This window comes from Neisseria sp. 27098_8_112, from assembly GCF_041433235.1.
Classification (GTDB): domain Bacteria; phylum Pseudomonadota; class Gammaproteobacteria; order Burkholderiales; family Neisseriaceae; genus Neisseria.
Map to the genome: position 1 here is coordinate 1 of NZ_JAPWBB010000009.1, position 57,671 is coordinate 57,671.

The 57,671-nt window shown below is 48.4% G+C and carries 47 protein-coding genes and 1 tRNA gene (1 of these 48 running past the window's edge); 30 read left to right on the forward strand and 18 right to left on the reverse strand.

The window, feature by feature from the left end; all coding sequences use genetic code 11:
• The first annotated feature begins 142 nt into the window (after window positions 1–142).
• From hpnD to apaG, 6 genes are all read left to right on the forward strand, one after another.
• Complete coding sequence (gene hpnD / locus O3682_RS06990) at window positions 143–991, forward strand: presqualene diphosphate synthase HpnD (RefSeq protein ID WP_371509263.1); 849 nt, start codon at window positions 143–145, stop codon at window positions 989–991.
• Window positions 988–2,295, forward strand: a complete 1,308-nt coding sequence (hpnE, locus tag O3682_RS06995) for a hydroxysqualene dehydroxylase HpnE (protein ID WP_371509265.1) — start codon at window positions 988–990, stop codon at window positions 2,293–2,295. Before hpnD ends, hpnE begins: the two co-directional genes overlap by 4 nt.
• Before the next feature lie 95 nt (window positions 2,296–2,390).
• A complete protein-coding gene (locus tag O3682_RS07000; RefSeq protein WP_003682583.1) occupies window positions 2,391–3,110 on the forward strand; it encodes an SDR family oxidoreductase in 720 nt (239 codons plus the stop codon).
• Between the two features lie 187 nt (window positions 3,111–3,297).
• Window positions 3,298–4,254, forward strand: a complete 957-nt coding sequence (gene thiL, locus O3682_RS07005) for a thiamine-phosphate kinase (protein WP_371509266.1) — start codon at window positions 3,298–3,300, stop codon at window positions 4,252–4,254.
• A complete protein-coding gene (locus O3682_RS07010; protein WP_063068949.1) occupies window positions 4,247–4,735 on the forward strand; it encodes a phosphatidylglycerophosphatase A family protein in 489 nt (162 codons plus the stop codon). Before thiL ends, O3682_RS07010 begins: the two co-directional genes overlap by 8 nt.
• Window positions 4,736–4,831: 96 nt before the next feature.
• A complete protein-coding gene (gene apaG / locus O3682_RS07015) occupies window positions 4,832–5,200 on the forward strand; it encodes a Co2+/Mg2+ efflux facilitator ApaG/CorD (RefSeq protein WP_003682575.1) in 369 nt (122 codons plus the stop codon).
• A 66-nt stretch (window positions 5,201–5,266) separates the two neighbouring features.
• Here apaG and O3682_RS07020 read toward each other — a convergent pair whose 3' ends face one another.
• Entirely contained in the window at window positions 5,267–5,563 is a 297-nt protein-coding gene (locus O3682_RS07020; RefSeq protein ID WP_049323125.1) for a DUF2288 domain-containing protein, read from the reverse strand.
• A 270-nt stretch (window positions 5,564–5,833) separates the two neighbouring features.
• Here O3682_RS07020 and O3682_RS07025 point away from each other — a divergent pair, with 270 nt between their 5' ends.
• The 4 genes from O3682_RS07025 to O3682_RS07040 all read left to right on the forward strand — a co-directional run bounded on the left by O3682_RS07025 (window position 5,834) and on the right by O3682_RS07040 (window position 10,101).
• Entirely contained in the window at window positions 5,834–6,559 is a 726-nt protein-coding gene (locus O3682_RS07025; RefSeq protein ID WP_371509370.1) for a metal ABC transporter ATP-binding protein, read from the forward strand.
• Window positions 6,560–6,635: 76 nt separating this feature from the next.
• Window positions 6,636–7,511, forward strand: coding sequence for a metal ABC transporter permease (locus tag O3682_RS07030; RefSeq protein WP_003685375.1), 876 nt, complete (start codon window positions 6,636–6,638; stop codon window positions 7,509–7,511).
• Between the two features lie 79 nt (window positions 7,512–7,590).
• Entirely contained in the window at window positions 7,591–8,496 is a 906-nt protein-coding gene (locus O3682_RS07035; protein WP_371509269.1) for a metal ABC transporter solute-binding protein, Zn/Mn family, read from the forward strand.
• A 267-nt stretch (window positions 8,497–8,763) separates the two neighbouring features.
• A complete protein-coding gene (locus tag O3682_RS07040) occupies window positions 8,764–10,101 on the forward strand; it encodes a sodium-dependent transporter (protein ID WP_371509271.1) in 1,338 nt (445 codons plus the stop codon).
• A gap of 127 nt (window positions 10,102–10,228) precedes the next feature.
• Here the strand turns inward: O3682_RS07040 and O3682_RS07045 are convergent, their stop codons facing one another.
• A complete protein-coding gene (locus O3682_RS07045; protein WP_371509273.1) occupies window positions 10,229–12,205 on the reverse strand; it encodes a TonB-dependent copper receptor in 1,977 nt (658 codons plus the stop codon).
• Window positions 12,206–12,544: 339 nt separating this feature from the next.
• Here O3682_RS07045 and O3682_RS07050 point away from each other — a divergent pair, with 339 nt between their 5' ends.
• Complete coding sequence (locus O3682_RS07050) at window positions 12,545–13,318, forward strand: FadR/GntR family transcriptional regulator (protein WP_049331101.1); 774 nt, start codon at window positions 12,545–12,547, stop codon at window positions 13,316–13,318.
• Between the two features lie 109 nt (window positions 13,319–13,427).
• Window positions 13,428–14,621, forward strand: coding sequence for an amino acid aminotransferase (locus tag O3682_RS07055; protein ID WP_371509274.1), 1,194 nt, complete (start codon window positions 13,428–13,430; stop codon window positions 14,619–14,621).
• A gap of 91 nt (window positions 14,622–14,712) precedes the next feature.
• Here O3682_RS07055 and O3682_RS07060 read toward each other — a convergent pair.
• Window positions 14,713–14,788: transfer RNA gene (locus O3682_RS07060), tRNA-Arg, on the reverse strand.
• A 285-nt stretch (window positions 14,789–15,073) separates the two neighbouring features.
• Here O3682_RS07060 and O3682_RS07065 point away from each other — a divergent pair.
• Both O3682_RS07065 and glmM read left to right on the forward strand, forming a co-directional pair.
• A complete protein-coding gene (locus O3682_RS07065; protein ID WP_371509276.1) occupies window positions 15,074–15,931 on the forward strand; it encodes a c-type cytochrome in 858 nt (285 codons plus the stop codon).
• 216 nt (window positions 15,932–16,147) lie between these two features.
• Window positions 16,148–17,485, forward strand: a complete 1,338-nt coding sequence (gene glmM / locus O3682_RS07070; protein WP_070589678.1) for a phosphoglucosamine mutase — start codon at window positions 16,148–16,150, stop codon at window positions 17,483–17,485.
• A 76-nt stretch (window positions 17,486–17,561) separates the two neighbouring features.
• On the opposite strand, the gene lolA is transcribed toward glmM, so the two are convergent.
• Complete coding sequence (gene lolA, locus O3682_RS07075; protein WP_293195830.1) at window positions 17,562–18,182, reverse strand: outer membrane lipoprotein periplasmic chaperone LolA; 621 nt, start codon at window positions 18,180–18,182, stop codon at window positions 17,562–17,564.
• 289 nt (window positions 18,183–18,471) lie between these two features.
• Between lolA and O3682_RS07080 the strand changes: the two genes are divergently transcribed.
• From O3682_RS07080 to O3682_RS07095, 4 genes are all read left to right on the forward strand, one after another.
• Complete coding sequence (locus O3682_RS07080; RefSeq protein WP_300480814.1) at window positions 18,472–19,302, forward strand: ferritin-like domain-containing protein; 831 nt, start codon at window positions 18,472–18,474, stop codon at window positions 19,300–19,302.
• A gap of 15 nt (window positions 19,303–19,317) precedes the next feature.
• Window positions 19,318–20,262 carry a cation diffusion facilitator family transporter gene (locus O3682_RS07085; RefSeq protein WP_371509278.1) on the forward strand — a complete coding sequence of 315 codons (945 nt, stop codon included), beginning with the start codon at window positions 19,318–19,320 and terminating at the stop codon, window positions 20,260–20,262.
• Between the two features lie 69 nt (window positions 20,263–20,331).
• Window positions 20,332–20,982 (forward strand): HAD family hydrolase, encoded by a 651-nt coding sequence (locus O3682_RS07090; RefSeq protein WP_049352777.1) that lies wholly within the window; start codon window positions 20,332–20,334, stop codon window positions 20,980–20,982.
• 98 nt (window positions 20,983–21,080) lie between these two features.
• On the forward strand, window positions 21,081–22,274 hold the full coding sequence (locus tag O3682_RS07095; RefSeq protein WP_036493785.1) for an amino acid aminotransferase: 1,194 nt from the start codon (window positions 21,081–21,083) through the stop codon (window positions 22,272–22,274).
• A gap of 65 nt (window positions 22,275–22,339) precedes the next feature.
• On the opposite strand, the gene O3682_RS07100 is transcribed toward O3682_RS07095, so the two are convergent.
• Window positions 22,340–22,753: a YqaA family protein gene (locus O3682_RS07100; RefSeq protein WP_049331084.1), complete on the reverse strand. Its 414-nt coding sequence runs from the start codon at window positions 22,751–22,753 to the stop codon at window positions 22,340–22,342.
• Between the two features lie 275 nt (window positions 22,754–23,028).
• Between O3682_RS07100 and O3682_RS07105 the strand changes: the two genes are divergently transcribed.
• The 4 genes from O3682_RS07105 to nth all read left to right on the forward strand — a co-directional run bounded on the left by O3682_RS07105 (window position 23,029) and on the right by nth (window position 27,282).
• Window positions 23,029–24,252: a sugar MFS transporter gene (locus O3682_RS07105; protein WP_070583818.1), complete on the forward strand. Its 1,224-nt coding sequence runs from the start codon at window positions 23,029–23,031 to the stop codon at window positions 24,250–24,252.
• A 92-nt stretch (window positions 24,253–24,344) separates the two neighbouring features.
• The gene (locus O3682_RS07110) at window positions 24,345–24,968 is read left to right on the forward strand and encodes an alpha/beta fold hydrolase (RefSeq protein ID WP_315038925.1); all 624 of its coding nucleotides are present in this window, start codon (window positions 24,345–24,347) and stop codon (window positions 24,966–24,968) included.
• Window positions 24,969–25,148: 180 nt separating this feature from the next.
• Window positions 25,149–26,528, forward strand: coding sequence for a Na+/H+ antiporter NhaC (gene nhaC, locus O3682_RS07115; protein WP_049344642.1), 1,380 nt, complete (start codon window positions 25,149–25,151; stop codon window positions 26,526–26,528).
• 124 nt (window positions 26,529–26,652) lie between these two features.
• Window positions 26,653–27,282, forward strand: a complete 630-nt coding sequence (gene nth / locus O3682_RS07120; RefSeq protein ID WP_049323145.1) for an endonuclease III — start codon at window positions 26,653–26,655, stop codon at window positions 27,280–27,282.
• A gap of 58 nt (window positions 27,283–27,340) precedes the next feature.
• Here the strand turns inward: nth and putA are convergent, their stop codons facing one another.
• The 4 genes from putA to O3682_RS07140 form a co-directional block, all read right to left on the reverse strand.
• Complete coding sequence (gene putA / locus O3682_RS07125) at window positions 27,341–30,946, reverse strand: bifunctional proline dehydrogenase/L-glutamate gamma-semialdehyde dehydrogenase PutA (protein WP_371509281.1); 3,606 nt, start codon at window positions 30,944–30,946, stop codon at window positions 27,341–27,343.
• A 222-nt stretch (window positions 30,947–31,168) separates the two neighbouring features.
• Window positions 31,169–32,695, reverse strand: a complete 1,527-nt coding sequence (gene putP, locus O3682_RS07130) for a sodium/proline symporter PutP (RefSeq protein ID WP_371509282.1) — start codon at window positions 32,693–32,695, stop codon at window positions 31,169–31,171.
• Between the two features lie 455 nt (window positions 32,696–33,150).
• Window positions 33,151–33,945, reverse strand: a complete 795-nt coding sequence (locus O3682_RS07135; protein WP_371509284.1) for a formate/nitrite transporter family protein — start codon at window positions 33,943–33,945, stop codon at window positions 33,151–33,153.
• A gap of 254 nt (window positions 33,946–34,199) precedes the next feature.
• On the reverse strand, window positions 34,200–36,413 hold the full coding sequence (locus tag O3682_RS07140; RefSeq protein ID WP_371509286.1) for a RelA/SpoT family protein: 2,214 nt from the start codon (window positions 36,411–36,413) through the stop codon (window positions 34,200–34,202).
• 88 nt (window positions 36,414–36,501) lie between these two features.
• Between O3682_RS07140 and grxB the strand changes: the two genes are divergently transcribed.
• Window positions 36,502–37,212 carry a glutaredoxin 2 gene (gene grxB / locus O3682_RS07145; RefSeq protein WP_371509288.1) on the forward strand — a complete coding sequence of 237 codons (711 nt, stop codon included), beginning with the start codon at window positions 36,502–36,504 and terminating at the stop codon, window positions 37,210–37,212.
• A gap of 56 nt (window positions 37,213–37,268) precedes the next feature.
• On the opposite strand, the gene O3682_RS07150 is transcribed toward grxB, so the two are convergent.
• Genes O3682_RS07150 through O3682_RS07160 form a run of 3 tightly spaced genes read right to left on the reverse strand, consistent with a single transcriptional unit; the run spans window position 37,269 to window position 40,755 of the window.
• On the reverse strand, window positions 37,269–37,787 hold the full coding sequence (locus O3682_RS07150) for a PqiC family protein (RefSeq protein ID WP_070646708.1): 519 nt from the start codon (window positions 37,785–37,787) through the stop codon (window positions 37,269–37,271).
• On the reverse strand, window positions 37,787–39,448 hold the full coding sequence (pqiB, locus tag O3682_RS07155; RefSeq protein ID WP_371509290.1) for an intermembrane transport protein PqiB: 1,662 nt from the start codon (window positions 39,446–39,448) through the stop codon (window positions 37,787–37,789). The genes O3682_RS07150 and pqiB overlap by 1 nt, the downstream gene beginning before the upstream one ends.
• Window positions 39,445–40,755, reverse strand: a complete 1,311-nt coding sequence (locus O3682_RS07160; protein ID WP_371509292.1) for a PqiA/YebS family transporter subunit — start codon at window positions 40,753–40,755, stop codon at window positions 39,445–39,447. Before O3682_RS07160 ends, pqiB begins: the two co-directional genes overlap by 4 nt.
• A 403-nt stretch (window positions 40,756–41,158) precedes the next feature.
• Here O3682_RS07160 and O3682_RS07165 point away from each other — a divergent pair, with 403 nt between their 5' ends.
• Window positions 41,159–41,782 carry a biliverdin-producing heme oxygenase gene (locus tag O3682_RS07165; RefSeq protein ID WP_049329094.1) on the forward strand — a complete coding sequence of 208 codons (624 nt, stop codon included), beginning with the start codon at window positions 41,159–41,161 and terminating at the stop codon, window positions 41,780–41,782.
• Window positions 41,783–41,902: 120 nt separating this feature from the next.
• On the opposite strand, the gene O3682_RS07170 is transcribed toward O3682_RS07165, so the two are convergent.
• Entirely contained in the window at window positions 41,903–43,216 is a 1,314-nt protein-coding gene (locus O3682_RS07170; protein WP_371509294.1) for a surface lipoprotein assembly modifier, read from the reverse strand.
• Between the two features lie 596 nt (window positions 43,217–43,812).
• Between O3682_RS07170 and O3682_RS07175 the strand changes: the two genes are divergently transcribed.
• Window positions 43,813–44,808 (forward strand): Slam-dependent surface lipoprotein, encoded by a 996-nt coding sequence (locus O3682_RS07175; RefSeq protein ID WP_371509296.1) that lies wholly within the window; start codon window positions 43,813–43,815, stop codon window positions 44,806–44,808.
• Between the two features lie 234 nt (window positions 44,809–45,042).
• Complete coding sequence (locus tag O3682_RS07180; RefSeq protein ID WP_371509372.1) at window positions 45,043–47,280, forward strand: TonB-dependent hemoglobin/transferrin/lactoferrin family receptor; 2,238 nt, start codon at window positions 45,043–45,045, stop codon at window positions 47,278–47,280.
• A gap of 209 nt (window positions 47,281–47,489) precedes the next feature.
• Here the strand turns inward: O3682_RS07180 and mnmC1 are convergent, their stop codons facing one another.
• Window positions 47,490–49,100, reverse strand: coding sequence for an FAD-dependent 5-carboxymethylaminomethyl-2-thiouridine(34) oxidoreductase MnmC1 (gene mnmC1, locus O3682_RS07185; protein ID WP_371509298.1), 1,611 nt, complete (start codon window positions 49,098–49,100; stop codon window positions 47,490–47,492).
• 125 nt (window positions 49,101–49,225) lie between these two features.
• Between mnmC1 and O3682_RS07190 the strand changes: the two genes are divergently transcribed.
• Window positions 49,226–49,816, forward strand: a complete 591-nt coding sequence (locus O3682_RS07190; protein WP_188208615.1) for a tyrosine-protein phosphatase — start codon at window positions 49,226–49,228, stop codon at window positions 49,814–49,816.
• 273 nt (window positions 49,817–50,089) lie between these two features.
• Here the strand turns inward: O3682_RS07190 and O3682_RS07195 are convergent, their stop codons facing one another.
• Window positions 50,090–50,503 (reverse strand): hypothetical protein, encoded by a 414-nt coding sequence (locus O3682_RS07195; RefSeq protein ID WP_049331062.1) that lies wholly within the window; start codon window positions 50,501–50,503, stop codon window positions 50,090–50,092.
• Window positions 50,504–50,770: 267 nt separating this feature from the next.
• Window positions 50,771–51,589, reverse strand: a complete 819-nt coding sequence (gene cysE / locus O3682_RS07200; protein WP_049331061.1) for a serine O-acetyltransferase — start codon at window positions 51,587–51,589, stop codon at window positions 50,771–50,773.
• A 159-nt stretch (window positions 51,590–51,748) separates the two neighbouring features.
• On the opposite strand from cysE, the gene grpE reads away from it, so the two are divergent.
• From grpE to O3682_RS07215, 3 genes are all read left to right on the forward strand, one after another.
• The gene (gene grpE / locus O3682_RS07205) at window positions 51,749–52,300 is read left to right on the forward strand and encodes a nucleotide exchange factor GrpE (RefSeq protein ID WP_371509301.1); all 552 of its coding nucleotides are present in this window, start codon (window positions 51,749–51,751) and stop codon (window positions 52,298–52,300) included.
• Between the two features lie 305 nt (window positions 52,301–52,605).
• The gene (gene dnaK / locus O3682_RS07210) at window positions 52,606–54,534 is read left to right on the forward strand and encodes a molecular chaperone DnaK (protein WP_254324618.1); all 1,929 of its coding nucleotides are present in this window, start codon (window positions 52,606–52,608) and stop codon (window positions 54,532–54,534) included.
• 269 nt (window positions 54,535–54,803) lie between these two features.
• Window positions 54,804–55,022, forward strand: coding sequence for a hypothetical protein (locus O3682_RS07215; protein ID WP_371509303.1), 219 nt, complete (start codon window positions 54,804–54,806; stop codon window positions 55,020–55,022).
• A 73-nt stretch (window positions 55,023–55,095) separates the two neighbouring features.
• Here the strand turns inward: O3682_RS07215 and O3682_RS07220 are convergent, their stop codons facing one another.
• Together O3682_RS07220 and O3682_RS07225 are read right to left on the reverse strand one after the other, a co-directional pair.
• Window positions 55,096–56,436, reverse strand: a complete 1,341-nt coding sequence (locus O3682_RS07220; protein ID WP_371509304.1) for a DUF2868 domain-containing protein — start codon at window positions 56,434–56,436, stop codon at window positions 55,096–55,098.
• A gap of 819 nt (window positions 56,437–57,255) precedes the next feature.
• On the reverse strand, window positions 57,256–57,671 hold the 3' portion of the coding sequence (locus tag O3682_RS07225) for a DUF927 domain-containing protein (RefSeq protein ID WP_371509305.1). Its footprint extends 1,330 nt past the window's final position; 416 of the gene's 1,746 nt are visible here — the last part of the coding sequence; its start codon lies beyond the right edge, outside the window; the stop codon is at window positions 57,256–57,258.

Consider the following 57,671-nt stretch of genomic DNA (forward strand, 5'->3'; position numbering starts at 1 on the left):
AGGATATAGGCCGTCTGAAAGATACTTAAGATCAGCTTTCAGACGGCCTTGTTGTAAGATGAATTTTTGATATTGGCGTACTTTTTTAAATACAGATAAAATCCCTGTTAATTATTTATAACGATATTTTTTAGGATACACAGTGCTTGCTTTGGATTATTGTCATCAAAAGGCTGCAGAAAGCCATTCCAGTTTTTTATCCGGCTTTCGTTTTTTATCGGTAGAAAAACGGAATGCGATCACTGTTTTATACGCTTTTTGTCGCGAACTAGATGATGTGGTTGATGGCTGTACCGATCCAAATGTAGCTCAGATAACGTTGAACTGGTGGCGTAGTGATTTGGAGAAAGTATTTAATAATGAGATGCCTGAGCATCCCGTTCATCAAGCTTTAAAAGATATTCGGGCAAATTTTGACTTGCCGAAGAATGAATTTGAAGCTTTGATTGATGGCATGCAGATGGATTTGGAGCAGGCTCGTTATGGTAGTTTTGATGAATTAAAGCTGTATTGCCACCGTGTTGCAGGGGTAGTGGGTTGTCTTATTGCGCGGATTTTAGGTTTTTCCAATCCGAAAACTTTGGAATATGCGGACAAAATGGGGTTGGCTTTGCAGTTGACGAACATTATTCGCGATGTGGGCGAAGATGAGCGGCAGGGAAGAATTTATCTGCCGATAGAGGAAATGCAGGAGTTTGACGTACCTGCCAATGTAATCATGCAGTGCAAACCGACAGATAATTTTGCAAAATTGATGCAATTTCAAGTGAATAGGGCGCGTGAAACTTATCGTGAAGCGATGTTGCTTTTGCCGGCTGAGGATAAGAAATCGCAAAAAGTCGGCCTGATTATGGCGGCTATTTATTATGCGTTGTTGAATGAAATCGACCGTGATGGTGCGCAAAATGTTTTGACTTATAAAATTGTGATTCCTTCTCCCCGTAAAAAACGTATTGCTTTGAAAACTTGGCTGTTTGGATTTAAACCATGAATACTAAGCGTCCAAAAATTGCTGTGATTGGTGCCGGTTGGGCAGGTTTGTCTGCGGCGGTTTCCCTGATTCATCGAGCTGATATTTCTTTGTTTGAGGCCGGGAGACAGGCTGGCGGTAGGGCGCGTGCCATAGCAGGGAAAGATGATGGATTCAGCTTTTTGGATAATGGGCAGCATATCTTGTTGGGTGCGTATCATGGTGTTCAAACTTTGATGCAACATATTGGCGTTCAACCTGAATCAGCCTTTTTACGCCAGCCTTTGAGATGGTACATCCATGAAGGATTACAGTTTCAGACGGCCTCTCTGCCTGCGCCTTGGCATTTGCTTGTCGGCATACTGCGTGCGAAAAATCTTTCTTTTTCACTGAAAATCAAATTGCTGTCGGATATGTCGGCATTGCAGCGGTGGGCAGCTCATCATAAAACCGATTTGACGGTTGCGAAGTGGTTGAGAACACGAAATGTTCCTCGCAGCTTACTTGGCCAATTTTGGCAACCTTTGGTTTGGGGTGCGTTAAATACGCCGTTAGAACAGGCATCGTTGCGCATTTTATGTAATGTATTGAATGATGGCGTGTGGTCTGAAAAGGCGAACAGCGATTATCTTTTGCCTAAGCAGGATTTAGGGCGGATCGTAGCCGAACCGGCTTTGGATTTTCTACACAAACATGGTGCAAAGATACATCTTGAAACTCGTATTTCACATTTAAACCATCATATTGATGGCCGAATTGAAATCAATGGTGAAGTATTTGATGCGGTGATTTTGGCTGTTGCGCCATATCATGTTGACACACTTCTGCCTGAAGATACACCTGACTATATTCAGACGGCCTATCAATCGTTGCACTATCATGCGATTACCACGGTTTATTTGCGTTATGCCCAAGCAGTCAAACTGCCTGCGCCTTTAACCGGATTTTATGATGGTACGGCGCAATGGGTGCTGCATCGGGGGGCGTTGGGTTTACCGGATAATGAAGTCGCGGTTGTCATCAGCGTTTCCGATTGCACCGAGGCTTGGAAGGATAAAGATTTAGCCGAGAAAATTCATGCGGACATTAAGCGGGTTTGTCCGGATTTGAATAAACCCGAAGCCGTACGCATTATTACGGAAAAACGCGCGACTACGGCGGCAACGGTTGATTTTGTACAACCTGATTTCTCATGGTTGCACCATCGCCGTATTTATCCGGCCGGCGACTATCTCCATCCGTGCTATCCGGCAACATTGGAGGCTGCGGTTCAGTCTGGCTTTGCAGCGGCTGAAAAGCTTATGCTGGATTTGCAGGTTGAATAAACTGAGGCCGTCTGAAAGTTCAGACGGCCTTTTTGACTTTACAAAACTTACCAAGCCGATACAATATCCGAAACCATAAAGTTCAAGGAAAAGTCATGACGACATTAGCGAACAAAACCATCTTGATTACCGGCGCATCCCAAGGCTTGGGCGAGCAGGTTGCCAAAGCCTATGCGGCTGCCGGAGCAACTGTCATTTTGGTGGCGCGTCATCAAAAGCGTTTGGAAAAAGTATATGATGCCATTGTGGCTGCCGGCAGCCCTGAGCCGTTTGCCATCTGCTTTGATTTGATGAGCGCGGAGGAGAAAGAGTTTAAGCAATTCGCGGAAACTATTGATGAAGCAACCGGCGGAAAATTGGATGGCGTGGTGCATTGTGCCAGTTATTTCTATGCCTTGTCGCCATTGGACTTCCAAACCGTATCGGAATGGGTCAACCAATACCGCATCAATACCGTTGCGCCTATGGGCTTGACCCGTGCGCTGTTTCCATTGTTGAAGCAATCCGAAGATGCTTCTGTGATTTTTGTCGGCGAAAGCCATGGCGAGAAACCGCAAGCCTATTGGGGCGGTTTCGGTGCTTCTAAAGCCGCGCTCAATTATTTGTGTAAAGTGGCCGCGGATGAGTGGGAACGTTTTGACAACCTGCGTGCCAATGTTTTGGTGCCGGGTGCCATCAATTCGCCGCAACGTATTAAATCTCATCCGGGCGAATCGAAAAGCGAACGTAAAAACTACGAAGATGTCCTGCCGCAATTTATTTGGTGGGCAAGTCAAGAGAGTAGGGGGCGGACAGGCGAAATCGTCTATCTGTAAATCTACCTACTCAGAGTGGTTTGAAAACATGAGGCCGTCTGAAATCTGTATTTTCAGACGGCCTTTAACTTATTGAGTTTTATATCTAAATAATATGGAAGTTTGATGTTTGACGTGTTAATAGGCACTCATCAGGCTGGCACAAAATTAGGTATAGTAATCTAAGTTATAGTTATATTGGATAAATATGACGGAATTTGACTTTATCAGACAATATTTGCAGCGACAAAAATCGGAAGGTCTGATTTTGGGCATAGGGGACGATGCCGCTATTATTCGCCCAAGTAACGGATTTGATTTATGTTTTAGCGCTGATATGTTGGTCAAAGGCAGACATTTTTTTGAAGATGTTTCGCCTGAAGATTTGGCATGGAAAATGCTTGCAGTAAATTTATCCGATATGGCCGCAATGGGTGCCAAGCCACGTTGGGTGTTGCTCAGTGCTGCCTTGCCTGAATTGAATCAAGACTGGCTCAAACGTTTTTGCGATAGCTTTTTTGCTTTGGCCGCGCGTTTTGATACGGTGTTGATTGGTGGCGATACCACTAAAGGCGATTTGGTCTTTAATGTAACGATAGTAGGTGAAGTTCCGACAGGGCGTGCCCTGCGGCGTGATGCGGCTGAAGTCGGCGACGATATTTGGGTATCGGGTCACTTAGGTTTGGCTGCCGCTGCTTTGAACAAACATCTGGGACATTATCCATTGCCGTCTGAAATCATGGTGGTTTGCGATGATAAATTGCTCCGTCCGGAGCCGCGCGTTTCATTGGGTCAGGCATTGCTGCCGTTTGCCCATGCCGCGCAAGATGTTTCAGACGGCCTGGCTCAAGATGTGGGGCATATTTTAAAAGCTTCTGCTGTCGGGGCGGAAATATTTGCCGATTGTGTGCCGTCGTTGCCTGAATTGAAAAACGTTTTGTCGCGTGAGCAATGGTTGTCGGCGGTATTGGCCGGTGGCGATGATTACGAACTGATTTTTACCGCTGCTCCAGAAGACAGGGAACGCGTTTGTCAGGCAGCGGAACAAAGTGGCGTACCGGTCGCCCGAATTGGTAAAATTACTGACTCAGGCCGTCTGAATATTTTGGATGCCGAAGACGGCGTATTGGAACTGACTTCTTTAGGATTTGATCATTTTGGCTGAACGTAAACCTACTTTTTCTTGGCTGTTGCACAAACCATTGTGTTTTTTAGGATTCGGTTTCGGCAGCGGCTTGTCGCCGGTTGCGCCGGGTACGGCCGGAACGCTGGCCGCGTTACCTTTGGCTTTTGTATTGTGCCTGTTGGGCATAGACGGCTGGATATTGCTTTTATTGTGTATCGCCTTGTTTTTCTGGGGTATCCGCATTTGCGGTTATACCGAGAGGGAACTGGGCATTCAGGATTACGGCGGTATCGTTTGGGATGAAATTGTCGCGATGCTGCTGGTGCTGTCGCTGATTCCGTTTAAATGGAGCTGGTGGCTGGCGGCTTTTGTTATTTTCCGCTTGTTTGATGCGTTGAAACCATGGCCGATCAAATGGTTTGACCGGCGGATTCATGGAGGTTTAGGCATTATGCTTGATGATTTGATTGCGGCTGCGATGACCTTGATGGTCTTGGGCCTGTTTTATTGGATCGCGTGATGCATTTTAAGTGTTTCGACCCTTTGCAAAAATAGGGCGGGCACGCCGGAATTATCCGGATTGAAATAAAATAAATACCATACGGGGTAAACAATTATGAATGAAATCGAGATTAACGTGGAGCCGCGTTATATGGCCGGTCAGAGCGACGTCTATCGCGATCGCTACGCCTTCAATTATCTGATTACCATCTGCAACCGCAGTGATGAAATCATTACTTTGCGTCAGCGTTTTTGGGAAATCACCGACGGACACGGTGAGACAGAGCAGGTCGGTCATGCCGGCCTGATTGAAGAGCAACCTGTTTTGTACCCGGGTGAAGCCTATGAGTACAACAGCGGTTCGCAAATCAGCACGCCTTGGGGCAGTATCGAAGGCGCGTATGAGTTTGAAGACAGCATCGGCAAACGTTTCGTTATCGGGGTGCCGAAGCTTGAATTCAAAGCTGGCTTTACTTTGCAATAGGCCGTCTGAAAAATGAAAAACCGGAACATGGGAAATGTTCCGGTTTTGTTTTTTCAGACGGCCTTATCAGTCTTTGCAGGGCTGTACCAATACCCACGGCGCCACGACAACCGCCCACATTTCTTGCTTATCCGCTAAAAATGTGCGCGCCATATCATCGCTGACGGCACCGAATTTGCCTTGTTCCATCCATTGTTTCAATGGTGCGGCTTCATCTTCGGCAACATGGCGGGCGACGGCAATCAAATCCAAATCAGGCGCAACATAGACGGCGGCACCGCGTGCAAAGTGGGGTTGCAGCTCTTCCCATGAGATGCGGGCGGTTTCGGTATTGAGTTTTTCGTTTAAGAGTGGAATAGACATAGGACAATCATCAAATAAAAAATGGATTGTAACCGATATTCGGCCTTTTGCTCGATGCCGTCTGAAAACGAAAGAAATTTACAGGGTTAACGTTATACAGTATCATTTTAATGTTTTAATTTTCTTTCAGACGGCCTGTTGTCCGTATTCGGACAAGGGCGGTTTTAGGCTTATGAATTCTGTATTGTTGACCGGATTGCTGCAAAGGCTGCTGATTGCGCTTGTCGCATTGGCGGCGTTGTGGGCTGTATATTTTTGGGCGGTATCGCCATGAGTATCGTGGTGGAGAATCTGACGGTCAGCTATCAGCGCAGGCCGGTGGTGCATCATGTCGATATGGTGTTTGAAGATGGCAAGATGTGGACGATTTTCGGGCCGAACGGCGCGGGTAAATCGACTTTGCTCAAAGCCATTATGGGCTTGCAGAAGACGGACACGGGCAGCGTGCGCTATGAAAATATGGCGCGCAAGGATATTGCCTATCTGCCGCAGCAGTCGGACATTGACCGCAGCCAGCCGATGACGGTGTTTGAACTGGCGGCGATGGGGCTGTGGTATGAAATCAGATTTTTCGGACGCGTGAACGCGGAGCAGAAAAAGCGCGTGATGGCGGCGTTGGAACGCGTGGAAATGCAGGATTTTGCCACGCGCCAAATTGCGCACTTGTCTAATGGCCAGTTCCAACGCGTATTATTCGCGCGGATGCTGGTGCAGGATGCCAAATTTTTGCTGCTGGATGAACCGTTTAACGCGGTGGACGCGCGGACGACTTATGCGCTGTTGGAAGTTTTGCGCCAATGCCATCAGGACGGTCAGGCGGTAATTGCCGTGTTGCATGATTACGAGCAGGTGAGGGCATATTTTGCCAACACACTGCTTTTGGCGCGTGAAAAAGTGACTGCCGGTGCGACGGAAAATGTGTTGACCGATGAATTTTTGGCACAGGCAAACCGAATGATGCAGAAACAGGAAGCGGCCGATTGGTGCGCGGTTTAATGGACAAGGCCGTCTGAAAGTAAGTATTTTTCAGACGGCCTCAGGCTTTCAGAGATTAATAAAAAAGCGATAAAACATGGATTTATATGATTTGGTCGTCGCGCCGTTTGCCGAATTTGACTTTATGCGCTATGCCCTAGCGTCGATTTTCTGCCTGGCATTGAGCGCGGCTCCTGTCGGTGTGTTTTTGGTAATGCGCCGTATGAGTTTGGTGGGCGACGCCTTGAGCCATGCGGTTTTGCCCGGTGCGGCCATTGGCTATATGTTTGCTGGTTTGAGTTTGCCTGCGATGAGTGTCGGCGGTTTTGCGGCCGGTTTGCTGATGGCTTTGTTGGCTGGTTTGGTCAGCCGGTTTACTTCATTGAAAGAAGATGCGAACTTTGCCGCATTTTATTTGAGCAGCCTCGCCATCGGCGTGGTTTTGGTCAGCAAAAACGGCAGCAGCGTCGATTTGCTGCATTTGCTGTTTGGCTCGGTGTTGGCGGTCGATATTCCGGCTTTGCAGCTGATTGCCGTTTCCGCGAGTGTCACTATTTTGCTGATGGCTGTGATGTTCCGCCCGCTGGTGTTGGAAAGCATAGACCCTTTATTCCTCAAGGCTGTCGGCGGTAAGGGCGGCTTTTGGCATGTGTTGTTTTTGGTGCTGGTCGTGATGAATTTGGTTGCCGGTTTTCAGGCATTGGGTACGCTGATGTCGGTCGGCTTAATGATGTTGCCGGCGATTACCGCCAGACTGTGGGCAAAAAGCATGGGTTGGCTGATGATTTTGTCTGTCGCATTGGCTTTGCTTTGCGGCTTGGCAGGACTGTTGTTTTCCTATCATATCGAAATCCCGTCCGGCCCGGCGATTATTTTATGCTGCGGCACGCTTTACCTGATTTCCGTCGTGTTCGGTTGGGAAGGCGGCATTTTGGCAAAATGGCTGCGCCGCAAGAAACACCGTACGGCATGATTTTTCAGACGGCCGCTTGAATAATCAGGCGGTCTGTTTTATGATGATGTTAATGTTACGTTATATCACTGGAGAGAATATGAAACATTGGAAACTCGGCATCGTTGCCGCATTATTGACCGGTGCCGCTTATGCCGCTCCGCTGCCTGTTGTCACCAGCTTCAGTATTTTGGGCGACGTGGCCAAACAGATTGGTGGTGACCGTGTGGCCGTTCAAAGCTTGGTGGGCCCCAACCAAGACAGCCATGCCTACCACATGACCAGTGGCGACATCAAAAAAATCCGCAGTGCCAAATTGGTATTGCTTAACGGTTTGGGCTTGGAAGCCGCCGATGTACAGCGTGCAGTCAAACAGAGTAAAGTTCCTTTCGCCGAAGCGACCAAAGGCATTCAGGCTTTGAAAGCAGAAGAGGGCGGCCATCATCATGACCACGATCATGAAGGCCATCATCACGATCACGGCGAGTTTGACCCGCACGTTTGGACCGATCCCGTCCTGATGGGCACTTATGCGCAAAACGTTGCCAATGCTTTGATTCAAGCCGACCCTGAAGGCAAAACCTACTATCAGCAACGTTTGGGCAACTATCAAATGCAGCTGAAAAAACTGCACAGTGATGCGCAGGTTGCCTTTAATGCCGTACCTGCCGCCAAGCGTAAAGTCTTGACCGGACACGATGCGTTCTCTTACATGGGCAAACGCTACAATATTGAATTCATCGCCCCTCAAGGCGTGAGCAGCGAAGCCGAGCCGTCTGCCAAACAAGTGGCTTCCATCATCCGCCAAATCAAACGCGAGGGCATTAAAGCCGTCTTTACTGAAAACATCAAAGACACGCGCATGATTGACCGTATTGCCAAAGAAACCGGCGTCAATGTCAGCGGACGTTTGTATTCCGATGCATTGGGTGGCGCACCGGCCAACAGCTATATCGGCATGTACCGCTACAATGTCAAAGTTATGACCGATGCCATGAAAAAATAAAGCGGCTTAAGGATAAAGGCCGTCTGAAACCTTAAAAACAAGGTTTCAGACGGCCTTTTATATGCTTATTTTTAAAATAAACCGTCAAATTTAGAATATAAAAATAAAATTTATGCTATTGAAAGTTTAATTATCAAAAATTCATGCCAATTTGCTTGGTAAGTACGCACCATCCGTGCGAATTACTTATCGACTGTCTGCCAGCCACTCACGACTTGACTTCACCCTGTTACAATTCGGCATCTTCACGTTTCTTAATATTACATCATGAGCAACCATTCATCTTGGTCATCTAAAATCGGCTTTGTGCTTGCGGCGGCAGGCTCGGCCATCGGTTTGGGTGCAATTTGGAAATTTCCTTATACAGCCGGTACCAACGGCGGCGCCGTATTCTTTCTTTTATTTTTGATTTTCACTATTTTGGTAGCCTTGCCGGTTCAATTGGCCGAGTTTTACATCGGCCGTACGGGCGGTAAAAACGCCATTGATTCCTTTAAAGTATTACGTCCGGGTTCGCAGTGGCCATGGGTTGGCCGCATGGGTGTGGCCGCGTGTTTTATTTTGCTGTCGTTTTACAGCGTGGTCGGCGGCTGGGTATTGAACTACGTCGTGCACAGCTTTACCGGCGAAATTCATACCGGTGCAGACTTTGAAGCTTTGTTCGGCAAAACGATTTCTTCGCCGTTTGGTTCGCTGTTTTACCAAGGCTTGTTCATGCTGATTACCATTTGGGTGGTCAAAGGCGGCGTTTCAGACGGCATTGAAAAGGCAAACCGCGTGTTGATGCCGGGTTTGTTTATCCTCTTTATCGCTCTGGCTATCCGTTCGCTGACCTTGCCCGGTGCAATGGAGGGCGTGGCATTCTTGTTGAAACCGGATTGGTCGTATTTGAAACCCGGCACGATGCTGACTGCTTTGGGGCAGGCGTTTTTTGCTTTGAGTATCGGCGTGTCCGCGATGATTACCTATGCCTCGTATTTGGGTAAGGATCAGGATATGTTCCGTTCCGGCCATATGATTATGTGGATGAACCTGTTTGTGTCGCTGCTGGCCGGTTTGGTGATTTTCCCTGCGGTATTTGCCTTCGGTTTTGAACCCGGTCAAGGCCCTGGTTTGATTTTTGTCGTGTTGCCTGCGGTCTTTATGAAGATGCCGATGGGTACATATTTGTTTGCCGTGTTTATGCTGTTGGTTGTCTTTGCGACGCTGACTTCCGCGTTTTCCATGCTGGAAACCGTTATCGCGGCAACCATCCGCCAAGACGAGAAAAAGCGCAGCAGCCACGCTTGGGTAACCGGCATTGCGATTTTCATAGTCGGTATTCCTTCGGCGCTGTCATTTGGCGTTTGGGGCGAATTTAAGATTTTCGGCAAAACCATTTTTGATTTGTGGGACTTCATCATTTCCGCCGTCATCATGCCGATTGGCGCATTGAGCGTTGCCGTGTTTACGTCATGGGTTCAGGACAAACAGTCTGTCCTGCGCGATGCGGGCATGGGCAGCACCATTCCGAAACAGCTGCTTTACCTGTGGCTGGGTGTGCTGCGCTATCTTGCGCCAATTGCGATTATTGTGGTGTTCATCAACTCTTTGGGTTTGATTTAATCCGATAGTGAGCAAACAGTCCGGCGTTGCACTGCTTCGCCGGACTGTTTGTTTAAAAACATCATTAAAAATATTAAGGCCGTCTGAAAAATTTTCAGACGGCCTTTTTATAGATGCGCGAGGTTGATTAGAACTTCGCTTGCAGTCTCAGCCATGCAGTACGGCCGGGTTCGTTCACGCGCATGGTTTGTGTACCGGCAGACGGGTCGCCGCCACGGCTGACGAATTCAGCATAGGTTTTGTTGAACACGTTGTCCACGCCGCCTTGCAATGTGGCGTATTTGCTGAATTTCCAACCGGCGTTAAGCGAGAGTACGCCAAAGCCTGAAGAAGCGCCGATGTCTTGGCCGACGATATTGCCTTGGCCTTTGCTGTAACGGTTTTGTTTGGCCACGACGCGCCATAATGCGCCCGCGCTGAATTTGCCGTTGTCAAAGGCGAGGGTGTTGTTCCACTCGAGCGGTGGCGTTTGTGCCAAAGGTTTGCCGTCGGTACGGTTTTTGCCGTGGGTGTAGGCGAGGCTGGTGCCGACTTCCCAGTTAGGCGCAAATGTCCATTTGACTTCGGCTTCGCCGCCAAAGCGTGAAGCGTTGATGTTGCGTACGTTGAAATCCATGCCTTGGCGCTCCATCATGATGAAGTCTTTGATGTTACTGCCGAATACGGATACAGATGCGTGGAGGTTAGGACGTTTCCAGATTACACCAGCATCGATTTGGCGGTTTTGCTCTGCGCGGATGGCTTTGTTTTCGGAGCGCAGGCGTTCCCAGTAGTCAGGCGCACGTTCGGCAATACCGAAGCCGGCATAGTATTTCAGGCCGTTGTCCGTATTTCTTTCCCAACGCAGGAAGCCTGAGTTCAAATTGAATTTTTGATGTTTCAAAACGGGGTCGGTCACGCGCGCGGTATCGTAATGCGCTTTGACTTGGTCATGGCGCAAACCTGCTACCCAGCGTTGATTGTTGGTTTGCTGCCAAGAGGCTTCGGTGAAAATACCCCATTGTTTGAAACTTTGGTTGGGCATATAAGGCTTGTGGCTGTAGCCGTCGCCGCCACGCTCATGACGCGCGACGTGGACGTCATCCAAATAATCCAAACCGATTTGCAGGTTGAGCTTGTCCCAGTCGAAAGTGGCTTTCAGACGGCCTGTATCGGTATTGCGTTTAGGGTTGTTGGCATTTTTAATCTGCTTGCCGGCAGGATTGTAGATGGTACGCAGGCTGTATGTGTCCATCACGTGGTCGATTTCGCTTTTACCGTAGCGCAGTTCCAATTCGCTGAACCATGGTGTGAGGTTGCGTTGGGTGAAACGGATATTCCACGCATCACGGTCGAATTTGCTGCCGTCCATCATGCGGTCGGCGTAGGCAACCTTGGCTCTGCTGCGCTCGTATGTGCCGGCAATGGTGGTGTTTTCTGTCGGAGTAACACCCAGTTGCAACATTTGGCTGTCGCGTTTGAAGTGGGAGTGAATGCGGTTGCCGTCGCCGTCTTTGTAATCGTCGGCTTCGTTATGGGAGATATTGGTACGGACATAGCCGTATTTGCCGCCGAACTCGGCTTCCAGCGAGCCGTCAAGGCGGTCGTTGCTGCCCGCCGTCAGGGTGGCGTTGATGTTGTAAGGTTTTTCAGTGAAATCAGGATCTTTACGGATAAATTGCACCGAGCCGCTGACCAAGCCCATACCTTGGGTAACGGTTTGCGGGCCTTTGGTAACCACGACTTTGTCAAATGAATTTGGGTGGATATAGGCGGTCGGCGGGTCCATGCGCATACCGCAACCGCCATAAATAAACTGGTCGTCGGCATTGACGGAGAGGCGCGAGCCACCCAAGCCACGGAACAGCGGATCGCCCGAGCTGCCGCCTTTGCGGATGATGCTCATGTTGGGCACGGATTGTAAAAGGTCTGCCCCGTCTCCGGCAGGGAGGGGTTGCAAAGCAGCTTTGGGGTTGAAAGTAACGCGATTGGCTTTTTCTTGTTGTGTGCCGGTGACGGTGACAGGGGAAAGGGTAACCGTTTCTTCAGGTGTAGGATCGGTATCTGCCCATGCTTGGGATACGGCTAAGGCAATGGGTAAGATAAGTAATGGTGGGTATTTCATATCGTTTCTCTCTATTATTAGGAATTATGTTAACTAATACCGAAGTATTATACATAAAGTCTAGTAAAATAGAAGCAGTGGGATTTTAATCTAAATCAATATTTTCAGATTTTGGGCGCATAGGTTGTTTATTAAGATTGGTCATACCAAAATATTGATTTGAAGGCATTGGTGAGGTTACTTGATAAAAATGAATGTGTTTGAATTAAACTGCTTGCGATGGGGAGAATGGCATTCCTTGACGAAAAAATAGGGGATTGATTAGAATGAGCGGCCAATTGGTCAATCCAATTTATGGCCGTTTGAATACAACTGTCCTTCAATCATCAGGAATACAACATGACGAAATTGGTTCGTCCGCAAAAAATCAGCGATCAGGTTTTAGCCGTTTTGGAAGAACGTATCGCGACCGGCATTTATGAAGAAGGCAGTAAATTGCCTCCCGAACGTACGCTTGCGGAAGAATTCGGCGTATCGCGTCCGTCAGTCAGGGTGGCATTGAATATCTTGATTGCCAAGCAGGTTTTGGAAGCGCGGCAGGGCGATGGCTATTATGTTTCTGTCAAGCCGCAGCAGGATTTTTTGCAAAGCTGGCAGGAGTTGCTCGGCAAACATACCAATTGGGAAACAGACGTATTCGATTTCAGTTGTCACGTTGAAGGCTGTATGGCGGCGCTGGCCGCCGAAAGACGGACTGACGCCGATTTGAAACGCATTGACTTCTGGCGGCAGAAGTTTGAAACGGCCTGTGAAAGCGGAAATTTGGAGCATCAAGCCGAGGCAGACGTCAGTTTCCATCAAACTATTGCTGATGCCGCACACAATATCCTATTCAGTCATCTTTCCAGTAGCCTGCTCAAAATGCTTTATCAGCAAACACGTAGCGGCATTATCTATATCCATCAAACCGAAGACCCGCGCCCGACGCTGATTGCCCAGCACCGCGCTATTTTTGAAGCCATTGCCCAGGCCAAACCGGCCGAGGCGGCGGAAGCGGCTAAACTGCATTTAAATTATGTCGCCCGCCGCATTTTGCAGGACAGGGAATATCAAAGCCGCAGCGAGCATGCGGATGTATTGGCACAAAATGATTTGAAACGGGTAGATTGGTAGCGTTTAAAAATAATCAGGCCGTCTGAATTTTTCAGACGGCCTGATTTTGCAAATAAGCCCTTTTAGTGCCACAATCTTCATCATTCTGTCTGAAAACAAAGGAAGCACCATGTACCGTCATGTCGAGTATTATCCGGGCGACCCGATTTTGAGTTTGGTTGAAACCTTCAAACGCGACGAGCGTCCTGAAAAAGTCAATTTGAGCATAGGCATTTATTTTGATGACGAAGGCAAAATGCCGGTTTTGGAATCTGTCCGCCGGGCAGAAGCAGAGCGTGCGGCTGTACCGCGACCCTCTCCTTATCTGCCAATGGAAGGTTTGGACACTTACCGAAGCGCGGTCCAGCGTTTGCTGTTTGGGCAGGATAATCAGGCGCTGGTAGAAGGGCGCGTTGCAACCATACAGACTTTGGGCGGTTCGGGGGCGTTGAAAGTCGGTGCCGACTTTTTGCACCGTTGGTTCCCTGAAGCGAAAGCCTATGTCAGCGACCCGACTTGGGACAACCATAAAGGTATTTTTGAAGGTGCCGGTTTTGAAGTGGGGACGTATCCTTATTACAACCCTGAAATCGTCGGCGTGAAATTTGAAGAAATGACTGCATTTTTCAAAACATTGCCGGAAAACAGCGTCTTGATTTTGCATCCATGCTGTCAAAACCCGACCGGCGTAGATATGTCACAAGCGCAATGGGATGAGGTGTTGGACATCATCAAAACGCACAAGCTGATTCCGTTTATGGATATTGCCTATCAAGGTTTCGGCGAGGATTTGGACAACGATGCCTATGCAATCCGTAAAGCCGTCGAAATGGGCCTGCCTTTGTTTGTCAGCAACTCTTTCTCGAAAAACCTGTCGCTGTACGGCGAGCGTGTCGGCGGTTTGAGCGTAGTGTGTCCCAATAAGGAAGAAGCAGAGCTGGTGTTCGGACAGTTGAAATTTACCGTCCGCCGTATTTATTCCAGTCCTGCCGCACATGGCGCATACATCGCTTCTGATGTGATGAACAGCGAGGAGCTGCGCGCTTTGTGGGAAAACGAGGTTTACGCCATGCGCGACCGCATCCGTGCCATGCGTCAGAAGCTTTATGATGTTTTAACGGCCAAAATCCCCAATCGCGATTTCAGCTATTTCATCAAACAGCGCGGCATGTTCAGCTATACAGGCCTGACCGTAGAGCAGGTACACCGCCTGCGTGACGAGTTTGCCGTTTATCTGCTTGATTCAGGCAGGATGTGTGTGGCCGGTTTGAATGCATCGAATATCGATTATGTGGCCGAGGCATTTGCCAAAGTGTTGCAATAGCCATGCAATCTGAAATTGAATGTAGTTTTATTTGAAGTAAATCAAAAGGCCGTCTGAAAAATTTTCATCTTTCAGACGGCCTCTTTATAATTGGCGCACCCAACAGGGATCGAACCTGTGACCTCCAGCTTCGGAAACTGACACTCTTCCAACTGAGCTATGGGTGCGGAAGCCGTAAGGTTAACGCATATTGGCTTCATTGGCAAAGTTTATCTTGAAAGTGTCTGAAAGTGGTATTGGCGGTCACTTTTTTGCATGGCTGGAATAATCAATTAACTACAAAGGCTTAGCAGAATTTAGATGGCCTTTTGAGGATTTTTGCGTATCTTTTTCTCAAGATGGATTGGAAAGCCTTTGCGAATTCAGTATAATCCAGCAAAATATTGTTAACTGCGTTTAACACATAAACTATAACTTACAGCACAACCTAACCTAACGGCGAGGCCTACCAAATGAAACAACTCCGCGACCACAAAGCCCAAGGCTCTGCATTGTTCACCCTTGTGAGCGGTATCGTTATTGTTATTGCAGTGATTTTCTTCCTGATCAAATTGGCGGGAAGCGGTTCATTCGGCGATGTTGCCGAAACAACCGAAGCTGCAACTCAAACCCGTATCCAGCCAGTCGGCCAACTGAAATTGGGCGATGGTATTCCAGTCGGCGAGCGTCAAGGCGACCAGATTTTCAATAAAATCTGTATCCAATGTCACGCGGCGGACAGCATCGTTCCTAACGCGCCTAAATTTGAAAACAAAGGCGATTGGGCTCCTCGTATCGCCCAAGGCTTTGATACCTTGTTCCAACACGCTTTGAACGGTTTCAACGCAATGCCTGCCAAAGGCGGTGCGGCTGATTTGACCGACCAAGAATTGAAACGCGTGATTACTTATATGGCCAATAAAGCCGGCGGTACTTTCCCCGATCCTGATGCTGCGGCTCCTGCTGATGCAGCCGCTTCCGGTGAAGCTGCTTCAGCTCCAGCGACTGAGGGTGCGGCTCCTGCAGATGCTCCTAAAGCAGATGCGGCCAAAGCTGAAGACAAAGGCGCAGCTGCCGGTGGTGCAGACGGTAAAAAAGTTTACGAAGCCAGCTGTCAAGCATGTCACGGCGGTGCGGTTCCCGGTGTTCCTCATGTAGGCAAAAAAGAAGACTGGGCTCCTCGTATCAAACAAGGTAAAGACACCCTGCACAAACATGCAATCGAAGGCTTTAACGCAATGCCTGCCAAAGGCGGTAACGGCAGCCTGAGCGACGATGAAGTGAAAGCTGCAGTTGATTACATGGCTAATCAGTCTGGTGCTAAATTCTAAGATTTGATTTTGAATCTCGAATAGAAGGCGCATTCTGCAAAAGGATGCGCTTTTTTCGTGCAGGAAATCCGGATCTTGCTATAATACTGAAGTAGTAAATTATTCTCATGATCAAGGGTCGTCTGAAAGATTCAGACGGCCTTCGAATACAATCAAGTTTCTTTTAAAGAAGTTCAACAATATTCACATACGACAAAACAATCACGGAGTTATCTCATGGCAAAAAAATATTTCGGTACTGACGGTGTGCGCGGCGAAGTCGGTCAGTTTCCTATCAATCCTGATTTTGTCCTGAAATTAGGCTATGCGGCAGGTCAGGTTTTGGTGCAGCACGAAGGCGAAATCAAACCAACCGTCTTGATCGGTAAAGATACGCGTATTTCAGGCTATATGCTGGAGGCTGCGCTGATTGCCGGTTTTACCGCCGCCGGTGTCAATGTTATTCAAACCGGCCCTCTGCCGACTCCGGGCGTGGCGTATTTGACCCGTGCTTTGCGTTTGTCTGCCGGTGTGATGATTTCTGCTTCCCACAATGTTTATTCCGATAACGGCATTAAATTCTTTGCTGAAGGCGGTGTGAAGCTGAGCGATGAAATCGAGTTGGAAATCGAAGCCAAAATCGATGAGGAAATGAAAACCCAGCCATCCAGCCGTTTGGGCCGTGCGCGCAGGATTAATGGTGCGGATGACCGCTATATCGAGTTCTGTAAATCCACTTTCCCAAGCCATTTGGACTTGCGCGGTCTGAAATTGGTGGTCGATACCGCGAATGGTGCGGGCTATGCAGTTGCGCCTAAAGTATTCCACGAATTGGGTGCGCAAGTGGTCAGTATCGGTGATGAGCCAAACGGCTACAACATCAATGAGAAATGCGGTGCGACCCATCCGAAAGCTTTGCAAGCTGCCGTACTGCAAAATGAAGCCGATTACGGCATTGCCTTGGACGGCGATGGCGACCGTTTGATGATGGTTGACCGCAATGGCAAAGTGTATGACGGCGACAGCCTGATTTATGTGATTGCCAAAGCACGCGCGCACGAAGGCGTGGAAATCGGCGGTGTGGTGGGTACAGTGATGACCAATATGGCGATGGAAATTGCTTTGAAAGAGCAGGGCGTTGATTTCTGCCGTGCCAAAGTGGGCGACCGCTATGTGTTGGAACAGCTCCACCAACGCGGTTGGCTAATTGGCGGCGAAGCCAGCGGCCATATTTTGTGTATGGACAAACACAATACTGGTGACGGCATTATTTCCGCGCTGCAAGTTTTGGCGGCATTGCAAACCTTGAATCAAGACCTTGCCACCGTTTGCGCCGATTGGCAACCGTATCCGCAAACCATGATTAACGTCCGCATCAAAAAAGGTCAAAATTGGCAGGATGCTTCCAAAGAGGCTTTGGCTGAAGTAGAAAAAGAACTCGAAGGCAAAGGCCGCGTGGTCTTGCGCGCGTCCGGTACCGAGCCTGTCGTGCGCGTGATGGTGGAAGCCAAACAGGCAGACTGGGCGAAAAAAGGCGCAGAAAAAATTGCCGCCGCCATTCAAGGTCAAAAGTAACAGCGTGTTTGATTTTGAATTGAACTAAATAAAAGGCCGTCTGTTGTTCAGACGGCCTTTGTGTTTCATTAGAAGCTTAATTGCTCAAGACATCAACGCCTTTAGGAGGAGTGAATTTGAACATACCGCTGGAAAGGTTAGGCTTGGTGTTCAAGCCGCTGAAGTTGATGCTGGTTTGGTTGCCGAAGCTGTCTTTCAACTGCATGGCGGCGAGGTTGTCGCCTTTGAAGCCGATGCGGATGTATTGGTAGCCAGCGTTGTTTTTCTTAGGCGTAGCCAAAACGTAGTCGATACCGTTGGCAGAACCGTCTTCTTTCAGCGTGTAGCTGCTGTCCAATGCTGTTTTATTGGAGAGGATGGCAGCAGGGCTGTCGCCGATGGTTTGGTCTTGTGAGGACTTGGTTACTTGAGCCAAATCTACGTCATAGAGCCAAATGGTTTTGCCGTCGCCAACGATGGTTTGTTTGTAGGGTTTGGTGTATTCCCATTTGAACAAGCCCGGGCGCAGGATTTTGAATGTACCGTGTGTGGTTTGGGTTTTCTTTTTGCTGTGAACGGTTTGGCTGAAGTTGCCGCTGATACCGTCGGCGTCATTATTGAATTTTTTCAGGGCGTCCACTGCGCCGGCTTGTGCAAAGCCGATGGCTGAAGAAAGCAGCGCGGCAGCGGTTAGGGTGAACAGTCGGGTAGTTTTCATGTTTTGGTTCCTTGTTCGGAGAGATGGGTTCAGTATAGACGTTATGGTGTAACAGGCAAGGGGCTGAATGGAGGGTTTAATTTGTGTAAATATGAAAAATCCAATCAAGTGACTGAAATAATTTCATTTTTTCAGACGGCCTGCATTTGGTTTTGACGTTTTTTTAATGAAGCACACAAGGGTTTGGTGTGGTATTTAATGTCATTTTACGGAAAGCGTGAAATTATAGTCTTTCTGTTTGCTTTTTAAAACGGTTATAATATTTATCTTTTTAAAACAATGGTTTTGTATGTATCTGAATCCTTATCCTTTATTGGAACAGGCTTTGCTGTCGGACAATCCGGATGAAAAGGGAAGATTGACGCAGGCCTTGTTTGCGCAGTTGGGCGAGGCGGAAGGTTTGACGGTTGAGGAGTCAAAACCTGTGGATTGCCGTTTTGCCGGACATCCGTTGCGTCCACGTTTGGTTGCGCCTTCGGAGGTTACGCCGCGCAAGATGAATACGGTCGAAGGTTATGCGGCCATGTTGCATGCGATTGCGCATATTGAATTTAACGCGATTAATCTGGCTTTGGATGCGGCGTATCGTTTTCGCAATATGCCGTTTCAGTTTGTACGCGATTGGGTAAGGGTGGCGAAAGAGGAAGTGTTTCACTTCGGCTTGATGCGGGGCCGTCTGAACAGCTTGGGCTACGATTACGGCGACTTTGAGGCGCATGGGCATTTGTGGGATATGGCGTATAAAACCGCTTACGATCCCTTGTTGCGCATGGCTTTGGTGCCGCGGGTATTGGAAGCGCGCGGTTTGGATGTTACGCCGGGTATTCGTGCAAAAGTGGCGCAGCGTGGCGATGTGGAAACCTGCGATGTGTTGGATATTATTTATCGCGATGAAGTGGGGCATGTCGCCATTGGCAATCATTGGTATCAGCATCTTTGCCGTGAGCGCGGTTTGGAACCGGTTGCCTTGTTCCGCAGCCTGATTGCGCGTTACGATATGTTTATCTTCCGCGGCTACGTCAATATCGAAGCACGGGAACGTGCAGGATTCAGCCGTTTCGAGCTGGATATGTTGGAAGATTTTGAGAAAAGTTTGAAACAGGATAAAAAGGCCGTCTGAAACGGTAAAATCATTATGGCACATCATCACGATCATTCGCACGCGCATACGCATACCGCCAATAAGCAGGTATTGCGCATTTCATTTTTCGTCATTGCCGGATTTATGCTGGTTGAAGCTGTCGGTGGCTGGCTGACCAACTCTTTGGCCCTGCTTTCCGATGCGGGGCATATGTTCAGCGATGCGTTTTCGCTGGGCGTAGCATTGTGGGCATTCAAACTTGGCGAGAAACAGACCACGCTGCAAAAGACATTCGGTTACAAGCGTTTTGAAATTTTGACGGCGATGTTTAACGGATTGTCGCTGGTGTTGATTGCGGCGATGATTTTTTATGAAGCAGTTAAACGATTGTTTTATCCGCCGGAAATTTTGACGGGCGGCATGTTGGTGGTCAGTATCATCGGATTGCTGGTCAACATCGGCGTTGCCGTTTATATGTTGAAAAATAGCGATACTGAAGAAAACGTCAATATGCGCGGCGCGTATCTGCATGTAATCAGCGATTTGTTCGGCTCGATAGGGGCGATTGTCGCAGCAGTGCTGATAATGGCGTATGGCTGGCAATGGGCGGATACGGTTGCCAGCGTATTGGTGGCGGCTTTGGTAGGGCGCAGCGGCTGGAAGCTGTTTAAACAGACTTTGCACATTTTGATGGAAGGCGCGCCGGAAAGCATCCATACCGATGAGTTGCTCAGCGTTATCCGCAATACGGAAGGCGTAAAATCCGTTCACGACTTGCATGTTTGGACGATTACTAGCAATATCCACGTTTTGTCCTGCCATATTGTTGTAGATGGCAGCATGACGGTTGCAGAGTCCGAACAAATTGCCTACCGCATCGAACATGAATTGGCGCATCATAACATCGGACATTGTACGATTCAGATTGAAAGCGAACAGCATCCGCATAAAGATGAAGTTTTGTGTTCGCAGGAAATGCACGAACATCATCACCATTAACCATATTCAGGCCGTCTGAAACTTATTGGATTGTTCAGACGGCCTTCTAAAATCATCAAAGGAACACTTATGACCCAAGCCGTATTATTTGATCTTGACGGCACGCTTGCCGATACCGCACTTGATTTGGGTGGCGCGCTCAACACGGTATTGCGCCGACACGGTTTGCCAGAAAAAAGCATGGATGAAATCCGTCCGCAGGCCAGCCACGGTGCGAGCGGTTTGCTCAAGCTTGGTGCAGGCATTACGCCCGATCATCCGGACTATATGCAATGGCGCAAAGAGTTTTTGGATGAATATAGCCGCTGTTATGCCGATCAAACCATCTTGTTCGACGGCGTAAATGAAATGCTGGAAGCCTTAGTTCAACGCGGTATCCAATGGGGTATTATCACCAACAAGCCCATGCGCTTTACTGATGTCCTCGTGCCTAAGCTCGGATTTACCGTGCCTCCTGCCGTGATTGTCAGCGGCGATACTTGCGATGAACCCAAGCCCAGCGTGAAGCCTATGTTTTATGCGTGCGAGCAGATTGGCGTTGAGGCGCAGCGATGTTTTTATGTTGGCGATGCAGAGCGCGATATGCAGGCAGGAAAAAATGCAGGCATGACGACCGTGCTTGCCGATTGGGGCTATATTTCTGCCGAAGACCAAACCGAAAACTGGCTTGCCGATTTCCGTATTGCCACGCCTTTGGATTTGTTGGCAATCTTGCGTTAAAACCCTGTAATAATCCGTTTTCAGACGGCCTGAAACGGCGTAAAATTACATAAATTTGTATTTTTTCAACCGTTTTACTACTTGTAAAGAGAAAAATCATGTTCTTCAAGCATATCGAAGCTGCTCCTGCTGATCCGATTTTAGGTTTGGGCGAGGCGTTTAAAGCCGAAACCCGTCCGGAGAAAGTCAATCTCGGCATCGGCGTGTACAAAGACGCATCCGGCGCGACGCCTATTGTCAAAGCCGTCAAAGAGGCTGAAAAACGCCTGTTGGAAAGTGAAACAACTAAAAACTACCTGACCATCGACGGCGTTGCCGACTACAACGAGCAAACCCAAATTCTGCTGTTTGGCAAAGACCACGAAATCATTGCCAGCCGTCGTGCCAAAACAGCGCAAAGCCTTGGCGGTACAGGCGCATTGCGTATTGCGGCCGAGTTTGCCAAACGTCAGTTGAATGCGCAAACCATCTGGATTTCCAATCCGACTTGGCCAAACCACAATGCCATCGCCAAAGCGGTCGGTATCCAAGACAAACCGTATCGCTACTATGATGCCGCCAAACACGGTTTGGATTGGGACGGTATGATTGAAGACTTGAGCCAAGCGCAAAAAGGCGATATCGTCCTGCTGCACGGCTGCTGCCACAACCCTACCGGCATCGACCCTACGCACGAACAATGGGAAACTTTGGCAAAACTTTCTGCCGAAAAAGGCTGGTTGCCATTGTTTGACTTTGCCTACCAAGGCTTCGGCAACGGTTTGGAAGAAGATGCCTATGGCTTGCGCGTGTTCTTGAAACACAATACAGAATTGCTGATTGCCAGCTCTTATTCCAAAAACTTCGGTATGTACAACGAGCGCGTCGGTGCGTTCACTTTGGTGGCCGAAGATGAAGAAACAGCAGCCCGCGCCCACAGCCAAGTCAAAACCATCATCCGTACCTTGTATTCCAACCCGGCTTCACACGGTGCGAACACCATTGCGCTGGTGTTGAAAAATGATGATTTAAAAGCGCAATGGATTGCCGAACTCGATGAAATGCGCGGCCGCATCAAAGCCATGCGCCAAAAATTTGTTGAGTTGCTCAAAGCCAAAGGTGCAACCCAAGACTTTGATTTCATTATCGAACAAAACGGTATGTTCTCTTTCAGTGGCTTGACTCCCGAACAAGTTGACCGTTTGAAAAACGAGTTTGCTATTTATGCCGTCCGCTCCGGTCGCATTAATGTTGCAGGCATTACCGATGATAACATCGACTACCTGTGCGAAAGCATTGTGAAAGTCTTGTAATTGTCGAATTAAAGGCAAAGGCCGTCTGAATTGTTCAGACGGCCTTTATTTTTGACTGTCGAAACTTATCCGGCAACTGCGTTCATCCCCCAATAAATCATGGCATAGCGCAGCAGTTTGCCTGCAATCAGAATGATGGCGCAATGCAAAGCATTAAGCCTGAGCCAGCCTGCGGCAAGGGGGAGGGCATCGCCGATAATCGGCAACCATGCAAATAATAGCGGCCAAATTCCCCATCTTTGTATACGCGCCAATACTTTTTCAGACGGCCTTTTCTTGGACGGAAACATTCTGCCCATGTAATACGAAACCATACTGCCCAAGCCATTCGCCAAACCGGCACATAAACATGCTCCGAGGGCATGTTGCGGATATTGGTACACAAATGCGGCGTATGCCGCCTCGGATGTACCCGGAAGTAGTGTGGCAGAAGTGAAGGCAGAAGCAATCAGGGCAAGGTAAGCGTAAAGAGGGGGCATATTTTGAGTTGTATCAATGAGTATTGTAAAAAAGAAATAACAAGCTTAATAAGAAGATTATGCCTTTATTTTTTTAATCTATTAAAAGATAAATCCAATATTATTAAATTTTTTACAATTAAACGGCTGAAGGATAATGTAGTCGGCTGTTAGAAAATAGTTTTCAAAGTGACGGATTATCAGTATGATACGGGCGGCTGTTAATGGGTGTTAAGTTTAATGAACTGATTTAAGCTCATTTTTCCAGCGAATCTTAACAAAACGAAAGGCAAATCATGTCTGCGCATTCACAACAAAATCATACTCCTGCGCTGGTCGTTCTGACCACACTCTTCTTCATGATGGGTTTCATTACCTGCATGAACGATATTTTGATTCCGCACCTGAAAGATATTTTCGAACTGACTTATGTTCAGGCGATGCTGATTCAATTCTGTTTCTTTACCGCTTACGCGATTATGTCGATCCCTATGGGTTATTTGGTCGGCAAAATCGGCTATAAAAACGGTGTAATCGGCGGTTTCGTATTGACTGCCATCGGCTGTCTGTTGTTCTATCCTGCCGCCGGCAGCCATTCTTATCCTACTTTCTTGGGTGCGCTGTTCATTTTGGCTTCAGGTGTAACGCTGTTGCAAGTGGCGGGTAACCCTTATGTGACCCTGCTGTCCAAACCAGGTAAAGAATCTGCAACACTGACTTTGGTTCAGGCATTTAACTCTTTGGGTACGACCATTGCTCCGCAAATCGGGGCATTCCTGATTTTGGCTGATGCGACACAAACTGTCAGCAAAGCCGAGCAAATTTCTTCTGTTCAAATTCCATATTTGGGTTTGGCAGGTTTGCTGATTATTTTGGCTGTGTTCGTCAAAATGATTCGTCTGCCTGATGCAAACAAAATTGCTGAAGAAGAGAGTGAACACAACCATGATGGTAAACACAGCGTATGGCAATACCGCCACTTGATTTTTGGTGCGGCCGGTATTTTCTGTTATGTTGGTGCAGAAGTATCTATCGGTTCTTTGTTGGTCAACGTGTTGGGTTACCTGAAAGGTTTGGACCACGCATCTGCTGCAAAATATCTGTCGTTCTACTGGGGCGGCGCGATGGTTGGTCGCTTCTTAGGCTCTGCCATCATGGCGAAAATTGCGCCTAACCGCTATTTGGCATTCAATGCTACCGCTGCTGTTGTCCTGTTGGGCGTAGCTATGTTGGCAGGTAAAGCCAGTGCAGATGTTGCGATGTGGGCATTGTTGGCCATCGGTTTCTTCAATTCCATCATGTTCCCAACGATTTTCTCTTTGGCAACCAAAGGTCTTGGCCGATTCACCAGCAGCGCTTCCGGCGTATTGTGTACTGCGATTGTCGGCGGTGCGATTGTGCCTGTGGTACAAGGTTGGGTAGCGGATACTCAAGGTCTGATGATTTCTTTCGTTGTATCAGCGATTTGTTACGTATACATCGTCTTCTTTGCTATAAAAGGCTACAAAGCTGACGAATAATTCATCATGATAAAAGGCCGTCTGAAACCTTATGGGATTTCAGACGGCCTTTTTACTTTGTGGCATAATGATTTAAATGACAGGAGGAAAAAATGGCCAAAATCATTTTGCTGCATGGCTTGCACATGCATTCGTGGGTCATGAGACCGCTGGCGTATTTGCTGGAACAAGAAGGTTTTGAAGTTGCTCTGTTCGATTATTACAGTGTTTTGCATTCGATGAACCGACATATTGAAGATTTGGCGCGATGGATTGATGAGAACTATGCTGATGAAACGCTGCACTTTGTCGGCCATAGTTTGGGCGGGTTGGTCTTACGCAATTTTGCGGCGGCATATCCGGATAAAGTCAGCGGCCGTATCGTTACCATGGGTACGCCACACCAAGGCAGCCGTGCCGCGCAGCGTGTGTTCAATATGGGTTTGCAAAAGCCGGTATTGGGCGGCTCGTATAAAGGCGTATTGGACGGCGGTATTCCTGAATTGCCAAAGGGTGTTGAGTTGGGCAGTATTGCCGGCAATAAACCGTATGGACTGGGCCGTGTTTTAGGTTTGCATGGCGAACATGATGGTACGGTTTTGGTCAGCGAAACGCATTGTCCGAATATGCGCGATCATGTCGTTTTGCCTATCAGCCATAGCGGTATGCTGTTTAACCGTAAAACGGTTGAGCAGGTGGTGGCATTTTTGCATGATGGACGTTTTAAAAAGCAATAAAATTTCATTTATTTTAATTTAAAAGTATTTAATGTTAATAATTTAATATATTTTAAAGAAAGTGTCGCAGTTTTACTGAAGCTGTTTTTATAAAATAACAGGCAGGCCGTCTGAAAATCGGGTTTCAGACGGCCTGTTATGCTAAAATCTGTTAAATACTTATTAAAAAGGCAAAGAACAATGTTTGCTTTCAAATCCTTACTTAATATGCCGCGCTTTGAGGCCATCGCTGTGGCCTTGGCTTTGGTGGCGGCAATGGGTTACACGATTATTTCGCTTGAATGGCTGCCGCATATGTCGATTGTGACGGCGATCGTGGTCTTGCTGTTGTACGGTTTGATGCGTGGCTTGAAATATCAAGACATGCAAAACGGTATGATAGGCGCGGTCGGGCAGGGCATGGGCGCGATTTATCTGTTCTTCTTTATCGGCCTGATGGTCAGCGCGCTGATGATGAGCGGTGCGATTCCGACGCTGATGTATTACGGTTTCGGATTGATTTCGCCGACTTATTTTTACTTCTCAGCGTTTGCGCTTTGCTCGATCATCGGTATTTCCATCGGCAGTAGTTTGACGACTTGTGCAACTGTTGGCGTGGCATTTATGGGGATGGCGGCTGCGTTTCATGCCGATATGGCGATGACGGCAGGTGCGATTGTGTCGGGTGCGTTCTTCGGCGATAAAATGTCGCCGCTTTCCGATACGACCGGTATTTCTGCTTCGATTGTCGGCATTGATTTGTTCGAGCACATCAAAAACATGATGTACACCACTGTGCCTGCGTGGTTGATCAGTGCGGCCTTGATGTTGTGGCTCTTGCCCAATGTTGCCGCGCATGACATGAACAGCGTCGAGGCTTTCCGCGCGCAATTGGAAGCAACCGGTTTGGTGCATGCCTACTCGCTGATTCCGTTTGCCTTGCTGGTTGTCCTTGCCCTGATGCGCGTCAATGCTATTGTCGCCATGTTGTTTACCGTTGTGGTGGCGCTGATTGTGACTTATTTCCACAGTACGCCTGATTTGAAACAGCTGGGCGCGTGGTTTTACAGCGGATACAAACTTGAAGGCGAAGCATTTAAAGACATTGCCCGCTTGATTTCGCGCGGCGGCTTAGAAAGCATGTTCTTTACGCAAACCATCGTGATACTCGGCATGAGCTTGGGCGGCCTGTTGTTCAGCATTGGTGTGATTCCGTCTTTGTTGGAGGCTATTCGTGCGTTCCTGACCAATGCCGGACGCGCTACTTTCAGCGTGGCCATGACATCGGTCGGCGTCAACTTCCTGATTGGCGAACAATATTTAAGTATCCTGCTTTCCGGCGAAACCTTTAAGCCGGTATATGACAAACTCGGCCTGCATTCGCGCAACCTTGCCCGTACGCTGGAAGATGCGGGTACGGTCATCAACCCGTTGGTGCCTTGGAGCGTCTGCGGCGTATTCATCAGCCATGCCTTGGGTGTGCCTGTTTGGGAATATCTGCCTTATGCCTTCTTCTGCTACTTGAGTTTGGCTCTGACGCTGGTGTTTGGCTGGACAGGGTTGACTTTGAGTAAAAAATAAACAGTAGGCTGTTTGATAATCAGGCCGTCTGAAAACAATTTCAGACGGCCTTGTTTTACTTGAAGTAGCCGTATCAACATGATTTCACTATAATTGCTGCGCCAATAAAAAAATAATCCAAACAATGAACAAACAAATCCGCCAAGAAATTTTCGAGCGTTTCCGCGCTGCCAATCCTCATCCGACTACCGAGTTGAATTTCAGCTCGCCGTTTGAGCTGCTTATCGCCGTTTTATTGTCTGCGCAGGCGACTGATGTCGGTGTGAACAAAGCGACTGCCAAGCTCTTTCCCGTTGCCAATACGCCGCAAGCCATGTTGGATTTGGGGCTGGACGGCGTGATGGAATACACCAAAACCATAGGCCTCTACAAAACCAAGTCCAAACACATCATGCAGACTTGCCGTATTTTGCTGGAAAAATACAATGGCGAAGTGCCTGCCGACCGAGAGGCTTTGGAATCTTTGCCCGGTGTTGGCCGTAAAACAGCCAATGTGGTGTTGAATACTGCATTCGGGCAACCTGTTATGGCGGTCGATACCCATATTTTCCGTGTGGCCAACCGCACCAAAATCGCGCCCGGCAAGGATGTGCGCGAAGTTGAAGACAAGCTGATGCGCTTTATTCCCAAAGAATTTTTGATGGATGCCCATCATTGGTTGATTTTGCACGGCCGCTATACGTGCAAGGCTTTGAAACCTCAATGCAGCAAATGTTTGATTAATGATTTGTGCGAATATCCGGCAAAAATGTAAATAAAAACAGATAAAAAAAGGCCGTCTGAATTTCAGACGGCCTTTGATTTAGCTGTGATTAGTCGGCAACTGCCATCAGGCTGGCATTACCGCCGGCAGCGGTAGTATTGATACTGCAAGAGATTTCTTCAAATACTTGCAGGATGTCCAGACCTTGTTCGGAAGGCAGGATGCGGATGAGCGCACCGTCGCGGCCGGCCAACTCTTGTTTGCGCTCGCTGCTCAAAGGCTCGATGGCGGCAACATGGCTGATGCCTGCGTTTTCAGGTTTGCTGTTGACTTGCAACAAACCGTCCAAATCGGCTGAGTAGGAAGCCAACGGGCTGTTAGGCTCAACAACGGTTTGGATGCCTGCGGCTGCCAGCTCGGTCAGGGCAGAGAAGGCTTGCAGCAGATTGCCGCCATGTACCCAAACACGTTTTGGAGAGCGCCAGCTCAATGAGTTGCGTTCGCCGGTCGGGCCGACCAATACGGTTTCGGCTTTGCGCAGGGTACGGACGCGTGCGTGACCCAAAGCTGCGGCTGCGGCTTTTTTCTCTTCTGCGTTAAACGGCAGTTTGTGAACCAGGGTTTCCAAACGTTTGAGTGCGTCTTCGTCTGCTTGGCCGATTCGGCTGAGGGTTGGGGCAACCCATTCAGGAGTACGAACCAGGCGTTGCAGATAGAATGAACCGCCTGCTTTTGGACCGGTACCGGACAAGCCGTGACCGCCGAAAGGTTGTACACCGACAACAGCACCAACGATGTTGCGGTTAACGTAGATGTTACCAGCTTCGATGCGGTCGCGGATATGGTCAACAGTGCCTTCGATACGGCTGTGTACACCGCTGGTCAGAGCATAGCCTTTGGCGTTGATTTGGTCGATGAGTTGATCCAATTCGCTGGCACGGTAGCGGACAACGTGCAGTACAGGACCGAACACTTCGCGTTGCAACTCGTTCAGGTTGTTCAATTCAAACAGGATTGGACGAACGAAGGTAGAGTTGTTGTCATCAACGTCGGCGGCAGTTTTGATTTCGTGGTAAGCCTTTGCTACGCCTTTCATTTTATTGATGTGGGCCAACAGGTTTTGTTGGGCTTCAGCATCGATGACAGGGCCGATGTCTGTGGTCAGTTGGGTCGGTTTGCCGACAACCAATTCGTCCATTGCGCCTTTGATGATGTTGACCATTTTATCGGCAACATCTTCTTGAACGCACAAGATACGCAGGGCGGAACAACGTTGGCCCGCGCTGTCGAAGGCAGAGTTCAATACGTCGAGGCAGACTTGTTCCGGCAGGGCAGTAGAGTCCACGATCATCGCGTTTTGACCGCCGGTCTCGGCAATCAGGACAGGGCTGTCGTCGCGTTTGGACAGAGCTTTGTTGATCAGGCGCGCTACTTCGGTAGAACCGGTGAAGATCACGCCGCCAATGCGGGTATCGCCGGTCAGGGCAGAGCCGACATCGCCTGCGCCGAGTACGAGTTGCAACGCAGAAGTCGGAATACCGGCTTGATGCATCAGGGAAACTGCGTAAGTAGCAATCAGGCTGGTTTGTTCGGCAGGTTTGGCGATAACAGTGTTACCGGCTGCCAATGCAGAAACCACTTCGCCGGTAAAGATGGCCAATGGGAAGTTCCATGGGCTGATGGCAACGATTGCGCCGACAGCTTTGGCATCTTTAGGCAGGGTGTTTTCAGCTTCGTTGGCATAGTAGCGGCAGAAGTCAACGGCTTCACGTACTTCGGCAACGGCGTTGTTCAGGGTTTTACCGGCTTCGCGGACGGCCAGCATCATCAATGCAGGCGTGTGTTGTTCCAACAAATCGGCAAAACGGCGCAGGCAGTCGGCGCGTTCTGAAGCAGGTTTGGCGCTCCACTCCGGCAGGGCGGCAACGGCTGCACCAATAGCTTCTTGAGCCAATGCCGCATCGGCAAAGCTGACAGTGCCGACAACATCGTTGTGGTCTGCAGGATTGCGGACAGGTTGAGCTTCGCCTACATTACGCGCTTCACCATTGACGATAGACGCGGCGTGGAAGTCTTCGGAAGAAGCTTGGTTGAGTTTTTCTTGCAGATTTTGCAATACGTTTTCGTTGCTGAAATCGACGCCTTGGGAGTTCAGACGGCCTTTGCCATACAAATCGCGCGGCAGAGGCAATGCCGGATGCAGGTGGATGCCTTGTTCGGCGATGGTGTCGAACGGGCTCTTAATCAGGCGGTCGATGCTGATGTTTTCGTCAACGATTTGGTTCACGAAAGAAGAGTTCGCACCGTTTTCCAACAGACGGCGTACCAAGTAGGCAAGCAGGGTTTCGTGTGTGCCGACCGGGGCATACACGCGTACGCGGCGGCCTAAGTTTTGCGGGCCGACCACTTGGTCGTACAGGGTTTCACCCATGCCGTGCAGACATTGGTGTTCGAAGTCTTTGCCTTTACCCATTTGGTAGATTGCGCCCAAAGTGTAAGCATTGTGGGTAGCAAATTGTGGGAACACGGCATCTTGTGCATCTAAGAGTTTGCGTGCGCAGGCGAGGTAGGAGATGTCGGTATGGACTTTACGGGTGTAAGTCGGATAGCCTTCCATGCCGTCTACTTGAGCCCATTTCACTTCGCTGTCCCAGTATGCGCCTTTAACCAAACGGATCATCAGTTTTTGGTTGTTGCGGCGGGCCAGGTCGATCAGGTAGTCGATAACGAACGGGCAACGTTTTTGGTAGGCTTGAACAACGAAACCGATACCTTTGTAGCCGGCCAAGTCAGGGTCGGAAACCAAAGCCTCCATCAAGTCCAAAGACAATTCGAGACGGTTGGCTTCTTCGGCGTCGATGTTGATACCGATATCGTATTTTTTACCCAAAAGGAACAATTCTTTCAGGCGAGGCAGCAGTTCGCTCATAACGCGTTCGTGTTGGGCGCGTGAGTAGCGTGGGTGGATGGCGGAAAGTTTGACGGAGATACCGTTGCCTTCGTAAACACCTTGGCCTGCGGCATCTTTACCGATGGCGTGAATGGCTTGAACGTAGTCGTTGTAGTAGCGGTTGGCATCTTCTTCGGTGTATGCGGCTTCACCCAACATATCGAAGGAGAAGCGGTAACCCATTTTCTCGCGCTCTTTACCGTTTTGCAGCGCTTCTTCAATGGTTTGGCCGGTTACGAACTGTTTGCCCAACAGGCGCATTGCGTAGTTCACACCTTGACGGATCAGAGGTGCGCCGCCTTTGCTGATCAGACGGCTCAATGCGGAACTCATCTGTTTGTCGTTTGTCGCGGTCAGTTTGCCGGTAATCAGCAGACCCCATGCGGCCGCGTTAACGAAGAGGGAAGGGCTGTTGTTCAAGTGGCTTTTCCAGTTGCCTTCAGAGATTTTGTCGGCAATCAGGCGGTCACGGGTAGCATTGTCCGGAATGCGCAGCAGGGCTTCGGCCAGACACATCAGTGCAACACCTTCTTCACTGGAGAGAGAGAACTCGTGCATCAAAGCATCTACACCGCTGGCTTTGGTACGGCTGGCACGGACTTGGGTAACCAAACGACGGGCAAGCTCGGAAGCGGCATTGCGTTCTTCGTCGGTCATCTGTGCACGTTGCAACATATCCTGTACGGCTTCGATTTCATCACGGCGGTAGGCATCGGTTATCGCTTGGCGCAGAGGAGTTTGTGTTGGAAAAGCAAAGTTAAACATTATTTAAGTTCTCCAGAGGTTTTTTCATGATTTCAGACGGCCTGGATAGGATTGCTAAAACAGGTATTCTGAAGGATAGTAATATCGTAATAAATTTATGATGCGGATACAAGATGCATCCGCATAAATTGCTGTTTTTTCTGATAAGGCTCAGATTATTTTGAAACAGTTTATGTCGTAAAGACGGCCTGCACGGAATCATGCAGGCCGTCTGAAAACGTCTTATTTAGAGGCGCGGTATTCTGCGTCTGCTTTTTCGAAACGTTCTTGCAATTCGCGTGACGGTTTTTTGTCGATCAGAGAGACCAAAACAATCACGAGGGTACAAGCGATGAAGCCAGGAACGATTTCATAGACAGTAGCGAAACCTGTTTCTTGTGCGGCCAAAGCAGGTTTTTTGATCCACTCAGCCCAAACTACTACAGTCAGTGCACCTGCAATCATGCCGGAGAGTGCGCCGTAGGCAGTAATGCGTTTCCACAGTACAGACAGGATAACAACCGGGCCGAATGCGGCACCAAAGCCAGCCCATGCATAAGCCACCAAGCCCAATACTTTGCTGTTAGGATCAGAAGCAATCAGGATGGAAATCACGGCAATCGCCAAAACCATCAGACGGCCAATCCATACCAACTCGGCTTGTTGTGCTTTTTTACGCAGGAAGCCTTTGTAGAAGTCTTCGGTAATCGCGCTGGAGCAAACCAACAATTGGCAAGACAGGGTGGACATTACGGCTGCGAGAATCGCACTCAAGATGATACCGGCAATCCAAGGGTTGAAAAGCAGGGTGGCCAAAGCGATGAAGATACGTTCGTGGTTGCCGTTCATTTCATCAACGTGGGCAGGGTTGGCGCCGAAGTAAGCGATACCGAAGTAGCCGACAGCCACGGCACCGGCCATACACAGAATCATCCAGGTCATACCGATACGGCGTGCAGAAACCAAAGATTTAGCGCTTTCAGCAGCCATGAAACGGGCCAAGATGTGTGGTTGGCCGAAATAGCCCAAGCCCCAAGCGGCGGTAGAGATAATGCCGATGAAAGTAGTACCGGCAAACAGGCTGCCGTATTCTTTACCGGTAGAAGCGGCAACTTGTTGGATGGCAGCGTTCATTTGATCAGCACCGCCCAAACCCAAGTACACCATGACAGGAGTCAGTACCAATGCAAAAATCATCAAAGAAGCTTGCAGGGTATCGGTCCAGCTTACTGCCAAGAAACCGCCCAAGAAAGTATAGGCGATGGTTGCGCCGGCACCCAGCCACATGGCTTGAGTGTAAGACATACCGTGGAACAGGCTTTGGAACAGGGTAGCACCGGCTACGATGCCTGAAGCACAGTAAATAGTGAAGAAGAACAAGATAATCAGTGCAGAAACCACTTTCATCAAGTGACCGCCGGCACCAAAGCGGTGGAAGAAGTAATCAGGAAGCGTCAGCGCGTTGTTGGCGTATTCGGTATGTACGCGTAGACGGCCTGCAACCAAAAGCCAGTTGAGGTATGCACCCACAATCAGACCAATGGCGATCCAAGCTTCATTCAAACCGCTCAGGTAAATGGCACCTGGCAAGCCCATCAAAAGCCAACCTGACATATCGGAAGCACCGGCAGACATCGCGGTCACGAACGGACCCAAGCTGCGGCCGCCGAGAATGTAGTCGTCGAAGTTGCGTGTTGAAAAATAGGCGGCGAGGCCGATCAGTAATACGGCGACCAAATAGATCGCGAAAGTGATATACATGGGATTCATGTACTTATTCCTCATCTAACTTATAAATACGGGTTTTGAAATTGCAAACAATTTGTACCCAAACTTTTTTCTAATAAAAATACAGCTTAAAAATCCTGTTTTTCACGAGAGAGTCAGGATAAATTATTTTCAAATACAATAGGATATGTAACCAGTCCATATTAAATTGTAAATAATTAAATTCAGAATACAGTAAATTTTTTGTTTTGCAAAGCACGGAACACGGGCTTTGTGAAAAATCGTAGCGCTTTTGAGGGGAAGTCATTTGAAAACAAAAGATTGCAAAAATTATCTTAAATTGGAGAAAAGGAAAGACAATGAAACTATCTTTCCTATAAATGAAACGTTACGCAGAGAAAAAGCGTAATTATGCGACAGAAACGAGCCGTTCAGACGGCCTGATAACGGCACTATCCCGTATTTTTGATAAATACGGGATAGTGAGAGAGTTTGGATTAGATAGAAAAATCGTCTTTTAACAAATGTTTATAAGCGAATAGATAGAAAGCAGCAACAAAAGACGATCCGCCGAGAACATTGCCTAAGAAGACAGGAATCATATTGTAGAAAAATTGACCCCAGCTGACATTTGCGCCCGCCCAAATACCGGCCGGAATGATGAACATATTGGCAACAAAGTGTTGGAAGCCGATTAATACGAAGATCATGACCGGAAACCAAGTTGCCAAAATGCGGCCTGAAGTATGGCGTGAACCGAAATAGAACCAAATACCCATGCACACCATCCAGTTACATGCGATAGCGGAGACGAATGCACGGCCAAAGTCCATATTAACTTTGGCTTCGGCGATGGCAATGGTTTTAGCCGTAGCCGCTCCCTCTGCCAGGCCGACATAGTGGCCGAGGAAATAGGCCATGGCAACGGCGCCTGCCAGATTGCCCAAGCTGACAATCAGCCAGTTGCGTACCAGTTTGTGGGTGCTGACGCGGCCGGTTAATCTGCCCAAAGCCATAATCATCATATTGCCTGTTGCCAACTCGCCGCCGCCGATTAAGATACAAATCAGTGCGATAGGGAACACGGATGCGCCCAAAAGGGCGGCCAGGCCGTTCCATTCGGCTGGAATGCCGCTGATGACGCGCAGGCAGGCAAGATAGCCAAAGCCGACATAGCCGCCGCCTAAAAAACTCAAAATCACCAACATTTTGATGCTGAACTCGGATTTGGCGCAGCTCTTGCCGATGGCTTCCTGCAAAATCTCGTGAGGGTACAAATCTCGTGTATCCATGAGGCTCCCTTAAATTGGAAATATCTTGTTTATCATGAGGATAATAAGTTTGCCTGAGAATGATGCCGGTAGGAAATAACGACTGGTTGTAAGAATAGAAGAGGGGGTTATATATTGAGGCGGCTAAGGCCAACGGCTGACTTTTTTGAAGAAAGATAAGTTGAGGCGTTGAGATATTGGTGTGTTAAAAACTTAAAAGGCCGTCTGAAAAAGTTGCTTTCAGACGGCCTTTGGATTTGCTTGGATAATGAGGGCTACAAGCGCGTTACGCTTAAAACGCCTTTGATGTCGCCCAAGCTGGCTAATACGCGCGGCAGGTCATTGACTTGGCGGACTTCAAGGGTAAAGCGCATACTGGCTTCCAAATCGCGCGATTGGGTTTGCACCGCGGTAACGTTGAGTTTATGACGCGCCAGCGCATCCGAAACGTCGCGCAGCAAACCGGAGCGGTCTTGGGCGCGGATTTCAACATCGACGGCAAATACTTGTCCTTCTTGCAAGGCTGCCCAGCTTGCATTCAACACTTTTTCCGGAGCCTGCTCGGCAAGGTGGCGGAAAGAAGGGCAGGTGTTGCGGTGGACGGAAATGCCCCGGTCGCGCGTAACGAAACCGATAATGTCGTCAGGAGGTGCTGGTTTGCAGCATTTGGCAAGCGTGGTCATCAGGCCGTCTTCGCCGTCAATCAAAATGCCGTTTTTGCCGCCTTTTTTGATTTTAGACTGCTTGACGATATTGGTTTCATCAATCGGCACGGGAGGCGGTTCATTCAGCGCGCCGCAGGCTTTGTGGATGGCGCGGTTGGAAACTTCGCCCTGACCGATGGCCGTATAGAGTTCGTCGGTTTTTTTGAAGCCGAGTTTTTCCGCCAATGCTTGCAGATTGGGTTTGGGGAAGATTTTTGACAACTGTTTGTCCAATTGGGCGCGGCCTTCTTCGCGCACGGTATCTGCATTTTGCTGGCGGATGAAGGCACGGATTTTGCTGATGGCGCGGTTGGATTTGACCCAGCCTTCGTAGAGCCAGTTGACGGAAGGATTTCCCTCTTTGGCGGTAATGATTTCAACGCGTTGTCCGTTTTCCAAAGGTGTGGACAGCGGCACGATTTGTCCTTCGACTTTTGCACCGCGACAACGGTCTCCCACGCTGCTGTGCAGGGCGTAGGCAAAGTCGATAGGGGTGGCGCCCGTAGGCAGGGAGAGGACTTTGCCGTGCGGGGTCAAAACATAAATCGTGTCGTTGAAAAGTTCGGTTTTGAAGGCGGCGGCGAGGTCTTCCTTGCCGCTTTCGGCCATGTTTTCGCGCCAGTCCAAGAGTTGGCGCAACCAGGCGATTTTCTGCTCGTAGGCGGAATCGCCCTTGCCGCCTTCTTTATAACGCCAGTGGGCTGCAACACCAAATTCGTTGAATTGGTGCATATCGAAGGTGCGGATTTGTACTTCCACGCCTTTGTCTTCCGGGCCGACGATGACGGTGTGCAAACTTTTATAGCCGTTGCCTTTCGGGTTGGCGATATAGTCGTCAAACTCGCCCGGAATCGGCTGCCAGAGGCTGTGGACAATGCCCAAGGTGGTGTAACACTCGGGAATGGTGTCCACCAAAATCCGTACGGCGCGGATGTCGAACAGGCCGTCGAAAGTGAGCTTTTTCTTCACCATTTTTTTGTAAATGGAGTAGATGTGCTTCGGTCTTCCGGCAACTTCAAAATGAATATTGTATTTTTTCAGTTCCGTACGCAGGATATTGAGGAAGTTTTCGATGTATTCGAGGCGCTCGGTGCGTTTTTCGTCCAAAAGCAGGGCGATTTCGCGGTATTTTTCCGGCTCTTGATGACGGAAGCCCAAATCTTCGAGCTGCCATTTGAGTTGCCACACGCCCAAGCGGTTGGCGAGAGGGGCAAAAATGTCGAGGGTTTCTTTGGCAACGGCGCGTTTTTCAGGATTGTCGGGAACGTTGCTTAAGAATTGCAGGGTGCGCGTACGCATGGCCAGTTTGATCAGGACGACGCGAATGTCGGTAACCATCGCCAACAGCATTTTACGCATGGTTTCGGCCTGTTGGCTGCGTTCTTCCGGCGTGGCGAGGCTGTCTACACGTGCGAATTGGGTCAGTTTCTGTACTTCGTCCACGCCTTTGACCAGTTCGCAAACGGTGCTGTTGCAGCGTTCGGTAACCAATTCGTGCCAAGTGGGAACGTATTTGCCGATGTCGGACAAAATCGTAGCGGCCACGGCATCGGGCAATAAGTCAAGTTCGCTGACGATTTGCATCGAGCCGAGGAAATGTTCCAGCAATGGCTCGCCGTAAGTTGTTAGGGCATCGGCGGGGTAATGTTCTTTAGCTAAGTCAAAGGCCGTCTGAATCAGGTTTTTATCGGAATCGGGCAGCGCGGCAACATAGCCGTCGAACCAAGCGAGGAGGCCTTCCAGCGTTACGCTCGATGTTTGGGGCGTTTGGCGAATAGTGGTCATGGCGTGCGTTTTTTTCTTTTTGATAAAAACGTTGCCATTGTAACAGTTTATTGTCGATAGCCCTAGATTTGTATGCGAATGCTGCACTATGTTTCAGGACACCTTGTTTCAGACGGCCTTGGGTGTTATGGTTAACCGTTTTGAAATTTTAAGGAGCATTTCGATGAAACTGTATATTTACGACCATTGCCCGTTTTGCGTCCGTGCGCGGATGATTTTCGGCTTGCGCGATGTGGCGGTGGAAGAGGTCGTTTTAGCAAACGATGACGAAGCTACGCCGATTGGCATGATTGGCTCAAAACAAGTGCCGATTTTGCAAAAAGAAGACGGTTCGTTTATGGGTGAAAGTTTGGATATTGTCCGTTACATCGATCAAGGCCGTCTGAAAGAAGAAGTTCGTCCAGAAGTGCAGGCGTGGTTGGATAAAGTGGGCGAATACAATAATAAATTGGTACAGCCGCGCATGGTCAAAATCGGCTTGCCTGAATTTGAGACCGATGAAGCAAAAAAATACTTTATCGACAAAAAAGAGAAAAGTATCGGAAATTTCGAGACTAATCTGAACAAAACGGCGCAATATCTGGAGCGTCTGCATCAAGACTTGGCAGAACTGGAAGCGCTGGTGTGCGAAGGCGAGGGCTTGGGCGGTGAAATCAGTTTGGAAGATATCCTGACGTTCCCTATTTTGCGCAACCTGACCGTTGTGCGCGGTATTCAATGGCCGCAAAAGTTGATGGATTATTTGTTGGCGATGCGCGAGCGTTCCGGCGTGGCTTTGTATTTTGACCGCGCGTTGTAATGAATGTTTGAAACATGAAAAAGGCCGTCTGAAAGTTTTTCAGACGGCCTTTTGGTTTAATAGGCAATCGTATCGGCAACCTGTGACAAACCGTTTTCCAACGATTCAAGCATGGCGGTATAGCCGTCGCCTTGTTGCGGTGTGACGGCGTTAAACGGTTTACTGCGTCCATCCGGCCATTGTGCATAACCGCTGATGGTAGTCTGCCCCTGATAGCTGCCTTGGAAGGCTTCGATATAGACTTTCAAGGTTTGGCTGCTTTGGCTGCGTGAAGCAGGCACGAAGGTGCGATGCGGATTGAGGCGGTTGAGCTTGTTACTGAGATTGGCTGCCAGTGCGCCATCGAGCGGTGCCGCCCAAAGGTGGTTTTTCGCCAGATTCACATGATAGGCATCAGTTTGGTAAACGAGGCCGCCGTTGGCAAGTGGTTCGGCAAGGTTGACTTTGACCGCAATTTCGTTGCCATGCGCAGCCGGACGGATGTACTGGCTGTCGGGCAGGACGAAATATTGTGTGCTTTGTGCAGTGCCGCAGGCGGCAAGCGTCAGGGCGGCGGCAATCGGGAAGAGGCGCATTATCGGCTTCCTTTCGGGATAGGGTCTTTGCTGCTGCTGTTAAAAATCAGAGCGTTGGGTTTTTCTTTCAAAGTATTAATCACGGGTTGGACGTCTTTTAAGGTTTTGTCCAAACTTTGCAGCGTATTTTGTACGTCGCCGTAGATAGGCGATTGAGGCGATACGCCTTGCAGGGTTTGACGCAACTCTTTCAGAGTTTGGTTCAACTCGTTCGGAATGTTTTGTGTCTGCGGTTTGCCGACCAGTTTGTCGATGGAGCTTAGGGCGGCATTGGCAGATTTGAGTGTGGACTTGAGCTCGGCAAGCGAACCGTTCAAGCCGGCAACGGTTTTATCCAATGGCAGGTTGTTGAACTTGTCTAATAAGTCGGCCACTTTTGCCTGCAAATCGTCCAAACCGCCGCCTTGGGTTGCGATAACGGTATCGCCTGCATAAACGGTATGCGGTCGCAGCTTAGGCGAGGCAGAAGACTGATCGTTCAACTCAATCATTTTACTGCCGGTCAGCAGGTTGTTGCTGGAGATGGTGGCGGTCAGGCCTTTATTTAAGGCCGTCTGAAATTGTTGTTTCCAATGCTCTTTGCTTTGCTCGTCGGCATTGATTTCCAAACGGGAAGGCTCGATGCGGATGCGTACGGGAATCCAACCGTTTTCAAACAAGTGCAGGCTGTCGTTGCGGTCGAAATAAGGAACATCGGAAACCACGCCGACATTCAGGCCTTTGTATTCGACAGGCGAACCGGCAGACAAGCCGCGTACGGATTGTTTGAAAAACGCGGTGTAGTACAGCGAGCGGTCGTCAGGCAGGTTGGCGACTTCGCTGCGGCTGTCGTAAAGCGTGAAGCTGTCTTCGCTTTTGACGTTTTTGCTGTCGCTTGTTTTAGGCGAGTCAAAGGAAATTGCGCCGGACAGCAGGGCAGGCAGAGGGGCGGAATTGAGTTTGACACCGCTGCCTGTGGTTTCGATATTAATGCCGCTTTCCAGCCAGAAACGGCTGGCGGAATTAATCAGTTTGTCGTTAGGGCTCTGGATGAAAATGGTGTAATGCACGCTTTGGTCAGACGGGTCGAAATGCGCGCTTTCTACTTGGCCGACCATAAAGTTTTCATACAAAACAGGGCTGCTGACGTTGAGGATGCGGTCGTTTTTGCCGATCAAATTCAGGCGCAGGCCGCTTTGACCGATGGCGGCAATCGGCGGAATATCTTGGACGACAAATACATCTTTGGTTTCTTGGCTTTTACCCGGTGTAAATGCAATATATGAGCCGGAAAGCAAGGTTCCCAAGCCGGTAACGCCGCTTTGGTCGATACGCGGTTTGACCACCCAAAATTGGGTATCGCTGCGGATAAGGTCTTTGGCATCGGCGTTGAGTTGGGCCGTGACTTCCACACCTTTTTGATCGTCGCGCAATTTGATGCGGGTAACGCGTCCGACATCGACATTCAACACTTTAATAACGGTGTTGTTGACTTCGATGCCTTCCGCGCTGTCCATCAACAGTGTAACGACAGGGCCGCGGTTGCGGATGTCTTTAACCAAAAGCCAGCCGCCGGCAATCAGCGCAATCAGCGGAATTAGCCACACGATAGATGTGAAGACATTGGTTTTCTTGACACGCGCCGGGGCGTGATAATTGGGTGAAGAATCGTGTTTTTTCATTGTGTTAAGGTCTGGTCAGAATCAAGGCCGTCTGAAAGCTGCTGTTGTTTGTCCCAAATCAGACGGGGATCGAAATAATAGGCCGAAAGCATGGTCAAAATAACGACCAGGCAGAAGTAAATCGCCGCACCACCTGGCACGACGCGCGCCATATTGGTGTGGAACGAACTCATCAAAATAATAATCACAAAAATATCAATCATCGACCAGCGGCCGATGGATTCGGTAATCCGATACAAAACTGACATCTTGTCCGCACTCATCACGGGTTTGAAGTATGCGGAAGAAATCAAAATCGCCATCGCAATAATCTTCAAAACCGGCAGCATAATACTGGCACTAAAGATAATCACGGCAATCAACCGGTCGCCTTCGTTCCACATATAAACAATGCCGTTGAAAATCGTATTGATCTCCAAAGTCGTCGGGTTGGACGAAATCATAATCGGCAGGATGTTGGCAGGGAAATACAGGATAAACGCCGCAACTAAAAACGCCAGCGAAATGCTCAGGCTTTTCGGGCGGCGGCGGTATAAGTCTGCGCCGCATACGCCGCAAGGTTGCTCGTTTTTATCGCGGAAATACAGGCAGCGGCTGCAACAGATTTTGTCTTCAGTAGCAGACTGAACCGCATGGCCGCCGGTTAAACGGTGAATCTTATAATAAACCCAATGCTGCGGAATCGATACCGAAGTCCGAATCAGCATGACCGACAATGGAAACATCAGATAAAACGCCGAGCCGAATTCCACTGTAGCAACGGACGAGAGCTTGATATATGCCACCAAAGTGGAAATGAAAAACACATCCACCATAATCCAATGACGCAGCCGAACCAATACACGCGTCGCAAAGCGCAGCGCAGGGTAGGCCTTTTCGCGTATCAAAGCCGTATAAACATAAAGGCAGAGCAGTAAAAACAGTAAAGGCGCACCAAAGGTAAGGATAAACATCACTTCCGCCAGAAAACCGTAATCCAGCGAAATCAAAAGCCGCATCATTTGCGGCAACGACAAAATCGATGTCACGCCGAACAAATCCACGCGGATATACACCATATTGTACGCGAACGCCATCAGAATCAAGGTTGTCAGCGCATAGGCAATCGGCGCGATATACGGATTGTTTTCCACTTCCACGATTTCATGGTTGCACACCGGACAATGCGCTTCCTGTCCCTGACGCAGGCGCGGAATATCCATACGGCAGCCGCAATCCGGGCATTCCACCGTATGTGCAGGCAGCGTCGCATCAGGAAGATAAGACTTGTAGCGCCACCAGCGATGGTAGGCAGGAATCCGTTTCATGGTTCGGCAGGGGATAAAGAAGGTGCAAAGAGTGTCGCATTATAAAGGAAAACAGAAGGATAGCTCAAATTTAGGTCGATATTTGATTGAATGGCGGCTGCTTAATAAGGTTTGGGCAGTCTGAAAAGTTTGAAAAGGTTTAGAAGGTTATTGCTATGAGCCGTTAAATTTTATTAATAGGTCTTAGTTTGGTTTATTGCCATTAGGATAAAAATAATATATATTCTTATTCCTTAAAAACACGATGAGCCTTGTAAATTTGTGGAAGGTGCGCGGTCAACGAACCTGAAGCAGGCTAAAAATTATCTTCTTTGTTTTTAAAACAATTCTTTTCAAATTAGACGGTATTTTTAACCATAAAGGCCGTCTGAAACCATTAGTCTCTTAATTCAAAGGAAACATCATGAGTGAAACCCAAGAGCTGACTTTTGCCAAACGCTTGAAAGAGCAAACCACGACAACGCACGACAGCGTTGATAACTTGGTTATGTCCGTTCAGCCTTTTTCCAGCAAAGAAAACTACATCAAATTCTTGAAACTTCAATCTGTTTTCCATAAGGCCGTCGACCACATCTATAAAGATGCCGAATTGAACAAAGCCATTCCAGAGCTTGAATACATGGCGCGTTACGATGCCGTGACTCAAGACTTGAAAGACTTGGGCGAAGAGCCTTACAAATTTGACAAAGAATTGCCACACGAAACCGGTAATAAAGCCATCGGCTGGCTGTATTGCGCCGAAGGTTCTAATTTGGGCGCGGCATTCTTGTTCAAACACGCTCAAAAACTCGAATACACCGGCGAATTCGGCGCACGCCACCTGGCTCCTCATCCGAACGGCCGCGGCAAACACTGGCGCGCTTTTGTCGAGCATCTGAATGCTTTGAACTTGACTCCGGAAGCTGAAGCGGAAGCCATTCAAGGCGCGCGCGAAGCTTTTGAATTCTATAAAGTGATTCTGCGCGAAACCTTCGGTCTGCCGGAAGGTGCGGAAGCGCCTGAAGGTATGACGCCGCACAGACTCTAAAAAATAATTAAATCAAACAGACAAGGTCTCGGCGTAGATGTTTGCAGGGGCCTTTAATTACACAACAAAGTTTTGTTTGAACGGGTTGCTGTCTTACACCTACTCAGATTTGATTCTCCTTTAAAAATTCCATTCACCACCTAATGACCATTGATGAATATTACGCATTGCATATGGTGCATTGCTACGGATGTGACTATAACTATAATTCAAAGTAGGGGTAATGCCTTTATAAGATAATTTGTTGTGACTAAGGTTGATAGAGAGGGAGCGCTCCCGGTTGTGTTGCGGCTCCGTACCGAATGCCATAATGCCTTTATAGTGGCGGTTGGCAAATGAAGCGGTAAGTCTGCTGTTAAGCTCACCTAAAACCTGCCATTGCTGTATCCAACCTATATTGAAACCGTTGCGGTGGTAGGCCGCATTGTTGACGGTATTGTGTATGCTTTTGTTTTCAGGAACAAAGCGGTTGTATTGCCAACCACCGAACAGAGTCGTTCTGCCAAAACGGCGCGCCAGGGAGAGATAGGTACTGTCGTGCCAACCGTCGTTACGCAGCGCACGATCAGTTTCCCGATAGTTTTGGCGGTAGCGTTCCAACGAGTAATAAAGTTGTGTCGCGTTACTGAGATTGACCATATGCGAAAGCTGTACGCCAACCCCGTGTGCCAGCATATACGGCGCGGCGCGGCGTTTATTTTCTTTTTTGCTGTCAAACTCGCTGCTGCCTGCCAACTGTGCCTGATAAAACGGTAAAATGCTGACGGTTTGTTTGCCATCCTTGCGCTGCCAGCCCAAATAAGCCCTGCCGAACGCATCGTCGTAAGCCGATTGGCGGTCGAAAAAATAGCTTGTGCCGCTGAGGTTGGCGCGGAATTTGATGGCGTGATGCCCATACAATGGGGTGAGTTTTTCGGTGTTCAATTCGTAATTCAAGCCGTTGGCACTGACAGGTAAGGTAACACTGCATGCGGTTTGCCCTTTTGTTTCGATGCAATAACGCGGAGCAGCGTTGTTGGCATTATCGTTATGCACGGGGCTGATTCCGCCAGACCATTTCCATTCTGTCTGCCGTTTGACGGCTTCTTGAAAACGTTTGACATTTTCCAAAACGGGGGCTGGTATATCGCGCTGCGCGGCTTGATGGAAATGTGCGGCAGCATCGCCCAAGCGATTATCCTGAAACTCCGCCGTCGCCAAATCCAACAGTACGCGGTCGTCTGAAACGTCAGATTCATAAAGGGTACGGTAACGTTCGACCGCTTCGGAAGTCCGTCCTTTCAACTTTGCCAGCAAAGCATCGGCACGCGCAATCAGTTTGGGATTGTGGTTGGGCTGTTTGCGGTAAAGGGCGACAAGCGAGGAAACTAGATCTGTGCTATTGCTGTTAAGTGCTTGAACTAACGCGTCCTCAAGAATATGCGGGTTTGCCACTAAAAAATCATCGTTAACCAGAGTTGGTCTGCCTATATTCTCATTTTTTTCAGGCGACCTTTCCTCCTCAGATAAAATATCTAACCATTGATTCTGTTGTACTTGTACAGCAGTATTCTGAGAAGAAATATTCTGCTGAACCCTCCCTTCGGGAAATTCAGCAAAGGCTGCTGACGGCAATAGGCAGCACAAAGAAGCCGAGACAAGTTTTTGTTTTATTTTTAGCATTTAAAGTCATCCAAATATATGTATATATTGCAGGGCGAACAGTTCCTAATAAGGGATTCGCGTTTGCCACAAAACTGCCTGAAGTATCTTAGGTAATCTTATTTTTACATAAAAAATACAGATTCGTATTTAGATTTATCATTATAACGGCAAATTTACGAAATAAATATAACTTATTTATTTTTATAGGATTATAAATTACGTAAATATATTTAACAGAGTGAGGTTTGCATAAATACTCACTTTAACTACTGATAGAAAAAATATTGGTATTGCTAAAATAAAATATTTATTACACAATATCTCATATTATTAGTAATACTTATCATTATTGTATCTAAGAAGTTTGTATTTTAGAGAGATTGGTTATGAAAATTAATGTATTTATAGCGTCTATTGCAACTACCTCAATTTTGACTGCATGTGCAGGTGGAGGCGCATCCGAACCCAAAGTCCCCGTTACCATACCAACGGCGCAGCCTATCACCAATGTCAAGCTGAGTGAGGAAAGTAGCTCGATACAGACCCTCAATACCCTTTCCGGTAAAGGCGGCAGTCTGCGTGAAGCGGAACTCGAAGTGAAAACATCATGGGGCTACAGCTATACCGATAAACAATATGTCTATCAAACCCCTTCTGGTAACTATTACAACATTAGTTCATATTCTGATCCGATTGTCCCATCATATTCCAGCCCGTCTTATGCCCTTCGTACACGCCATGAAGGACAACCTTTATCTGAAGGTGGCAAACTGTTTGTCTGTTGCAGTAGTTCGGGACAATTCACCTATGCACCGGCAACCAAACAGGACCACCTCAAATTCGGCGCATGGATAAATGCAGACGGCACGGCAGACCTGTTTGTCGGCGGCAAACCCGTCGGAACGGCGAAACCGTCTTATTACACTCCGTCAGACAGTACAGTGGCAAAAGGCAAGACTACATACGAAGTTTGGGCTGTCCGCGTCCGCAACGGCAATATCGTTACCTCAACCTACGATCCGGGCAAATCCTCCGGGTCGTCTGAAAAAAACACGCCCAAACTTTCACTGCTGACAGCCAATTTCAACACCAACAAACTCGGCGGCACGATTTTAGGTAATGCTGATTACGGTCCGGACGTTGTGATGAAAGATGTAGGCATCAACGGCGTTGATTTCTCAGGCACTGCCGAATCCGATGGTAAAAACGGCAAAGTCGAAGGGAAATTCTTTGGTCAATTTAACGGCGATAAAACAGAAGTCAGTATAGGCGGTAAAGTTACCTTTGATGCCGATAAATCGTTGGATACCGTGTTCGGCGGCGTGAAGAATGATGACGACCGCAATACGACGGATACAAGTTTGACACCTGTCAGCAAGTAACCGCACATCAAGCATTCCAATAATAGATAATCAATATATATTAAGAGGCAAAAAATGTCCTTCCATTTTAAACCTGTACTGCTGGCAGCTATTGTCAGCCAAACTTTCCCTGCCTTAGCGGCCGATCCTATTCCTCAAGCTTATCAGGAGTTGAATGAAGTCAAAGTCATTGGCGGCCGCAAAGTACAAAAACTCGGTGAAGAAAAAATCCGCCGTCAGGCTTTGGATAAACAAATGGTCTCCGATGAAAGCGACTTGGTGCGCTACGATCCGGGCATCAGCGTAGTCGAAGGCGGACGTTCCGGTTCCAACGGTTTTACCATACGCGGTGTCGACAAAGACCGCGTTGCCATCAACGTGGATGGACTGGCACAAGCAGAAAGCAGGTCGTCTGAAGCGTTTCAAGAGTTGTTCGGCGCATACGGCAACTTCAATGCAAACCGCAACACTTCCGAACCCGAAAACTTTTCGGAAGTAACCCTTAACAAAGGCGCGGACTCGCTTAAATCCGGCAGCGGCGCATTGGGCGGTGCCGTCAACTACAAAACCAAATCCGCAAGCGACTATGTTTCCGAAGAAAAACCCTACCACTTAGGCATTAAAGGCGGCTATATCGGACGCAACAGCCAAAAATTCAGCAGCATAACCGCCGCAGGAACCTGGTTGGGTCTGGACGCATTGATGGTCTACACCCGCCGTTTCGGTAAAGAAACCAAAAACAACAGCGACGCTGCCGATACCGTCATCACTGACAACAAACAAAGCTGGAGTCCGAATGCTGGTATGACCAACTACGGCAGCCGCGGTGTAGCGCGCAGCAAACCTGACCCTCAAGACTGGGAAAACAAAAGCACCCTGTTCAAACTGGGTTACAACTTCAACGATAAAAACCGTATCGGCTGGATTTACGAAGATTCACGCACCGACCGCACGACGATTGAATTGTCCAATATGTGGGCGGCAGACTGGAAAGGCGACGCACTGGGCGACACCCGTTCTCGTCAAGATATTTCCTACCGCAAACGCATCGGTTTCGAATACAAAAACCAACTTGACAAAGGACCATGGGACAACCTCAACCTGCGTTACGACCGTCAAACCATCGACATGAGCACTTGGACCTGGGACTTGCCGACGGATTATGGCCGTAACGGTGTCAACAGCGACGTGTACCATATGTTCCGCAACATCCGTCAAAAAAATACCCAATTCGGTGCCGATGCCGAAAAACAAATCGACTTCTCCAAATCGGTATGGGCAATGCAATACGGATTGGGCGGTTCTAAAAACGATAACGGTAATAGCGACCATAGCTATTGGGTACGCCTATATGACCCGAAATACCAAACGTCCAACAACCAAGAATTGACTATGCTGGTCGAAAGCTCGTCCAAAAACCGTTTTGCCTACTGGAACAACACCTTCCAATTCGGCGACAGCAGCCAATACCGCCTCAATGCCGGGGTTCGTTACGACAACAGCAGCAGCAAAGCCAAGGACAACCCCAACTATACCCCTGCCATCCGCGGTCAAATCCCCTATCTTGGCAGCGAGCGTAAACACAGCGGTTTCAGCTACGGCTTAGGATTAGACTGGAAATTTACTCCACATTTGAATCTTCTGGCGAAATACAGTACAGGCTTCCGCGCGCCGACTTCGGACGAAACCTGGCTATTGTTCCCGCATCCTGACTTCTACCTTAAAGCCAACCCCAACCTGAAGGCAGAAACCGCCAAAAACTTCGAGCTGGGACTTGCCGGCAGTGGCAAAGCCGGAAACTTTAAACTCTCTGGCTTCCAAACCCGCTACCGCAACTTTATCGAGCTGACCTACATGGGTGTGTCCTCAGACAACCCCAACAGCCCTAATTATGCGCCGATTTCCGACGGTACCGCATTGGTCAGCTCACCCGTTTGGCAAAACCAAAACCGTTCCTCCGCATGGGTGAAAGGTTTGGAATTTAACGGCACATGGAACCTCGACAGCATCGGTTTGCCGCAAGGTACGCACGCAGGTGTCAATGTCAGCTACATCAAAGGCAAAGCCAAACAGACCAACGAACAGGAAACCCCGATTAACGCACTTTCGCCGTGGTCTGCCGTTTACAATCTGGGCTACGACGCTCCTTCCAAACGCTGGGGTATCAATGCGTACCTGACACACACTGCAGCTAAAAAACCGTCTGACACCGTCCATAGCAGTGATGATTTGAACAACCCATGGCCATTTGCCAAGCACAGCAAAGCCTATACGCTTTTCGACCTGACAGGCTACGTCAACTTGGGCAAATACTTCACCCTGCGCGCCGGTGCGTACAATATCGGCAACAAAAAATACTACACTTGGGAATCGCTGCGCAGCATCCGCGAATTCGGTACAGTCAACCGCGTTGACAACAAAACCCATGCCGGTATAGAACGCTTCACCTCCCCCGGTAGAAGCTACAACTTCACGCTTGAAGCCAAGTTCTAAGGTAATTAGAACAGAAAGGAAGGTTGGTAAAGCTACAGCACCACCAACGGCGTTGATCGCGATGGCAAAGGCTTAGATCGCTACCGTGCCCCAGGTCGCAACTATGCCGTGTCTTTGGAATGGAAATTCTAAGCAGTTAACGGATAGCTAAAGGCCGTCTGAAAGTTTTAATGACTTTCAGACGGCCTTTTTTATTTACAGCGAAATCCTTAATCGGATAACAACGGTTGCTGCCGAACAATCGCGCGGATGATGGCGCGGTTGGGGTGTAGCGCGGTTCTCAGCCTTTGCGATAGCGGATGCGGCAAGCCGAGTATTTCGGCTGCAATGGCGGCGGCGCAGATGGGGGCTGTCGCCAGTCCGCGCGTGCCGTGTGCCGTATTGATGTAGGCATTGGGCAGGTAAGGGCAGGGGATATTGTCGAGGCGGTAGTTTTTGTCCAATGCCAGCTTGGCGTAAGCGGACTGCATGGCGACGATGTGGCCGAGTGCGCCGACAACGGGCAAGTGGTCGAGGCTGTCGCAACGTAGGGCAGCATGGCCTTGTGTGTTTTGAAGGCCGTCTGAAAACGAATCTTGCTCAAACAGGGATTGTGCCAATGGCGGATTGAGTTGTTGAAGGGCGGCACGGTTGTCGATTTCTTCGTTTGGATACCAAGTTTCATCGTTGCTGTTGAGGACAAATGTCGCGCCGTAGCAGTGGCGGCCTTGACAGCTCGGGCTGATGTAGCTTTCGCCGGAAATGGCGCAACGCAGTTTTTGTGAAAACGGGCTGGCAGGTACAACGCCGGTTTGGCCGCGGATTTGGCGGAAAGGCAGGGCGGAGACGTTGGTGTCGGCGGCAGTCGGGCTATGCGCGCCCATACAGTAAACGATATGGCTGGCATTGAAATGTGCGTTTGGCGTGTGTGCCGTCCATTGTGTACCGTCATGCGATACGGCGGTCAGCGGCGAGTGTTCGTGCAACTCAATCAGCGGATGATTTAATAAGGTATGCACGACGGCGGGCGGATTCAGCCATACGCCTTGCGGCCAGTAAAGGCCGTCTGAAAATACGTCTATGCCTGCAATGTGCGCAGCCTCTTCGGCAGATACACTGCGGTAGAGGTGTTTATGCTGGTGTTGCAAACCCAAGGCCTGATTGCGTTTGCGTTCGCTGTCGTCAAAATTCAAATGCAATACGCCGTCGCCGCCCCATACGTCGGAATCAGGCAGCAAGTCTTCCAACAATCGGCGCGTGTAGCCGTAGCCTGTCAGCAGCAGCTCGGTTTGTTCGGTATCGTGTGGCGAGATTTTGGCGTAGAGCAAGCCTTGGCGGTTGCCGCTGCCTGCCTGCGCCGCTTTGCCTGCCTCCAAAACTGTAACGCGTACGCCGTGTTCAGCCAGTTTGCGCGCGGTCGCTGCGCCGGCAATGCCTGCGCCGATAATCAAGACGTGTTCGGGCGCGGCTTGATGTTCGGGCCGTCTGAACCAAGGTTTTGGAGGAATAGGGGCGGATTGGGGTATGGCTTCAGTTTGCCATTCGATATGATGGAAATGTTCGTGTAAGCGGTCGGCGCGGTGTGGCGGAACCAGCCAAAGGTGCACATCAGGCAATAGGTTTTCTAAAACATTGACGCTGTTGAACTGAAGGCATTTCACGGCTTGAGCGAGACGGTTGTTCAGACGGCCTTCAAGCTCGGAGGGATGATTTGACAGCGGAAAATTGGGAATATGGTTTTCAGGCAGGCAGACAATCAAATAAAGCGGCGCGGTATGTTGTTCGATGGCGCGGCAAAGGGCAGCAAGGGAAGGCGTGGTGTTCCAAGCAAGGCAGGTCATGATGAAAGGCCGTCTGAAAAAAGAGGCTTTATTGTAACGCGGTTTGCGCGGATAGAATATCCGAACGGGTTTTGATAGAATCGCATGATATTTTGATTTCCAATTGATTTTCATACAGGAATTTTATGCGCCGTCTTTTATTGTGCCTTCTCGCTTCCGGCTTGCCCATCGCTTGCTCGTCCGCGCCGCCGGATAACGGCAACAAAGCCGTTCAGTCCGCACGTTGGGCAACGCCCGTCAAACACGATGCCAACCTTTATCGTATCGACGACAAGCTTTACCGCAGCGAGCAGCCTGTTGCCGAAGATGGGGAAGCCATCGTCAAACTGGGCATTCAAAGCGTGATCAACTTGCGCTTTTTCGACCGCAACGATGACGACCATTTGAAGGCGTATGGTTTAACCTTGCTAAACCGTCCGTTGCTGTCATGGAGCATTAAGCCGAAAGAGATTGCGGAAATCCTATACCTGATTGAAAAACAACAGCAAAATGGCGCGGTACTTATCCATTGTTATCACGGCGCGGACCGCACTGGTTTGATTGCCGGAATGTACCGCATCATCTATCAAGGCTGGCCGGTGGAAGAAGCAAAAGCCGAAATGCAACATGGTCCTTACGGTTATCACAGCATTTGGAAAAACATTGCCAAGCTGTTTACCGAAGAGAAAGTCAAGCAGGTTAAAACGCATTTGGAAGCCTTGCGCAAACGCGGTTGACGCCAAGATTCAAAACATAGAAGTTCAAGCCTGTTTTCATCCCGACCAACTTGGCCTTCACTCCCTATAAAGCCAATTTCTCCCCCACTACCGTCCTGGGCAAAGGCCTGACAAGCTAGAGAATATTCCTCATCGTTGTTAGAAAACTGCACCTCTCTAATGTGATCATAAAAGTAAATATCACACTCATCTAAAAGTAATCTTTTTAAATGCTGATTATTTCTGATTATTTGTAGCCTATCCATCTTTATCCCTCTCCAATATTTGGAATTGTCAGTGAATGATGACTTTGATATGATAGTTTTTCGTTTCATTTTTTAGATTTCTGACAAGCTTATCATTCTCTTTTGATTGGCCAAAGAAAAAGGCCAGAGCTTTTCCGTTCTTTTGTTGGATACTCAAAAAATATCTAGCTCCATTCAATTTAACACTTGGAATAAAATGGACCTCAATCTTTTTAATATTATTCAGTGGTATAATTCGCTTTCTAAAAACATAAGCATTATGGATATAAAATCTTCCCTTAGCAATATGAAATGGGGCAAAAAAGTTTCCACCACTTTGACGCACAATGATATAACGGCGCCATAGAATCAGTAAAAGAAGGAAGGACACAAAGTAAATAGCAAAAGTCAAAACCGAGCTTTTCATCATCGATTTTATCCCAATCAAAAAATAATCTATCATAATCAAACCGCCTTTTTACCTTATTTATACCACTTTTATTGAGCAACTAGTTTTATGGACATAGTATCTCAAAACATATGCCTTTGCCTGTTCGTAAAACCCCTTCAATACGAGAATTTCTTCCATTTTCTTTATCTTCTCCCAGCAAAGAATTATTTTTCTCTATAAAATCAGATTACCACTTCATCATTTCCATGAATTTTTAAACCATTAAAAGGCCGTCTGAAAGATTTGTTTTTTCAGACGGCCTTTTAAATGGTAGACGGTTTAAATCACAAAATCCGTAGATGATAATTGAATGCTTTGATCCATATCGGCAGACGGAGTTTTGGAAGAGCGGCCGACCGGTTTGGCCGGTACGCCGACAACGGTAATCGAAGACGGTACGTCGGCAACCACCACACTGCCTGCACCGATTTTGGCATTTTTGCCGATGCGGATGTTGCCCAAAATCGAAGCGTTCGCACCAATCATCACGCCGTCGCCGATTTTCGGATGGCGGTCGCCGCTTTCTTTGCCCGAGCCGCCCAGCGTTACGCCGTGGAGGATGGAAATGTTGTTGCCCAAGACGGCGGTTTCGCCAGCCACAAAACCGGTGGCATGGTCGAGCATCAAACCGTGACCGAAACGGGCGGCAGGGTGAATGTCAACACCGAAGACTTCCGACATGCGGTTTTGCAGGAAATACGCCAGCGTTTTGCGGCCGTTTTGATAGAGCCAGTGGTTGATGCGGTGTGCCTGTACGGCGTGGAAGCCTTTGAAATACAACAGCGGCAGCGAATATTCATCACAAGCCGGGTCGCGCTCGTAAATGGCTTTTAAGTCGGCCTCGACACATTTGCTGATACGGGTGTCCACGCTCAAAGCCTGCTGATAGATTTCAAACAACGCGCGCACGTCCATAATCGGGCTGCCGAGCTTGCTGGAAAGATGGTAGGCAAGTACCGAATCGAGCGAATCGTGGCGCAACACGGTTTGATGCAGGAAGCTTGCCAGCATCGGTTCGGCCGCGGCCGCGGCTTCGGTTTCTTCGCGGATGGTGTGCCACAGATTAAAATCGGTTGAATTCAAATGGTCTTTTTTCATATTCGAGGCCGTCTGAAGAATAAAATCAGATGGCTATCTTACCGTTTTCCAACGTCTTTTAACAAGGCATTTGATAATCGGTATTCAAATGCTTGAAGTTTTTTCAGACGGCCTTATATATGAAACATCAAATATCAACACGCTAAAAGGATGACAGAAATGACGGAGCATAACGAACAACATCAACACGAAGCAGAAGAAGCGGCAGCCGTAGAAACTGCCGAAACCGTTGAAACCGAACAAGCAGAACCGACTTACGAAGATCTGCAGGCGCGTATTGCCGAGTTGGAAGGTCAGCTCAAAGACAGCGAGCTGCGCGGTTTAGCAAACGAGCAAAACCTGCGCCGCCGCCATCAGCAAGAAATCGCTGATACCCATAAATTCGCCGGACAAAAATTTGCGGCCGAAATGCTGCCTGTCAAAGACTATCTTGAAATGGCGCTGCTCGACCAAAGCGGTAATTTCGATGCCCTGAAAATGGGCGTGCAAATGACTTTGAACGAGCTGCAAAAAGCATTTGATGCCACACACATTAAAGAAATCAACCCACAGCCGGGTGACAAACTCGATCCGCACCAACATCAAGCGATGCAGGCAGTCGTCAGCGAGCAAGAGCCGAATACCATCGTCAGTGTGATGAAAAAAGGCTACGCATTATCCGACCGCGTACTGCGTCCTGCGATGGTTGTCGTGGCGAAAAAAGAAGATTGAAGGCACCGCTTGATAAAGTTTATCAAGCATAAAATCTTCAGACGGCCTTATCCGGTTTCAAAACCCGATATTCCGCTATTGGAAAATCATTCCGATAAACCGGAATCGGAAAATGAAAACCGGGCCGTCTGAAAAAAGAATAAACGGCTTGTGGATAAATAAATCAAGCACTTGAATTTGATCTTAAAAAAAATTCAAAATAGGCCTTGAAAAAAAATGAAGCAACCTTATTTACAAGCCATCGGAACGAAATGTTCCACAGGATTATTAATTTAGAAAAGTTTATTTATTAGGAGCAACATAATATGGCAAAAGTAATCGGTATTGACTTAGGTACAACCAACTCTTGTTTGGCCATTTCTGAAAACGGTCAAACCAAAGTGATCGAAAATGCAGAAGGTGCACGCACCACTCCTTCCGTTATCGCTTATTTAGACGGCGGCGAAATCCTCGTCGGCGCGCCTGCAAAACGCCAGGCGGTAACCAACGCTAAAAACACTATTTACGCCGCCAAACGTTTGATTGGCCACAAATTTGAAGACAAAGAAGTTCAACGCGACATCGAATCTATGCCTTTCGAAATCATCAAAGCCAGCAATGGCGACGCATGGGTGAAAGCGCAAGGCAAAGAGCTGTCTCCTCCTCAAATTTCCGCAGAAGTTTTGCGTAAAATGAAAGAAGCCGCTGAAGCTTACTTGGGCGAGAAAGTCACCGAAGCCGTGATTACCGTTCCTGCCTACTTCAACGACAGCCAGCGTCAAGCGACTAAAGACGCGGGCCGCATTGCAGGTTTGGAAGTGAAACGTATCATCAACGAACCAACCGCAGCCGCTTTGGCATTCGGTATGGACAAAGGCGACAACAAAGACCGCAAAGTAGCCGTATATGACTTGGGTGGCGGTACTTTCGATATTTCTATCATCGAAATCGCCAACCTCGACGGCGACAAACAATTTGAAGTATTGGCTACCAACGGCGATACTTTCTTGGGCGGTGAAGACTTCGACCAACGCTTGATCGACTACATCATTGACGAGTTCAAAAAAGAACAAGGCATTGATTTGAAACAAGACGTAATGGCTCTGCAACGTCTGAAAGAAGCTGCTGAAAAAGCCAAAATCGAATTGTCCAGCGGCCAGCAAACCGAAATCAACCTGCCGTACATCACTATGGACGCAACCGGCCCTAAACACTTGGCCATGAAAATTACCCGTGCCAAATTTGAAAGCCTGGTTGAAGATTTGATCCAACGTTCTATCGAGCCTTGCAAAATCGCATTGAAAGATGCCGGCTTGAGCACCAGCGACATCGACGACGTGATTTTGGTCGGTGGTCAAAGCCGTATGCCGAAAGTACAAGAAGCCGTTAAAGCCTTCTTCGGTAAAGAGCCTCGTAAAGACGTGAACCCTGACGAAGCTGTTGCCGTAGGCGCAGCAATTCAAGGCGAAGTATTGAGCGGCGGCCGTAGCGACGTATTGCTGTTGGACGTAACGCCTCTGTCTTTGGGTATCGAAACCATGGGCGGTGTGATGACCAAGCTGATTCAAAAGAACACTACTATTCCGACTAAAGCGTCTCAAGTGTTCTCTACTGCCGAAGACAACCAAAGCGCAGTAACCATCCATGTACTGCAAGGCGAACGCGAACGCGCTTCTGCCAACAAATCTTTGGGTCAGTTCAACTTGACCGACATCGCACCTGCACCACGCGGTATGCCACAAATTGAAGTTACTTTCGACATCGACGCCAACGGTATCTTGCACGTTTCTGCCAAAGACAAAGGCACCGGCAAAGCGGCCAACATTACCATCCAAGGTTCTTCAGGTTTGAGCGAAGAAGAAATCGAACGCATGGTGAAAGATGCCGAAGCCAATGCTGAAGAGGATAAAAAACTGACTGAATTGGTCGCTTCCCGCAACCAAGCTGAAGCCCTGATTCACTCTGTGAAAAAATCTCTGACTGACTACGGCGATAAACTCGACGCTGCCGAGAAAGAAAAAATCGAAGCTGCGTTGAAAGAAGCTGAAGAAGCAGTTAAAGGCGACGACAAAGCCGCTATCGATGCCAAAGCCGAGGCTTTGGGCGCAGCCAGCCAAAAATTGGGCGAAATGGTTTACGCTCAAGCGCAAGCCGAAGCACAAGCAGGCGAGGGCGCACAAGCCGAGTCTTCTGCTAAGAAAGACGACGACGTTGTAGATGCCGACTTTGAAGAAGTAAAAGACGACAAAAAATAATTGATGCCGTCTGAAAAAAGCGCGAATCGAAAGGTTCGCGCTTTTTGTCGTTTGGGAAATGTGTAAAGACGCTTTGTCGAAATTGACGGCAAACTTTCAAAACCTTGCTACATCATTGTATTGCCATACTTCTATTGCCGAATTTTGAACAGATTTCGCCGAATGCTGACAGCAGCTGACAGTCAAAGCCATTAATATTTGTCCATCGCTAATGAATGTGAATAAATTCTTATTTTTACCTAAAATCAACCACTTGAAAGAAGATAAATATGAAAAAACTGATTCAAATGACCTCTTTGATGATTGCAGCTGCCGGTTTGGTATTGGCTCCAGTCGCTTCTGCACACGGCAAACATGAAATGCATCCGAAACAAGAGCATATGCACAAAAAAGCCAAACCGCAAAAAATGAAAAAACCTGCACCTAAAGCCAAACATCATGCAGCCAAACCTAAACATCATCAAGAGCATCGCCACGAACATCATTAAGATGAATCCTCAACAATAAATAAGGCCGTCTGAAACCCAAACATCAGGTTTCATACGGCCTTCGGTTTATCTGTCAAATAGCGCTTTGCCGTTTTTCTTGTGCCAAACGGGTCGGCTCCAGCCAGGCAATGTTTCTTTCTGCCAGCGCATCGCGCCAATAATCCAGTTTGGTATCCAAATCTTCAGAGAAACTGTCTTGATTCAAAAGTTGAATGATAATGCCGCCGTCCGTAGCTTCGGCCAAACGGCTGATTTGACGCAAAATGCCGCGATCGGGAACAGTTTGCGTGCGTACGCCGATGAGAAGTTGCGCCGGAGTTTGTTTCAATTCTGCTTCTAATTGTTCCAAATCTTTTCTGCCGGCGACCACGCCTTTGTCTATCCATTCTTGCGCCAAAACGCCGGAAAACCAAAGCGGCTCGGGCCATTCCGTTTCCAGTGTAACAGCCCATTTAGGCGCATTATTCAGCGTAATTTTAGATGAAACGGGAACGATGTTTTCCTGAAAATCATCAGCATCAACAATCTTCGTTTGCCATGTGCGGAGGATGTTTTGATAGTAGGGCTGATTCAAATCCAAACGTTCGCGAAGGGTTTTTAAAGTAATCTTGCAAGCCAGCCAAGCAATCAAGCGCGGCAGAATGCCATAGCAGACAATACTGCCGATGAGTAAACCCGCCCAAGCGCGTGCATCTTCGATATGATTGTTCAGACGGCCTGCAATTACGGCCTGACTGTCGGGAACAGGAAAGCCCAAACGTTCCGGTAGCCATGACAAAGCCTCAACCGTTTTCACCAATGCCGTATTGCTTAAAAGCGTACTTTCCCAGTTGAACGTATATTGACGCACCAAAAGCAGCAGCAAAACAGAAACCAACATTCCCGACAGCGTGCAAAGCCACAGGCCGTGTGAAGTTGCACCAATCAGCCAACGCGTTTGCGGTTTGCGCCATTCATCCACATAAAGCCGCAAAATTGCCTGATTGACCGGGTCTTTACCTCGGAACCAAGTTGTCGGACTGCTGATAAAGTGCACATTTTTCAAGCGCAGGAATAAAGTCGCCAACCACACCAGCAGCATGACTGTATTCATGCCCAAAATCCCGGCCAATACCAGAAAAAAGTTCAGCCCCTGATTGTCCATCAAAAGATAAGTACTGGAAAAACCGACCGTAAACAACAATGTCGCCGCAACAATCCAAAGCCAAAACGAGCCTGTCTCCACCTGTTGCAGCACATATTTCAAATGCTGGTCGCGGTCAATAATTTGGGCACGGCGTATCAGTTTTTCCTCGTTGCCGCCATCAATATGTCGCAACGCTTCCGTCGCCTGAACAGGATCTCCCGGAAAAATATAGGCACGTTCTTCAAGGATACGGACCAATTCGACAAGTTTTTGCGATGGATTCAACATAAATGATAGGCCGTCTGAAAGATAAAATGGAAACGTCTGTTATACCCCCAAATAAACCCCTTTTTTGCAAAGGTCAAAAAATTAAAAGCAGTTTTGATTTTGAATAGGGTATATAGTGGAATAGATGTAAAAAAAGCAGCCCGAAAGCTGCTCATTTTGAGTGTGGTGCGGACGGAGGGACACGAACTAAAGGAATAATTCATTGTTTTATATTATAAAAATAATAAAGCAATCTAAATATCCCCACAAATATCACCACATTTTGCAAAGGTCAAAAAATAATTTAGCAGTCTAGTGCCGGTCATTATAACTTTTTTTGGGGCGTGTTGTTATTTGAGTGATTAGGCCGGCGGCTTCTCTCTCAAATTTAAAACGCTATATATATATATAAAATGCACTGGTTACTCTGGTTACCTGGTTACCAGCCCCTAAAAACCTTTATAAATCAACGATAATGCGGTAATCAGTTATGTCTTTGTCATTGGTTACTAGTGCCGGCAAAGTGGTTACCCGCCGTTTTTTGCTTTCTTTTTATGGACTCGCAAAATTCAAGGGGCTGCTTTTCGCGCGCGCGCGTATTGGTGTCGAAATTATTTATTCACTGCCTGCCTTTTGGGTAGATATGGCGTAAATAGGCTAAAATTGCGCTGTAAGCGTGTTTCATTAATTGGGTAGGGTAGGTATAGGGAAAGGGTCAAACAGTCCTAATTTTTGAGATTTAGGGGCTTCCTGTTGATTTTATGCTTTCTTGGTTGGTTTGCCTGAATGTTTGGACGTAAAAAAGCCCGCCATTGTCGGTAATAGCGGGCTTGCTCTTGGTTATTCGTCAAAGTCGGGCGGGGCTTCTCCCATCAAAACATAGAATCGGCTTGCACTGCCGTTACGTTTGCGCTGGTGTTGCCATCTGCCGTTATCGGCTTTTTTTAACCATTCGTGATTATGTAGGACTTCACACACTTTACGCAGGCTATATCCTTTACAGACTTCATTTTCAAAGGTAAAGGGGATTATCCAATATTCATCTATGCTTCCCTCTTGTTTCCGATAACCTGCATGATTTTGGTTTGTGGTTTGGGCGTTCCAGTCTGAAAAGCGCATTGACAGTGCGTTAACGTCCATAAAAGCGATCACTTGCTCAATGATTCGGCGATCCTCGCGGTTTCCTGTGCCGTTTTCTTCAAGCCATTCATTGAAACACTGCCTTACTCCTGCTTCTCCTGCTCCTTGTCTCATGC

Bases quoted from the DNA above. Each gene is read 5' to 3' on its own strand.
- hpnE (WP_371509265.1), top strand. From the start codon at position 988: ATGAATACTAAGCGTCCAAAAATTGCTGTGATTGGTGCCGGTTGGGCA.
- O3682_RS07000 (WP_003682583.1), top strand. From the start codon at position 2,391: ATGACGACATTAGCGAACAAAACCATCTTGATTACCGGCGCATCCCAA.
- thiL (WP_371509266.1), top strand. From the start codon at position 3,298: ATGACGGAATTTGACTTTATCAGACAATATTTGCAGCGACAAAAATCG.
- apaG (WP_003682575.1), top strand. From the start codon at position 4,832: ATGAATGAAATCGAGATTAACGTGGAGCCGCGTTATATGGCCGGTCAG.
- O3682_RS07020 (WP_049323125.1), bottom strand. From the start codon at position 5,563: ATGTCTATTCCACTCTTAAACGAAAAACTCAATACCGAAACCGCCCGC.
- O3682_RS07025 (WP_371509370.1), top strand. From the start codon at position 5,834: ATGAGTATCGTGGTGGAGAATCTGACGGTCAGCTATCAGCGCAGGCCG.
- O3682_RS07030 (WP_003685375.1), top strand. From the start codon at position 6,636: ATGGATTTATATGATTTGGTCGTCGCGCCGTTTGCCGAATTTGACTTT.
- O3682_RS07035 (WP_371509269.1), top strand. From the start codon at position 7,591: ATGAAACATTGGAAACTCGGCATCGTTGCCGCATTATTGACCGGTGCC.
- O3682_RS07040 (WP_371509271.1), top strand. From the start codon at position 8,764: ATGAGCAACCATTCATCTTGGTCATCTAAAATCGGCTTTGTGCTTGCG.
- O3682_RS07045 (WP_371509273.1), bottom strand. From the start codon at position 12,205: ATGAAATACCCACCATTACTTATCTTACCCATTGCCTTAGCCGTATCC.
- O3682_RS07050 (WP_049331101.1), top strand. From the start codon at position 12,545: ATGACGAAATTGGTTCGTCCGCAAAAAATCAGCGATCAGGTTTTAGCC.
- O3682_RS07055 (WP_371509274.1), top strand. From the start codon at position 13,428: ATGTACCGTCATGTCGAGTATTATCCGGGCGACCCGATTTTGAGTTTG.
- O3682_RS07065 (WP_371509276.1), top strand. From the start codon at position 15,074: ATGAAACAACTCCGCGACCACAAAGCCCAAGGCTCTGCATTGTTCACC.
- glmM (WP_070589678.1), top strand. From the start codon at position 16,148: ATGGCAAAAAAATATTTCGGTACTGACGGTGTGCGCGGCGAAGTCGGT.
- lolA (WP_293195830.1), bottom strand. From the start codon at position 18,182: ATGAAAACTACCCGACTGTTCACCCTAACCGCTGCCGCGCTGCTTTCT.
- O3682_RS07080 (WP_300480814.1), top strand. From the start codon at position 18,472: ATGTATCTGAATCCTTATCCTTTATTGGAACAGGCTTTGCTGTCGGAC.
- O3682_RS07085 (WP_371509278.1), top strand. From the start codon at position 19,318: ATGGCACATCATCACGATCATTCGCACGCGCATACGCATACCGCCAAT.
- O3682_RS07090 (WP_049352777.1), top strand. From the start codon at position 20,332: ATGACCCAAGCCGTATTATTTGATCTTGACGGCACGCTTGCCGATACC.
- O3682_RS07095 (WP_036493785.1), top strand. From the start codon at position 21,081: ATGTTCTTCAAGCATATCGAAGCTGCTCCTGCTGATCCGATTTTAGGT.
- O3682_RS07100 (WP_049331084.1), bottom strand. From the start codon at position 22,753: ATGCCCCCTCTTTACGCTTACCTTGCCCTGATTGCTTCTGCCTTCACT.
- O3682_RS07105 (WP_070583818.1), top strand. From the start codon at position 23,029: ATGTCTGCGCATTCACAACAAAATCATACTCCTGCGCTGGTCGTTCTG.
- O3682_RS07110 (WP_315038925.1), top strand. From the start codon at position 24,345: ATGGCCAAAATCATTTTGCTGCATGGCTTGCACATGCATTCGTGGGTC.
- nhaC (WP_049344642.1), top strand. From the start codon at position 25,149: ATGTTTGCTTTCAAATCCTTACTTAATATGCCGCGCTTTGAGGCCATC.
- nth (WP_049323145.1), top strand. From the start codon at position 26,653: ATGAACAAACAAATCCGCCAAGAAATTTTCGAGCGTTTCCGCGCTGCC.
- putA (WP_371509281.1), bottom strand. From the start codon at position 30,946: ATGTTTAACTTTGCTTTTCCAACACAAACTCCTCTGCGCCAAGCGATA.
- putP (WP_371509282.1), bottom strand. From the start codon at position 32,695: ATGAATCCCATGTATATCACTTTCGCGATCTATTTGGTCGCCGTATTA.
- O3682_RS07135 (WP_371509284.1), bottom strand. From the start codon at position 33,945: ATGGATACACGAGATTTGTACCCTCACGAGATTTTGCAGGAAGCCATC.
- O3682_RS07140 (WP_371509286.1), bottom strand. From the start codon at position 36,413: ATGACCACTATTCGCCAAACGCCCCAAACATCGAGCGTAACGCTGGAA.
- grxB (WP_371509288.1), top strand. From the start codon at position 36,502: ATGTTTCAGGACACCTTGTTTCAGACGGCCTTGGGTGTTATGGTTAAC.
- O3682_RS07150 (WP_070646708.1), bottom strand. From the start codon at position 37,787: ATGCGCCTCTTCCCGATTGCCGCCGCCCTGACGCTTGCCGCCTGCGGC.
- pqiB (WP_371509290.1), bottom strand. From the start codon at position 39,448: ATGAAAAAACACGATTCTTCACCCAATTATCACGCCCCGGCGCGTGTC.
- O3682_RS07160 (WP_371509292.1), bottom strand. From the start codon at position 40,755: ATGAAACGGATTCCTGCCTACCATCGCTGGTGGCGCTACAAGTCTTAT.
- O3682_RS07165 (WP_049329094.1), top strand. From the start codon at position 41,159: ATGAGTGAAACCCAAGAGCTGACTTTTGCCAAACGCTTGAAAGAGCAA.
- O3682_RS07175 (WP_371509296.1), top strand. From the start codon at position 43,813: ATGAAAATTAATGTATTTATAGCGTCTATTGCAACTACCTCAATTTTG.
- O3682_RS07180 (WP_371509372.1), top strand. From the start codon at position 45,043: ATGGTCTCCGATGAAAGCGACTTGGTGCGCTACGATCCGGGCATCAGC.
- mnmC1 (WP_371509298.1), bottom strand. From the start codon at position 49,100: ATGACCTGCCTTGCTTGGAACACCACGCCTTCCCTTGCTGCCCTTTGC.
- O3682_RS07190 (WP_188208615.1), top strand. From the start codon at position 49,226: ATGCGCCGTCTTTTATTGTGCCTTCTCGCTTCCGGCTTGCCCATCGCT.
- O3682_RS07195 (WP_049331062.1), bottom strand. From the start codon at position 50,503: ATGATAGATTATTTTTTGATTGGGATAAAATCGATGATGAAAAGCTCG.
- cysE (WP_049331061.1), bottom strand. From the start codon at position 51,589: ATGAAAAAAGACCATTTGAATTCAACCGATTTTAATCTGTGGCACACC.
- grpE (WP_371509301.1), top strand. From the start codon at position 51,749: ATGACGGAGCATAACGAACAACATCAACACGAAGCAGAAGAAGCGGCA.
- dnaK (WP_254324618.1), top strand. From the start codon at position 52,606: ATGGCAAAAGTAATCGGTATTGACTTAGGTACAACCAACTCTTGTTTG.
- O3682_RS07215 (WP_371509303.1), top strand. From the start codon at position 54,804: ATGAAAAAACTGATTCAAATGACCTCTTTGATGATTGCAGCTGCCGGT.
- O3682_RS07220 (WP_371509304.1), bottom strand. From the start codon at position 56,436: ATGTTGAATCCATCGCAAAAACTTGTCGAATTGGTCCGTATCCTTGAA.